The sequence below is a fragment of the Bacteroides sp. MSK.20.12 genome (assembly GCF_019052435.1).
GTDB lineage: Bacteria > Bacteroidota > Bacteroidia > Bacteroidales > Bacteroidaceae > Bacteroides > Bacteroides xylanisolvens.
In genome coordinates this window covers 1-57,671 of record NZ_JAHQVH010000034.1, presented here as the reverse complement: position 1 = coordinate 57,671, position 57,671 = coordinate 1, and the positions used below count along the sequence as shown (strand labels likewise).

The following is a 57,671-nucleotide window of genomic DNA, read 5'->3' as shown; positions in this document are numbered from 1 at the left end:
GAATCAGGCAGGCGCAAGAATTAGGGAACAGGGAAGCCAAAGCCAGGTTATTTTTCTGTATGGGGGAGAATAATTGGAGATTATCTTTTAAAGATAAAGCATACGATTATTTTAACCGGACTATTGAGCTTTTGCGGGGCTCAAAGGAGATGCGGGAAATGATGCTGCTCTCTTATTACTATGGAGCAGAAATGAGCTTTTTAATGAATGATTCTCGAATTGATGAGGCATTGAAAGTGGGTTTTGAGCGTGAAAAGCAGATTGAACGGCTTAAGGAAGTACCTCAAATCTCTGAAGATTATGTAGATGGCCAATATAGTTATTTATATGCCAAATTAGCTTACATCTATTGCATGGAGAAGAAATATGAGAAGGCGGAGCAATATTATCAGAAATACTTATCAAAGAAAGAGTCTCATACTCCCGACGGAAAAATGTACTCGGTTCCTTATTTGGCGCTTTCCGGACAATATGAAAAGGTTATTGATAATTGCAGGGGGTTCAAGGAATTGATGAGAACCCAGCAGGATACTTTGAATGAACAGTATCTGACTGTCCTTCGACAGGAGGTGAAGGCATATTTGGGTATGCATAAATACAAAGAAGCTGCCGAGATACGTGAAACGATTTTAACTATAACAGATAGTATCAATACCCGGGATAGAAACAATGCTGCATTGGAATTGAATGCAATGTACGGCGTTTCTGAAAAAGAAGAATATATTGCCGAACAGGCTTTTCAATTAAAAATAAGAAATATTACCCTCTGTTTTCTTGCATGTATTGTTGTGTTGACTCTGTTTATCGTTTGGCGTTTGTGGCATTTCAATCATATAGTCGAATATAAGAACAGGATGCTTGCCAGGCTTATAAACGAGAAATTTGCTAATAGAAAAGATGGGAACCAGTTATCGGAAGTATACGAACAACTGGCTGTTGTGTCGGAGGTTGAACCGGAACGTATTTCACCCGAAGAACTGGAAGAACTTGCTAACGATACAGATAAAGAAAGTGGGGAAGAAGAAGAGAATAAGAAGATATTTCAGGAACTGAATGATATCGTTATTCAGAAACAGTTATATCTTTCTTCAGAATTGTCGAGAGAAGATCTGGCACAAATCGTACATCTGAATAACGCACGTTTTGCGAGGATGATAAGAGAATGTACCGGAACCAATTTCAATGGATATATCAATGAATTGCGCATTAATTATGCCATTGAACTGATGAAAAAGCATCCTAATTATACGATACGTGCCATTGCGGATGAGGCCGGATTTAATAGCACCCCGATTTTATACAATCTTTTTAAGAAAAAGACGGGAATGACTCCTTACGAATTTAAAAAAGCACAGGATTCGTTACAGAATTGAGTGGATTCTGCTAAACAATTTTCGCATTTTCCGGTTTATCTATTTATAATTAACTATAAATAGAAATGATACAGGTTAGGATAAAGCGGGTTTACGAAGATTTTTCAGAAACAGATGGCTACCGGGTACTGGTAGATAAATTATGGCCACGTGGAATGAAGAAAGAATGGCTTAAGTACGATTATTGGGCAAAAGACATCACACCGTCTTCCACATTGCGTAGATGGTTTCACGAAGATATTCCCGGACACTGGGAAGACTTCGTCATACAGTATCAGAAAGAACTTGACGCTTCTTCCTCAATGGCTGATTTTCTGACTCTTATCAAGCCGCATCCGGTGATAACATTGCTTTACGCTTCCAAAGAACCGGTGTATAATCATGCCCGTATCCTCCGCGATTATCTGGAAATGCGTTTGAAAGAGTGAAATTAAAGTAATTTTTATCTGTTTACGCTTTCTGTCGTTCACTCAATTTCCTACCTTTGTAATCTAAATCAAAATCGTGTAATCATGAAGTATAAATTATTGGTTCTTGATGTAGACGGAACACTCCTCAATGATGCGAAAGAAATTAGTAAGCGTACATTGGCTGCCCTGTTGAAGGTTCAGCAAATGGGAGTACGTATTGTGCTGGCATCCGGCAGACCGACTTATGGCCTGATGCCGTTGGCCAAGATGCTCGAACTTGGAAACTATGGAGGTTTTATCCTTTCCTATAATGGCTGTCAGATTATCAATGCACAAAACGGGGAAATTCTGTTTGAACGTCGGATTAATCCCGAAATGTTGCCGTATCTGGAAAAGAAAGCCCGTAAAAACGGTTTTGCCTTATTCACTTATCATGATGATACGATTATAACGGATTCTCCTGAAAATGAACATATCCAAAATGAAGCCCGGTTGAATAACCTGCAAATAATTAAAGAAGAAGAATTTTCTGCTGCCGTTGATTTTGCTCCTTGTAAGTGTATGCTGGTGAGCGATGACGAAGAAGCACTGGTTGGTTTGGAAGATCACTGGAAGAGACGACTGAACGGAGCGTTGGACGTATTCCGTTCGGAGCCATATTTTCTGGAAGTAGTTCCCTGCGCCATCGACAAAGCCAACTCTTTGGGCGCTTTGCTGGAGGTGCTGGATATGAAGCGTGAGGAAGTGATTGCTGTAGGCGATGGTGTGTGTGACGTAACAATGATTCAATTGGCCGGGCTGGGCGTAGCTATGGGACATTCACAAGACTCGGTGAAAGCCTGTGCCGACTATGTGACCGCTTCGAATGAGGAAGACGGAGTGGCCGTTGCAGTGGAGAAGGCTATTATAGCTGAAGTGCGTGCTGCTGAAATTCCCCTTGACCAACTGAATGCGCAGGCACGCCACGCATTAATGGGAAACTTGGGAATTCAATATACATACGCCGACGAAGACCGTGTGGAAGCAACGATGCCGGTAGACCATCGTACCCGTCAGCCTTTCGGCATTTTGCATGGGGGAGCTACTCTTGCGTTGGCGGAAACAGTTGCCGGACTCGGTTCGATGATTCTTTGCCAGCCGGACGAGATTGTAGTAGGAATGCAGGTCAGCGGAAACCATATATCTTCTGCACATGAAGGAGATACAGTGCGTGCGGTAGGAACAGTTGTACATAAGGGACGTTCCTCCCACGTATGGAATGTAGACGTGTTTACTTCAACAAACAAACTGGTGTCTTCCATACGGGTAGTCAACAGTGTGATGAAAAAGAGATGACCGACGAAGAAATAAGTAACTTGACAACTATTGATGCATTTATTCAGCGGAAGCAGCCGTTTGCTGTTTACCGTATTCCCGGAGAGAAAGTTCCCCGTCTGTTGACGCAGGCGGAAGGAGCGGTCCGTTTGATATACGATTTGAAAGAACTGAATGGACAGAGAGGATTTGTAATTGCTCCGTTTCAGGTGAGTGAGTCATGTCCGGTTGTGTTGATTCAACCCGATCAGTGGGGGCAGCCTTTACCCGTGGATGATGATACGGAAGAAGACCGGGAGATAGCCTTGCGCCTGCAAGGACAAGAATCATTTCTGACTTCTTCTACGGAAGAATATGCGGCATGCTTTCATACCTTTATAAATGCGTTACGTGACAGGACGTTTGATAAACTAGTGCTTTCCCGTCATCTTACAGTTGATAAAGTTGCGGATTTTTCTCCTTTGTCCATCTTTCGGGCGGCTTGTAAACGTTATATTCATTCGTATATTTACTTATGTTATACTCCGCAGACGGGCATCTGGCTGGGAAGTACTCCCGAAATCATTTTATCAGGTGAGAAAGACGAATGGCATACGGTTGCACTAGCCGGAACACAGCCTTTGCAAGATGGCAGATTGCCGCAAGTATGGGATGAAAAGAACCGGAAAGAACAAGATTATGTTGCTTCTTATATCCGTCGGCAGCTTCTTTCACTGGATATTCATTCTACGGAAAACGGGCCATATCCTGCTTATGCCGGTGCTTTGTCACATTTAAAAACTGATTTCCGTTTTTCTTTGAAAGATAATAAAGGTTTGGGAGACCTTCTGAAAGTTTTGCATCCGACACCTGCCGTATGCGGCTTGCCGAAGGAAGAAGCCTATCAGTTTATTTTGCAGAATGAAGGTTACGACCGCCGCTATTACTCCGGCTTTATCGGATGGCTCGATCCGGAAGGACGAACAGACATCTATGTAAACTTACGCTGTATGCATATCGAAGATAAACAACTTACTCTTTATGCCGGCGGTGGATTATTGGCCTCTTCGGAATTGAATGACGAATGGCTGGAAACGGAGAAGAAGTTGCAAACCATCAAACGGCTGATTGCAGTGCCTCCTTTAAAATCATAAACTACTAATAATTATCATCATGTATACAGACAAGAAGAACATACTCCAGTTGGTTGCGTTGCTCGAGGCGCATGGGATTACTAAGGTTGTATTGTGTCCGGGTAGTCGTAATACGCCCATAGTACATACTTTGTCTAACCATCCGAATTTTACCTGCTATCCGGTGACGGATGAACGGAGTGCCGGCTATTTTGCCATCGGTCTTGCGTTGAATGGTGGTAAGCCCGCAGCTGTCTGTTGCACTTCCGGTACTGCATTATTAAACCTTCATCCGGCTGTGGCAGAAGCATTTTATCAAAATGTTCCTCTGGTCATTATTTCTGCGGATCGTCCCGCTGCCTGGATCGGGCAGATGGATGGACAGACAGTACCACAACCAGGCGTATTTCAGACATTGGTTAAGAAGTCAGTAAACCTTCCGGAGATTCATACGGAAGAAGATGAATGGTATTGCAATCGTCTGGTGAATGAAGCTTTGCTGGAAACGAACCATCATGGAAAAGGACCGGTACATATTAATGTCCCTATTTCTGAACCGTTGTTCCAGTTTACGGTTGATTCGCTTCCTGAAGTGCGTGTCATTACCCGTTATCAGGGGTTGAACGTCTACGATCGTGATTATAATGATTTGGTCGATCGGATGAATAAATACCAGAAGCGAATGATTATCATCGGTCAGATGAATCTTATCTACCTGTTTGAAAAAAGATATATCAAGTTATTATATAAACATTTTGCCTGGTTGACTGAACATATCGGCAACCAGACAGTTCCCGGTATTCCGGTAAAGAACTTTGATGCGGCGCTTTATGCCATGCCCGAAGAGAAGGTCGGCCAGATGGTTCCGGAGTTGTTGATTACTTATGGAGGACATGTCGTTTCCAAACGGCTGAAGAAGTTTCTCCGTCAGCATCCGCCTAAAGAACATTGGCACGTATCGCCGGACGGTGAGGTGGTCGATTTGTACGGCTCATTAACTACGGTGATCGAAATGGACCCGTTCGAGTTTCTGGAGAAGATAGCCAGTTTGTTGGACAATCGGACTCCTGAATATCCCCGTGTGTGGGAAAACTATTGCAAGATCATTCCCGAACCGGAGTTTGCTTATTCGGAAATGTCTGCCATCGGTACGTTGTTGAAAGCCTTGCCGGAGTCATGTGCGTTGCATCTGGCTAACAGTTCGGTGGTGCGCTATGCACAATTATACTCTATTCCTTCTACGATTGAAGTTTGTTGCAACCGGGGAACAAACGGTATTGAAGGCTCGCTGTCTACGGCTGTCGGTTATGCGGCAGCTTCCGACAAACTGAACTTTATAGCTATCGGAGATTTGAGCTTCTTTTATGATATGAATGCGTTGTGGAATGTCAACGTTCGCTCCAATCTGCGTATCCTTCTGTTAAATAATGGAGGAGGAGAGATTTTCCATACCTTGCCGGGGTTGGATATGTCGGGTACTTCGCATAAATTTATTGCGGCAGTCCATAAAACGTCCGCCAAAGGTTGGGCAGAAGAGCGTGGGTTTCTTTATCTGCAAGCGCAAAATGACGAAGAACTGGCTGAAGCGATGAAAACTTTCACTCAACCGGAAGCTATGGAGCAGCCTGTGCTCTTGGAGGTGTTTACCAACAAAAACAAGGACGCGCGCATGTTGAAAAATTATTATCATCAATTAAAACAAAAATAGATTATGTCAACACAAAGAGAGTGGACAACCATCAGAGAATACGACGATATTCTTTTTGATTATTATAATGGAATTGCCCGTATCACGATCAACCGTGAACGCTATCGGAATGCGTTTACTCCGACAACTACTGCTGAAATGAGTGACGCATTGCGCATCTGCCGTGAAGAAGCGGATATTGATGTGATTGTGATTACCGGAGCCGGTGATAAGGCATTTTGTTCGGGCGGCGACCAGAATGTGAAAGGACGTGGCGGATATATCGGAAAAGACGGTGTGCCTCGTCTTAGTGTATTGGATGTGCAAAAGCAGATTCGCAGCATCCCGAAACCGGTGATTGCTGCCGTGAACGGTTTTGCTATTGGTGGCGGACATGTGCTTCATGTGGTATGTGATTTGTCCATTGCGTCGGAAAATGCTATTTTCGGTCAGACGGGTCCTCGTGTAGGTAGCTTTGATGCCGGATTCGGTGCGTCTTATCTGGCACGTGTGGTCGGTCAGAAGAAAGCACGCGAAATCTGGTTCCTTTGCCGGAAGTATAATGCACAAGAAGCATTGGATATGGGATTAGTGAATAAAGTAGTTCCCTTGGAGCAGTTGGAGGACGAATATGTACAGTGGGCGGAAGAAATGATGTTGCTTAGTCCGTTGGCTTTGCGCATGATTAAAGCAGGATTGAATGCCGAACTGGATGGTCAGGCAGGTATTCAGGAATTGGCAGGTGACGCAACGTTGCTCTATTACCTGACTGATGAAGCACAGGAAGGCAAGAATGCGTTTCTGGAGAAACGTAAACCGAACTTCAAACAATATCCGAAATTCCCTTAAAATCGGCTTTGCCACAGAGTACCACAGAGTTTGCTTTTCCTGCGTTTAAGCCCGATTTTCTGCAAAGCAAGACTGTGGAGGAGAGAATGGTAGGAGAACTGCAAGAGATATAACTTATTAAAACTTCGTGAGGCTCTGTGTTATTCTGTGGTGAATTGAAAAATTATTCACGATGAATTGTAAAATAGAAATTATTCCCCGATTGCTCCATTTCAAGCAACCTGCCGGGACTTCCAGAGGAACATATACTACGCGTAAAGTTTGGTATCTTCATTTTACCTCTCCTGACTTCCCTGGCAGAGTGGGAATAGGGGAGTGTGCACCTTTGCCCGCTTTAAGTTGTGACGATCTTCCTGATTACGAAGATATATTAGTGAAAGTCTGCCGGAAAGTAGAGAGGGAACAAGGCAGATTGGATATGGATGGCTTGTGTGACTATCCTTCAATTTTATTTGGTCTGGAAACGGCCATCCGGCATTTCTTTGCAGGAAACTGGGCTTTATGTGATACGGCTTTCTCACGTGGAGAAGTTGGTATTCCGATTAACGGCCTTATTTGGATGGGAGATTTTCAGAACATGTTATCCCAGATTGAGAAAAAGATGGAAGCCGGATTTCGTTGTATCAAGTTAAAGATAGGTGCCATCAATTTCGAAGAAGAACTGACATTGTTGCGCCATATTCGTACGCATTTCTCTTCTAAAGAAATAGAGTTGCGTGTAGATGCAAATGGTGCTTTCTCACCCGTGGACGCAATGGAAAAACTGAAACGTCTGTCCGAGTTTGATTTACATTCTATCGAACAGCCAATCTGTGCCGGACAATGGGAGGAAATGGCTCGGCTTGCTGCCGAATCTCCATTAGCGATTGCTTTGGATGAAGAACTGATAGGATGCAATACGCTGGAAAGGAAACAGGAGCTGCTTTCAACAATTCGTCCGCAATATATCGTTATTAAACCTTCTCTTCATGGAGGAATATGCGGAGGAGACGAATGGATTACCGAAGCTGAAAAACAACAGATCGGCTGGTGGATAACTTCCGCTCTGGAATCAAACATTGGGCTAAACGCCATTGCCCAGTGGTGTGCAACATTCAGCAATCCGTTGCCACAGGGACTGGGAACAGGGGCGCTCTTTACAGACAACGTGGAAGTGCCTCTTGAAATAAGAAAAGATTGCCTGTGGTTTTGTAAATGATGGTGTTAAAGGATAATCGACTGGTAACGACAAAACATAGAACTAAAAAAGATGGCAATATTAGCTGCTGATAAAGACAAAGAGATTAAAACCCTTTTCTTAAAATATATGGCTTGGAACATGCTTCCATTGCTATATAACGATGCATTGAAGAAACTCTGTAAGATGGGATTTAGCCCTGCCAAGGCTACTAAGTTGCTGAAGTCAATGCAAGAGAATGGCGAGATAGAAATCGTTTCAAACCTGCATTATTTCGGGAATAAAAGATGTCGGTTGCTGCCCGGCATCCATCTCCGGTATTTATGGCTGATGCGAAATGAATCGTTTGAAGAATTTGAAAAAGAACAATCTCTCCCCGGATATATTGAGCTGCAAGCGAGAACATTGTGTAATGCGATGTTACAATGGGCTGCGACGAAGGAATTGGATAATGATATAATAACGCATTGGCCGGTAGACGAATTGACACTGCCTCTATTTCGTGAAATGGCATATTCTACCGAATGGCGAGATTTATACAGTAAACTTTCTGTCGGTGTTTTATATTGTATTATCGATGGATATGCCAATCGTTGGAATTACTGGCTGGAAGAAATAGACGAGCTTTTTGTTGAAAATCTATATCTAAGGAATCAATCAATGCCTACTTCCGTTAAAGCGTATTTTCGGGAAGTTTATTCATTTTATGAATATGTATTGTCTGGTCGTATCAATGAAATCCCGGAGAATGTAACGTCCCGCTCTGTGGATGGTTTATGCGCCCATGCGCTTTATGCCCAATATCATGGAAATTATTCAGAGGCACTTAAAATATATCGGCAAGCTCTCAAAGATATAGAAAGTACCTATCTTTTTGATACGCCTTTCTATTCGTTAACGTATGTCATAGCATTAATGCGCGAGGGTAGTGAGGCTTCAAAGAAAAAGATGAGCGGATTAGTGACAAAGAAACGGATTCGTGAAGAAAGGCAATGGCTGCCGGCTTATCTGATGCTTTTGATTGCTTTAGGAAGAGATACTAAAGAATTAGTCTTATGGATAGAGCGGAACTATGACCTGCAATCGAATATGGTAAAAGCATTATTGTATTTACTTCTCGAACATTATAAGCTGAATGAGAAAATCTATATAGACAATCGCCCTATTGAGAAACTGCTTGAAAACGATCGTTTTAAAGCATTGCAGTTAGAATATTCATGCGACTTTCAGGCTTTTATTTCTAAAAATGCGCAATTGAGGGAAGAGATGGGAGTGGCTCCCCTGCTTCCTTCTTATGCTAAACAGGAACCTTGGGAAATTGCGTTGGACAGATTAGCGGAGCTGGTTCGGAATCAGGAAACCAGAGAAGTAGCGAAAGGAGCCGCTGATAACATAGCTCGGTCACGCATTGTATATCATATAACGAATTATGGTCAGATCATTCCCCGACTTCAAAAGTCGAAAGACGGAATAACCTGGACGGGAGGGAGGAATATAGCTTTGGCTACTTTCCAGCAGAACGCAGTAGAAGGGATGAGCGAACTAGACAAGAGCCTTGCGGCATGTGTCAAGTACTTTAATGCCGGATATTCTATAGGAGACATTTATGAGTTGAGCGGACCCAAGGCGTTATCTCTTTTGGCGGGTTATCCATTTGTGTATATGGAGAGAAATCCGGATATTCCTATTGTAATTACGAAAGAAGAACTACAGTTGGTGGTTACTCAACTGAAAGACGGTTATCAGGTGAGCAGTAATGTGAAACAGTTGGGAAGTTCGAATACTATTTTAAATAAGGAGAATGATCAGCTCTATCGGATTGTAGAACTGACCTCGGAACAGCGTGCCATATTGGAACTCTTCAAACAATCCTCCCGCTTTCCGTTAAAAGCTAAAGACCAGTTGGCGGACGTGTTGGGGAAATTGGGAAGAAACGTGACGATACATTCGGACTTGGTACGCAATAAAGAAAACCTCAAGCAAATAAAAGGAGATTCATTGATAACCGTTCAGCTGTTGCCCGTAGGAGACGGAATCAAGGTGGAACTTTTTGTAAAACCTTTCATCGAACAGCCGCCTTATTGCAAAGCCGGTGAGGGAGTGGGAAGCGTGATTGGAACAATGAAGGGCGAACGTGTGCAGGCGGTACGCAATTTGAAGAAAGAAAAAGAAAATTATGTGATAGTCAACCAGCTACTTCAACGGGTCAGCGGAGACTTTATGGCTACGGATACGGCTTACTTTGCAGATTACTATCAATGTCTGGATCTGATAGAAGAGCTTCGCGAGCTGTCAGATGTGTCGCGTACCGAGTGGCCGGAGGGTGCTAAATTGTCTATAAAGGGCATTGCGGATTTTCCACAACTGAAGCTTTCTATGAAAGGGGTAGGATACTGGTTCGAGATAGATGGAGAGTTGGAGATAGAAGACGGAGTCCGGATGAAGATTTCCGAACTTTTGCGGAAAACCCGTGAAAGCAGGGGGCGTTTTATAGCGTTGAATGACTCTGATTTCATCGCATTAAGCAATCAGTTACGTCGGAAGTTGCAAGAACTTGATTCTATCCTGCTGAATGATAAAAGTCTGAAAGTTTCCAGCTTTAATGCCACTTTGCTTGCTGATATGGAACAACAGGGAATCCTGCTGAAAAAAGACCATAAGTTTAAGGAACTACAGCAAAAAATAGAACAGGCAGAAAATGTCCGGTTCATCGTACCTGCCACGTTACAGGCTGAATTGCGTGATTATCAGATGGATGGATTCCGGTGGTTATCACGATTGGCGTATTGGGGAGCCGGTGCTTGTCTGGCGGATGATATGGGATTGGGAAAAACGATACAAGCCATTGCTCTGATGCTCAGCAGAGGGAAGAAAGGTGCTTCTTTGGTTGTCGCTCCTGCATCCGTATTGCTTAACTGGCAGAGTGAAATCAACCGTTTTGCTCCTTCGCTTACTTGCCGGGTGCTACATGACAGCTGCGGTGATCGGGAGCAAATGATACAGGAGACAGGTGATTATGATATATTGCTTACTACTTATGGATTGCTGAATGCGGAGGTTGTATTGTTGAGCAAGAAGCAGTGGAATGTCATCCTGCTGGACGAAGCCCATACAATTAAGAATAAAGACACCAAAATGTCCAAGGCGGCGATGCAACTCAACGGTGAATTCCGTTTGTTGTTGACCGGAACTCCCATACAGAACCATCTAAGTGAAATCTGGAACTTATTTCAGTTTGCCAATCCCGGTTTACTGGGGACATTTCCGCATTTTAATGAAAAGTTTATTCTGCCCATTGAGAAAAACGGAGATAAGCAACGGCAAAAACAATTAAAGAGAGTGCTGCAACCTTTTCTGCTTCGACGTACCAAAAATGAGGTTTTGGACGAACTGCCGCAGAAAACAGAAATAGTGCAGAAGGTAGAACTGTCTTCCGAGGAAATGGCTTTGTATGAGAATCTCCGTCAGCAGGCTGTTGCTAATATCGAGGAAAGTTCGTTGGGGGCTATGCAGGCATTGGCGGAAATCACTCGTTTACGTCAGGCGGCCTGTCATCCGGCTTTGATCAATGATAAGCTGAAAATTGACTCATCCAAGACAAAAGTATTTATGGATTTGGTAGATGAACTTATCGGCAATCAGCACCGTGCGTTAGTATTCAGCCAGTTCACGTCTCATCTGGCTTTGATTCGCAAAGAACTTGATTTGCAGGGTATTTCCTATCTTTATTTGGATGGAACGATGTCTGTAAATGAGCGTGAAAAACAGGTCAGTCGGTTTCAACAAGGAGAGGGACACCTGTTTTTGATTAGTCTCAAAGCGGGAGGTACAGGGCTGAACCTGACAGCCGCCGATTATGTGATTCATTTGGATCCATGGTGGAATCCTGCTGTCGAAGACCAAGCTTCAGACCGTGTTTACCGTATCGGTCAAACTCGCCCTGTCACCATCTATCGGCTGATAGCTTCCAATACGATTGAAGAGAAGATTGTCACGCTGCATCAAAGTAAGAAATCATTGGCGGATTCTCTACTGGATGGAAGCAATATGGCGCATAAATTGACTAAAGAAGAAATGTTGGAACTGTTGCGAGGAGGCATTCAATAAAATGGAATTTGAGAGAGAAAAGCAATCGCTTCTGCTTGAAGGGGTACGATATACAGCCAATGATTTGCATTTGTTGAAAACAAAGGCGGTAGGAGCATCCGATTCTTCTACAGGGCAGATGTTGTATGACTTCCTGCAAGAGTGGTTTACCGAATCTCCTTGGATGACAGTTCATACTTCGGGATCTACCGGAAAACCGAAAAAGATAAGGATTAGCAAGGATAAAATGATGCAAAGCGCACGTCTGACCTGCGAATTTCTGAATTTGCAAATAGGAGACACTGCTTTGTTATGCATGAATCTCCGTTATATCGGAGCTATGATGGTAGTCGTACGCTCTTTGGTTGCAGGTTTGAATCTGATTATACGTCCCGCTTCCGGTCATCCGTTAGCGGATATGAAACAGCCTTTGAGATTTGCGGCAATGGTTCCTCTGCAAGTTTATAATACCCTGCAGGTGCCTGAAGAAAAAGAACGGTTGCGACAAACGGATGTTCTGATAATCGGTGGTGGAGCAATCGATGAGGCTTTGGAAGCAGAAATCAGAAATCTTCCGGGTGCTATCTATTCTACTTATGGCATGACCGAAACGTTGTCTCATATTGCTCTCCGCCGTCTGAATGGGGTATTAGCTTCCGAACGCTATTACCCTTTTGCTTCTGTGGAACTGTCTTTATCTTCTGAAAATACATTGGTCATTAAAGCCCCTTTGGTATGCGATGATATTTTGCAAACCAATGACATTGCGCATATCTATCCCGATGGAAGTTTTACTATTCTCGGTCGGAAAGACAATGTCATCAATAGCGGCGGAATAAAAATCCAGGCAGAGGAAATAGAAAAAATCCTTCGCCCGTATATTCCCGTGCCGTTTGTCATCACTTCCGTACCGGATCAACGTTTGGGGCAGGCGGTGACTTTGTTGCTGGAAGGGCAGCCGGACATAGAAGAAATAGAAGACAAACTACAGAGTATATTAGAACCTTATCATCGTCCTAAATACGTTTTATATACAGACTGTATACCGCAGGCGGGTAATGGGAAGATGAATCGTGCGGGTTGCCGTGATTTGGCGGAACGGTTATTATCGTAGTTTGAAAGTGAATGTTATACCGTCGACCACCGCAAATTGGTAAAGATAGGTGTGGACTTCGACAAAGAAACCCGTAATATCGGTCGCTGGTTGGTTCAATAAGAGAGCCGGGGCTCATCTCATACTTCTTCTAAACGCATCAAACACCATTTTCCAGTTTGTTGAGAACAACATAACTATGATGCTCATATCGAAGGTTCATAGGTTTCACACTTGTTTGAATTGTTATAAATCAGACGACTACGGTGATAGAAATCTGTGAATCTAGGATAAATAATCCTTCACCCCTTCACCTCATTATAAGCTATCAAGATATTGGGTAAGTTTATTCAGGTTCATACACATTCAGATGTCAGATACCTTCATCTTAAGAAATCCGGAGGTGACCTACTTTTATCTGTTAATTTGAAGTTTAACGAACTATTGTAGATGCTCCCTCATAATATACTAATAGATAAACTCTAGGCTATTAATAGAAAACTTCCACTCTGTTACGCCTAAACTTCTTTTGTATGGCTTGCAAACTTATATTCTGCTTATTATAAACTATAAACGAAGCTTTCATTTTTATAAATGTAACCTTTGTTTTTATAATTGCAACTTGCGTTTATAAAAACAAAGCTTGCATTTATAGTTTGTTGTTAGGCAAATATAACTTTGTAACTAATGCAAAGAAAGTTTGGTCTTAATAGGAAGGAAGTTATCTATTAATAGTTTGGAGTTTACTTACTAATAGACAATATGACAATTGACAATAAAAAAATAAACTTATTGATAAGGTAATAATAGAAGGAGTAATGGCATATAGTCTTTCAATTCATTCCTCAAAAGTTCCATCGTCTTTTGTTTGTATCGGTTGATAGATTTCACGCTAAGATTCATTTCTTCTGCGATCTCTGCATGTGTTTTACCTTCAAAGAAACTTTTCATAAAAACAGTGCGATAGTTTTCGGGTAACTTATTCAGTGTCTCGTACAACATTCTGTATAGTTCATCGAGAGTATACACACTATCTGGCTCTGTCTCATAGATAGGCGCTTTCTTTTGAATGTTTTCGGCATAACTCCATTCATATTCTTGGTGTTTCAGGAAATTCAGACAACTGTTTTTTACACACATCTTGATGTATCCCAATGCCGTGTCCGATTGCAAGTCAAAGGATTCAGTTTCAAACTTATCCCATAATGAAGTAAATACATCTGAAACGATATCTTCACGTGTTTCTTTATCATCAACAAACCTTTTTGCATACAGACAAAATGGGGCGTAATATTCCTCATAAAGTTGTTTGAAAGTCCGTTCTTTAGTTTGTTTGGAAAAAGATATTTTCATTATTTAGAGATTCTGTAGTTTTTCATTTTGCTGCAAATATATAATAAGATAATTATCAGAGCCTAATTTTCGATTCTTTTTTTTGCTTTCACCCCTAATGAATGGAAAATAATCAGATAAGACTGTCCTTTTGTATATAGGTTGATTGTATTATATATAAACAGGATTAAAATATGAAAAACAAGTTTTTTTTATTGGCTATAACCTTTTGTTTGCCAATACATCCTCAAGAAGTTTCCAAGTCTTTTATTCCGATGGTTGAAATACCTGCCGGAAGTTTTTATATGGGAAGTGACGGATTAGGCGAAGATTTTGATGAGGCTCCTATCCATCAGGTAGTAATCTCTCGCCCGTTTCGTATGGGAATCACTGAAATAACGAATGCGCAATATGAGTCATTCCGTCCGGAACATCGGGCATTACGAGGAAAAAACGGTGTTTCGCTGGAAGATGATGAAGCAGTCGTCAATGTGAGTTATTCCGATGCTGTTGCCTTTTGTGAATGGCTTAGCCGGAAAGAAGGCAAAAACTATCGTTTGCCAACAGAAGCGGAATGGGAATATGCTTGTCGGGCAGGCACATACACACTATTTTCCACAGGAGACGGGTTACCTGCAGTTTATCATCGGAATCAAAAAGTGGTTCGTGACTTTGATCCGGTATCTTTAAAAGTAGCTCAGACTCCTCCTAATACATTCGGGCTTTATGATATGCATGGAAATGTGGAAGAATGGTGCTTGGATTGGTATGCTTCTTATTCCGCAGAAAAGCAGAAAGACCCGGCAGGACCATTGGCAGGAGAGTTTCGGGTCACTAGAGGAGGGAGTCATCACACCCCGGAGAAATACTTGCGAAGTGCCAATCGACTGGCTATGCTCCCGGAAGATAAACATTCCCAAACCGGATTTAGAATTGTGGAAGCAGATACTCGTTTGAATGTATCGGGAACATCTGCCCCTGTCCCGTTCAATCAGGAATCTGTAAAAAATACATCTATAAAATGGAAAAAAATATCTGCTATCACACCGATGTTTCTGCCTCCGATACCATTTGTGGTACGTCCGGCATGTGATTCGAATACCCCATTTTATCTGCATAATCATCAGCCTGCAGTTACGTGGTGTGATAATGGAGATTTGCTGGCAATATGGTTTTCTGCAAATGAAGAGAATGGGAGAGGGATGGTAGTACTCGGTTCCCGCTTGCGTGCCGGGCATACTGATTGGGATGTGGCTTCTTTATTCTTTAAAGTTCCGGATCGGAATATGACAGGAAGCGCTTTGCTCAATGACGGAAAAGGAAAATTGTATCATATCAATGGAGTGGAAGCATCGGGTGACTGGCAGAATCTCGCAATGGTACTACGTACCAGCACAGATAACGGTGCTTCATGGAGCACTCCTAAACTGATAGCTCCCGAACATACCAAACGTCATCAGGTAATAGCTGGTACGATTCGCACACGTGAGGGATGGCTGGTTCAAGCCTGTGACGCGGGTCCCGGCAGTCATGACGGGGCAGCTGTTCAAATCAGTAAAGATGGAGGAAAAACATGGTGCGATCCTTGGGATGGCGCTCCTTTGCCGGATTTCAAAGAAGGAGGAACGGGAAGTACAATCGCAGGTATCCATGCGGGAATTGTACAATTAGGGAACGGAAGTTTGATGGCTATGGGGCGTGGTAATAGCATACGGAATAAAGAAGGAAAGCTCCGAATGCCAATGAGCATATCAGATGATATGGGAAAGACCTGGAAATATGTAGCAAGCGAACTCCCTCCTATTGACGGAGGTCAGCGTCTTGTTTTAATGAGACTGAATGAAGGACCTTTGCTATTGGTTTCTTTCACAGACCATCCGCAACGTACGCCTTTGGAAGAACGTGGTCTGGAATTTAAAGATAAAAATGGAAATGTGAAGAAAGGATATGGCATGTATGCGGCTCTTTCCTACGATGAGGGAAAAACATGGCCGGTAAGAAAACTACTGACGGACGGTGAATATCGCTTTTTAAACGGTGGAGCATGGACGGGATATTTCGAAATGGATGAAAATCATGCTGAACCACGTGGCTATCTTGCAGGAACACAAACTCCTGATAATGTGGTTCATATCCTTAGTAGCCGATTGCATTACCGCTTCAATTTGGCATGGCTCGAAAAATAAAATAAAAAAAGTTTGTTTTTGCTGTCCTTTTCCAATTACTTCAGTTGTATTATAAGTGTAATTACAATTAAAAGATAAGATTTTGAAAGAAAATATGGAAAATATGAGTCCGGAATCATTGCTCCGTAAAGCACAAGCATTGGGAGATGATATTAAAGAAATGGAATCCATTGATGTATTGGGTGCCTATTATCAAGCACAAGCCAAAATAAAAACTAATAGAAGAAAGAACATGTATAATCAACTGATGCGTTATGCAGCATTTCTGACTATACCTTTATTTCTCTCTTCTCTGGTTTTGGGATATTTATATTTTAGTGGAACAGAAACCGACGAAAAATATGCAGAGGTGGTAACCGCTACCGGTTCTGTCATACGTTATGAACTTCCGGATCATTCTGTAGTATGGTTGAATGCGGGTAGTACATTGCGTTATCCTACCACTTTCAAGAAAGACAACCGGTTGGTAGAGTTGAAGGGTGAAGCATATTTCGAAGTGCAGGCAGACAAAGATCGTCCTTTCTATGTAAATACTCCGAATGGCTTGAGCGTATATGTTTATGGTACCAAATTTAATGTAGCTGCTTATGAGGATGATAATTATATAGAAACAGTATTGGAAAAGGGTAAGGTAAATGTGATAACCCCCGATCAGGAAACAATTGTATTGGCTCCTGGAGAACAGTTGCTTTACGACAAACAGAGTCAAAAGTCGAAAAAAAATAAAGTGGATGTCTATGGAAAGATAGCTTGGAAAGATGGAAAACTAATTTTCAGAAATGCTTCATTGGAAGAAATCCTGAAGCGTCTGGAACGACATTTTAATGTAGAAATTCAGTTTAACAATAGGTCTGGAAAAGAATATAAGTACCGGGCTACTTTCCGGACTGAAACTCTGTCGCAGATATTGGATTATCTGGCCAGGTCTGCCGATTTAAAATGGAAAATTGAAGAACCGTAACAACAGGCAGATGATACATTATCAAAGACTAAAATTAGAGTAGATTTATATTAGAGTAGTAACCCTTAAAATAAAAGCCCATGGAATAACACAAGAGAATAAAAGAAAAAAAGGAAGAAAGCTGCTACCAACAGCTGTCTTCCTCCGAATTTTCCAGATTCACGGTACAAGGTCTCGCAAACACTAGCCGGAATCAAACCATAGTTCATTTAGTAATAAACTTTAGTTAGCCACAAATGTATGAAAAAAAATCATTCATTTACAGCATTATGTCCTAAATATGCTTTAAATCTAAAACTTCCTTTAGTTATGAGGATTAGTCTAGCACTACTTTTCGCAGTAGTATTACAACTTTCTGCCGAAGATGGCTATGCCCAGCGAACGCGGGTTGCCATTTCAATGAACAATGTATCTGTAGAACAGGTACTGAATAAAATAGAGGAGACGTCCGACTATGTTTTCCTTTATAATGATAAAACAATTCAGAAGAACCGTATTGTTTCTGTGAGAAACAATTCAGGTAAGATACTGGATATTCTTGATGAGGTGTTTAAAGGAACCAACATTACTTATACAGTGGTTGATAAGCAGATTATCTTGTCTACCAATAAATTGAATGTAACAGAGCAAGATCCGACTATCCAGGTAAAAGGTACAGTGAAAGATACAAAAGGAGAACCTTTGATCGGAGTGAATGTGAAAGTAAAAGGAACAACTACCGGTGCTATTACAGACTTCGACGGAAACTTTCAGATTCAAGCTAAAAAGGGAGCGGTATTGGAGATCTCTTATATTGGATATGCTTCTCAAGAGGTGAAGGTTGCAGATAATAAATCGCTTTCCATTGTGATGACGGAAGATACCAAAGTCTTGAATGAGGTTGTTGTAACGGCTTTGGGCATTAAACGAGAAACTAAGTCTTTGACATACAATGTGCAGCAGATTGGCGGAGACGAAGTGGCAAAGGCGAAAGATATGAATGTGATGAGCAGTCTTGCCGGTAAGGTGGCGGGTGTGAATATCAATGCAAGTTCATCCGGTATTGGAGGTGGTGCCCGTGTGGTAATGCGTGGTACGAAGTCTATATCCGGTAATAACAACGCTCTATATGTAGTAGATGGAGTTCCTTTGGCTAATATATCAGGTGAACAACCTGACGATCAGTATACGGGTGCCGGACAATCCGGTGACGGATTGGCTAACTTCAACGCTGATGATATAGAATCAATTTCAGTACTTAGCGGATCGGCCGCCGCTGCACTATACGGTTCGGCTGCTGCCAATGGTGTGGTACTTATCACAACGAAGAAAGGGGTTGTAGATAAAACCAGATTGACTTACAGTAATAATTCAACCTTCTATTCACCATTCCGATTGCCGGAATTCCAGAATACGTATGGTTCGGAAACTGGAGAGTGGTATAGTTGGGCATCTAAATTGTCATCTCCTACCGATTATGAAGTTAAAGATTTTTTCCAGACAGGTTACAATGTAGCAAACACTGTAAGTCTGACTACAGGGACACAAAAAAATCAAACCTATGTATCCGTAGGTGCTGTGAATGCCCGGGGTATCATTCAGAATAATGACTTGGACAGATATAATTTCTCTGTTCGTAACACGACCTCTATGCTGAATGATAAACTGACGATGGATTTAAGTTTTATGTATTCTAATGTAAAGGAACAGAATATGTTGTCGCAAGGAGAGTATGCCAATCCATTGGTTCCCGTTTATTTATTTCCTCGCGGTGATGATTTCTCGAAATATCAGTATTATGAACGATATGATGTAGACCGTAACATAAAAACACAGTTTTGGCCATTGAAAGAAAATGGATTATCCATGCAGAATCCTTACTGGATTACGAACCGGAATATGTATACCAACAAGAAAGACCGTTTTCTGGCAAGCGGTTTACTAAAATATACGATAACAGATTGGTTGAATGTTTCCGGACGCGTGAAACTGGATAAGGAAACTATCAACTCGGAAAAGAAAATGTATGCTTCCACTTTGAATGTGATTGCTGAAAACTCGGATAAAGGAGCATACGTGCAATCGAACAAGAATACCAGTCAGATATATGCGGATGCCATGTTGAATATCAATAAATATTTCTATCACGACACATGGAATCTGACAGCATCTTTAGGTGCCAGTTTATTGGATTTGGATTATAAGGAACTTAATTTTGGCGGCGGATTGCTGACCATTCCTAATCTGTTTACTTCTAACAATGCGAACGTTTCCGGTAAATTAACCTATAAAAATACGAACTATCATGACCGTACCAATTCTTTATTCGGAACATTCTCATTAGGATATAAGGGTATGGTTTATGTAGACGGTTCGTTGCGTAATGACTGGATATCTGCTTTGGCAGGAACAAACCATTCTTCCATATTATATCCTTCTATCGGTGCTTCAGCAATTCTGACTAATATGTTTACAATGAAATCTAACATTCTTTCTTATGCAAAGGTTCGCCTTTCATATAGTGAGGTGGGTAATGCACCGGAAAGATTCAGGGCTATCACTACGTACGCAGTGTTGGGAGGATTGAATACCACTTCTTATTTCCCGATAAAAGACCTTAAACCGGAGAGAACTCATTCATGGGAAGGAGGATTTAATTTAGGTCTGTTTGATAATAAACTGACACTGGACGTGACAGCTTATAAGACATATACGGAGAATCAGCTCTTCAGTCCGGAAATTTCTACAACAACCGGATATTCTAAATTATATGTAAATGCAGGTAAAGTAACGAATAAAGGTATTGAGTTAGCTCTTGGCTTTAAACAGAATATAGGGCCTGTAGATTGGAAAACAACTTTACTATGGTCGCTCAACAGAAACCGCATTGACCAATTACTCCCTGAATATACAAATGAAGAGTTGGGAGTGACAGTACATCTGGACGAAATGGATGTCTATTCGTTAGGCGGTGCCAAACAGCGGCTAACAGTAGGGGGCTCTATGGGAGATGTATATGTGAATACAATGAGAACTGATGAGCATGGACATATCTGGATGAATTCAATGACGGGTACATTGGAAACAGATAAGAATAATTATGTTTATGCTGGTAATACCAATCCGAAATATACTCTTAGCTGGAGAAATGAATTTAATTGGAAAGGAATCAGCCTCGGATTTATGTTGAATGCCCGTGTAGGCGGTATCGGAGTTTCTGCCACTCAAGCTGTAATGGACTATTATGGAGTGTCTAAGACATCGGCAGAAGCACGGGATAATGGTGGCGTGAAAGTAAACGGCCAGATGATTGATGCCCAGACATGGTATCAGACTATCGGAGCTAATGGTACAGGTTATGTAGGTTCTATGTATGTATATAGTATGACTAATGTTCGTTTGGGAGAATTGACATTGGGATATGATATTCCGATCAATAAATGGTGTAAATGGATTTCTGGATTGAATGTCTCCTTTGTAGGACGTAATTTATGGATGCTGTATTGTAAGGCTCCATTTGACCCGGAATCTACTGCAAGTACAGGTACTTATAACCAGGGTATGGACTATTTCATGCAACCGAGTTTGAGATCGATGGGATTTTCTGCAAAGATTTCTTTCTAATTGGATAACCTTTAAAAAAAATAATGATGAACATACGTAAGTTTTTTAAAGTAAGGAACTACTACTTACTCCTTGGAGTAATCATGATAAATGTAGGTTGTACGAAGAATTTTCTGGAGTACAATACCAATCCTAATGAAGCAACCGACGAGATGACGGATTGGGATAATGTGAGAACTGGTTCTCTTCTTTTACAGATGGAGCAGAACGTACTGGTAGTAGCACAACCGGGACTTAATATCGGTTCGGACAGATATCAGACTGTGGAAGTGATGGGTGGAGATGGCTATGTCGGCTATTTTGGTTTTCCTGCTCCCAGTATCAATTCTGCCGGTCGTTACAATTGGGATAAAAGAAGTTGGTATGGTGATATGTTCACTACCAATTACCTGACGACTATGAATGCCTGGCGTGAAATAAGAAAAGCGATTAACAATGACGAAGATCCCCGGTTTTCTATGGCGCAGATTCTGAAAGTAGCGGCAATGCATCGTGTGACAGATACCTATGGGCCTATTCCTTATTTGAATTTTGGAGTTTCAAAAGAAGTGCCTTATGATTCGCAAAAGGATGTTTATTACAGATTCTTTGAAGAATTGGATGGAGCTATCAATAACTTGGATAGTTATGCTGCATCCGGAAGTAAAGTTTTGTCATCATGGGATTGTGTGTTCAACGGTGATGTTACATCTTGGATAAAGTTTGCCAATTCACTTCGTTTGCGTCTTGCATTGCATCTTGCCTATGTGGATGAAACAAAGGCAAAAAGTGAAGCCCAACTGGCTATTGGCAATAGTTATGGATTGATGAATGTGAAGTCTGATTTAGCAGAACTTCAGCATATTACTCCGATAGCGACTTATGAAAGTCCTCTGTATATTCTGAAAGGATGGGATGATATTTGTATGGGAGCGACGCTGGATTCATACATGAATGGTTATCAGGATCCACGACTTTCTGCTTACTTCGAGGCAGGTACGGGTGGAAAATATCGGGGTATAAGAGCCGGAATGTCAAAGGACGTAAGTAAGGATAAATATATAACAGGAATCTTTGCCGAACCACAGGCAACTGCTACTTCCAATGTAGTGTGGATGCGTTCATCTGAATCATATTTCTTGTTGGCGGAATATGCTTTGCGTTGGGGAACGAATGCTGATGCTAAAAAGTATTATGAAGATGGAATAAGAATGTCTTTTGATGAACATGGTGCATCAGGAGCTGACGCGTATCTGACAAGAACTGCGGCGGGTGGATATGTGCCTGCCAATTATGAGGATCCGGTGACATCATCTCATTCCATGGATGCTTTGGGGACTGTTTCTATCGCTTGGGATGAATCGGGAGATTTTAAAACAAATCTGGAACAAATCATTACTCAAAAGTACATTGCTCTTTATCCGGTGGGACAAGAGGCATGGACAGAGTTCCGCCGTACCGGTTACCCGAAAGTATTTCCGGTTGTTGTGAACGAAAGTTCCGGAGGTTCTGTAGACACAAATATACAAATCCGCAGATTACCTTATCCGGAATCGGAATATAATACGAATAGAACAGAGTTGGATAAAGGCATCACACTTTTAGGTGGCGTAGATAACCCGGGTGTCAGATTGTGGTGGGATGTGCCTAATAAATAATTGGTTACTTAAATAATGCAGAATATGAAAAGAAATTATGTATATTTTTTGTTCACCTATCTCTTGACATTTGTTGTGAGTGGTTGTGATACGGATATTGAACCGGAAGTTATACAGGCGGCTAATACTTATAATGAAGAATATTATCAGAACCTGCGTGAATATAAGAAAACAGATCATGCTATTTGTTTCGGCTGGTATGCCGGTTATACTTCAGAAGCATCTCCTTCGCAGGGACTTCATTTCATTGGTTTACCGGATAGTCTGGACATCGTCAGTCTGTGGTCAGGTATTCCTTCCAACAATCCGGCTTATGTAGAAACTAGTTATTATAACGAGCGTTATTTGCCGACTGCTTATGAGGAAATGAATTATATCCGTACAGTAAAGGGGACTCGCGTTGTGATGTGTACGATTTGTCGTATTGGAAGTACGGAGTTTCCTAAAACCGACGCAGGTATCGAGGCTTATGCTTTACATCTTGTGAGATGTGTGTTGCGTAACGATCTGGATGGTTTGGACTTGGACTACGAACCGGAAGGCGACTGGTTGCAAAATGATAACTTTACAAAGTTTATAAAGGTATTGGGAAATTATTTCGGTCCTCAATCGGGTACAGGCAAATTATTAATTGTTGACTTCTATAATCAGCTGCCTCCTAAGGAAACAGAACCTTATGTCGATTATTTTGTACGACAATGTTACACCACCGGTAGTGCTCAAAGTTTGCAATCTAAATTTGACCAGCTTAGCAGCTGGTGTCCTCCTGAAAAATTCGTTGCTACGGAACAAATGGGATGGTACTGGCAGAATGGTGGAGTCGAATTTACGGAAGCCGATGGAAATAAAGTAGATTCATGGGGCAATCCAATCTATTCTGTAATAGGTATGGCACGCTGGAATCCTACACAAGGACGAAAAGGCGGATTCGGCGGATATTATTTTGAATATGAATACAATACCACTCGTCCTGCTAATCAGGCTATAGGTGATAAAGAGAAAGCCGCTATTCCTTATTATAGCCTTCGACGTGGTATTCAGGAACAAAATCCTGCCGGAAAGCCTGTACAACAGTCTACTAAACAAGAAACGGAAGAAGAAAATGGATGAATTTTAAATTTGTATGCAAGGTATGAAAACATTGAATAATATAAAAAAGATATGGGGAGCTGCTTTGATAGGAATAGCTTCTTTTATGCTGCAGGGATGCCAGGAAGCCGCTCAAAAAGGTGACGGGTTGTTAATGACCGGAACATCTTCGGATAGATTGGTAAAGTTTGCCATTGATGGATTTCCATCTGCGTATGCTGTTTCTGTGACTTCAACTTCTCGCGTTGAATCGGATATTCAGGTGAATCTGGCTGTTGATGCAAGTCTGGTTGATACTTATAATGAGGAAATGGGAACCAATTATTATCCCATTCCGGATAAATCATATACATTTGAAAATCCGGAGGTTACGATTTCAGCAGGACAGGCAATTTCTTCTGCTGCCTCTCTTTCAATTGCCGATGATTCGGAATTTGTTCCGGGACGTGTTTATTTGATACCGGTTACCATAAAAAGTGCGACGGGAGATTTGGATATTATAGAAGCAGGGCGTACTATTTTTCTGAAAGTATCCCGAACATTGCGCTTCCATGCTCCGTATGTAGGACAGGCTTCTATGGCTTATCAGTTTTTACTTCCAGAGCCTATTCCTTCATTGCCTACTTATACATGGGAAGTGAAGATTTACGCTACTCAATTTCGTTCTTCCGGAGCTTCCGGTACTACCCGTGTTTGCTCATTTGGAGGTAGTGAAGCGTCTGTAGAAGGGGGAGCGATTGATGATGGAGGCTTTAAATGTGACCAGAACCTGCTTCGTTTTGGTGAAGGAACGGATGAGCCGAACCAGTTGCATGTAACAACTAAACAGGGTAAAATGTCATCGAATACTCGCTTTGCTTTAAATACCTGGTATGCTGTTGCCTTGGTAAATGACGGCAGTACGTTGACATTGTATATTAATGGAGAGAAAGATAACTCAATGACAGTTGCTCCGTATGAATATGCGCTTTATGGAGTACAGATCGGTATGCCTTCAAAAGGTTATCAATCTTCACAATTGTTTTATGGTCGTTTGAGTGAGATGCGCCTTTGGACTCGTCCTTTGTCTGCTCGTGAAATTAAAGCAAATGTATGTGGGGTAGATCCTTCTACCAATGGGCTTGTGTCTTATTGGAGAATGAATGAAGGAGAAGGAACTACTTTCTATGATTTATCTCCGTCCAAGCGTGATATCAGTTATAAGAATGGAATCACGATTGACTGGACTTATGATGATACGAATAAATGTCTTGAATAAGGTAATAATAAATGAATAGACTGTATGATAATGAAAAACAATATAAATAGATTAACTCTCCTTTTGCTTGTTTTATTGGGAGGAGTAGGATTCACATCCTGTTCGGATGATGACAATGATTTTATTGAATTGCCGACAATAGAGATGCCACAGTCGGAAGCAGGACCTGTTTCTATTGATTATAGGGAGATACTGGATGCAGGAAGCTATGTTTATGATTATACTATCAAACTGGATAAACCTGCTGCTACTACTTTATTGTGTGACATTGCCGTGGACGAAAGTATGGTAGAGGCTTATAATGCTGCAAATAACACGTCTTATAAGATGATGCCCGCTTTTGTCTATGAGTTGCAAGCTAAAAATGCGATAGTGAAGGCAGGACAGCAAGAATCCAATTCCTTATCAGTTAAGTTTTCATCATTGTTCGGTTTGGTGGAAGGTGAAGAATATTTGCTTCCTATTGTTGCAACAATAGATGAAACGTGTGTAGGACAATTTGTAACGGACACTCGTTCTGTTTCTTATTTTACGATTAGCATTGATGGGGAATTGGATTATATACCGGGATTGAATATGAGTTCTTATTCAACGGATATGTATCGTACGTTAAGTTTCGCAAATGATGAAGTAGTTACGATTGAAGATAATACACATACGTTTGAAATGCTTGTATATCCATATAGTTGGCACAGTGGAACTAATTATATAGGTACATGGCGTGGTAAAGATACCAACAATAATAATGAGGTTTTTAGTGGTTGTGAACTACGTGTGACCGGTGCAACGGGAGCGTCTAATATTGGTAATCGTCAATGTGACTTGACATTGGCTAATCAAAATATAACGTTGCCGGCTAATCAATGGGTAAGGTTGACTATTACTTGTGACGGAACAAAAACGGGCCAGAATATTGAGGTTGCTTATCGTTTATATATTAACGGTGAGGAAGTTGCTTCTGCAAAACCTACTAAACGTTGGGGACCATCCTCTTCTCAAAGATTCAAGGTGGGATATACGTTGACTGGTATTCAGTTTGGTAATACAAGTTCAAGTATGTATTTTGATGGTCTGATTTCTGATATTCGTATGTGGAAGAAGTGTCTGACGGCGGAAGAAGTAAAAGCTAACTTGCGTACAATAGCTTCTCCATCTTCGTCGGACTTATATGGCTATTGGAAATTGGATGAAGGAGAAGGAAATACATTGAAGGACAGTTCGGGCAATGGGCGTGATTTAACTTTCCCTGCTTCGGCAAATATCATTTGGAATGCAGAATTCAATGATTTGCCTCAAGATAATTAAAATGTGATTTTATATTGGGAGTTATTGTGTTTTTACGTAACTCCCAATATTAACTTAAAGAAATGATGATGAAACGTTTTATGTCAGCTTTGATCGTTTTACTGTGCTCTATTGTTGGCGTATGTGCTCAACAACAGGGAAAAACTGTATTACGTTTTGATACTACTACTTGGAATTTTGGTAATATTCAGGAAGTAGAAGGCAAAGTGAGTCATACTTTTCATTTTACTAATATACATACTTCTCCTGTTGTGATTGAAGAAGTGATTTCAACTTGTGGGTGTGCCATTCCTGTTTATAGTAAACAACCTGTAAAACCAGGGCATACAGGCACTATTACCGTAACTTTCGATCCTAAAGGGCGAACAAACTTTTTCTCTAAGAGTATAAGGGTTGTTTCTAATTCAGGGCAAAGTGTCAATACTCTTTGGGTAAAAGGCACGATAAATACAATGAATCGTATAGAGGATGAATATCCTTATTCTTTATCATCAGATATTCTGGCAGATCGAATGACTCTATCTTATGATCTGTTACAGCATAATGGGAGGTCAAAACAATTGGAAATTAGAATCTATAACCGATCGGATAAAATGGTCAGGTTGTCATACTCGCTGTTGGATAAGAGTGGATGTTTGTCGATATCTATGCCATCATCTCTTCAAGGTCGATCTTGTGCGACTATAAAAATAACAGCTTCTCCTTTAAAAGGCTTTTACGGTACATTTAAAGATAAGATTATTATTAGTGCCAATTCCGTACACAGTTCTTCTATACAAATCTTTGGTACAGTGATTGATGATATGAGAAAAGTAAGCACGGCAACTGCTCCCCGAATGAAGTGTTCACAATCTTATTTTAATTTGGGGAATATCTCATTAAAAAAGCATATTCAGAGAAAAGTAAAAGTTACTAATGAAGGGGCGAATCCTCTTATTATCCGCAAAATAGAATGTCCGGAATTTGTTTCTACTAATATCCGGGGTGAAAAGGTTTTGAAGCAAAATGAGTGTCTGGAGGTTCTGTTTGAATTAAATGTATCATCTTCAAACCATCTATTGGATGCAAAGGTCAAGTTGATAACAAATGATGCTCATCAGCCTGTACATACAGTTATATTTGAAGGGGAAATGGGTAAGTAGGGTTGAATATCTCTATTTGAAAGATTAGAAATACACTATAAATTAATTGAGTCATTTTACTGTATATAACATTATGATAAAACGATTGTATATTTTGGTGATAGTACAGATGGTATGTACTTTGGGGTTTACTCAATCCTCTCCCTCGTTACCTGCTTACAAAGATCCCAGTTTGTCAATAGATATAAGACTTTCAGATTTACTTTCCCGCATGACTTTAGAAGAAAAGGTCGGTCAGTTACTTTGTCCTTTAGGTTGGGAAATGTATGAAATACATGGTAATGAGGTCTGTCCTTCCGGAAAATTCAAGCAATTGATTAAAGAAAGGAATGTTGGAATGCTTTGGGCGACTTATCGTGCAGACCCGTGGACAAAAAAAACTCTGGCAAATGGACTTAATCCCGAGATGGCAGCAAAAGCAGGGAATGCATTGCAAAAATATGTGATGGAGAATACTCGTTTGGGAATTCCGATGTTTTTAGCAGAAGAAGCCCCTCATGGGCACATGGCAATTGGTGCTACAGTTTTTCCTACGGGTATCGGAATGGCGGCTACTTGGTCACCGGAATTAGTAAAAGAAGTTGGTCAAGTTATCGCTAAAGAAATTCGTTCCCAAGGTGGGCATATTAGTTACGGTCCCGTACTTGATCTGACCCGTGATCCCCGTTGGTCCCGCGTGGAAGAAACATTTGGAGAAGATCCTGTGTTGAGTGGTATTTTAGGGGCGTCTATGGTTGACGGTTTAGGTGGAGGTAATCTATCACAAAAATACGCTACCATAGCTACCTTGAAACATTTTCTGGCATACGCTGTGCCGGAGGGTGGACAAAATGGTAACTATGCTTCAGTCGGTATTCGTGATTTGCATCAGAATTTTCTTCCTCCTTTTCGTAAGGCAATAGATGCAGGGGCATTGTCTGTAATGACTTCATACAATTCGATAGATGGGATACCTTGTACGTCGAACCATTATTTGCTGACTCAACTCTTGCGTAATGAATGGAAGTTTCGTGGCTTTGTAGTTTCCGATTTATATAGTATTGAAGGGATTCACGAAAGCCACTTTGTTGCTCCAACCAAAGAGAATGCAGCCATACAATCTGTAACGGCTGGTGTTGATGTTGACTTGGGTGGGGATGCTTATACCAACCTTTGTCATGCGGTTCAATCCGGACAAATGGATAAGACTGTGATTGATACGGCTGTCTGCCGGGTGTTACGGATGAAGTTTGAGATGGGCTTGTTTGAGCATCCTTATGTGGATCCGAAAATTGCTGCTAAAACAGTACGCCGTAAAGAACATATCGAACTGGCACGTAAAATCGCACAGTCTTCCATAACACTTCTCAAAAATGAGAATTCAATTCTTCCTTTAAGCAAGACGATAAATAAGGTGGCGGTAATTGGCCCTAATGCTGACAATCGATATAATATGTTAGGGGACTATACAGCTCCTCAGGAAGATAGTAATGTGAAAACAGTTCTTGATGGAATTCTAACAAAATTATCTCCTTTTCGTGTGGAATATGTACGAGGCTGTGCTATTCGTGATACTACAGTGAATGAGATAGAACAGGCAATTGAAGCTGCCCGCCGCTCCGAAGTTGTAATTGTGGTTGTGGGTGGTTCCAGTGCCCGTGATTTTAAAACGAGCTATAAAGAAACAGGTGCGGCTGTAGCTGAAGAGGGTAGTGTAAGTGATATGGAGTGTGGAGAAGGATTTGACCGTGCCAGTTTATCCTTACTTGGTAGACAACAAGAACTATTGGAATCTTTGCAAAAGACAGGTAAGCCTTTGATTGTCGTTTATATTGAAGGTCGTCCTTTAGAAAAGAATTGGGCTTCGGAATATGCTGATGCGCTACTGACTGCTTACTATCCGGGGCAGGAGGGTGGAAATGCTATAGCGGATGTTCTTTTTGGAGATTATAATCCTTCCGGACGTTTGCCAATCTCCGTTCCGCGTTCTGTAGGCCAGATTCCGGTTTATTATAATAAGAAAGCTCCTCGAAATCATGATTATGTGGAAGTGTCATCTTCTCCGTTATATAGCTTTGGTTATGGGATGAGTTATACCACTTTTGAATATTCTGATTTGCAGGTAGTGCAGAAATCTGCTCGTTGTTTTGAAGTCTCATTTAAAGTAAAGAATACAGGGAAGTATGATGGTGAGGAAGTATCACAACTTTATATGAGAGATGAATATGCATCAGTTGTTCAGCCGATGAAACAGTTGAAACATTTCGAACGTTTCCATTTGAAAAAAGGAGAAGAGAAAAAAGTTACTTTTGTTTTGACAGAGGAGGACTTTTTCTTGGTTAACTATACTTTGAAGAAAGTAGTAGAGTCGGGGACTTTTCAGGTAATGATAGGTAGTTCTTCTGATGATATAAGGTTAGAAAAATCTATTTCAGTAGAATAAGTTTCATCTTTTGAAAGTTGTTGCTTACTTTTATAAATCTTGATAAATAAAGAACAAAACTAATATTTCTAATTATATCAGCGAATGAACGTATTCAGATAGTACTAGTACACTGGAAATAATAAAGAGAGAATATTCCTTTTACGGAAATATCCTCTCTTTCTCACTTAAAAACCTAAACCTTTTATCTTAATTATTTGCTATTATAAGCCGTCAACATCCAAACCAATTTTTCCTGTTCTTTCAGATAATCGCTCATCATCGAAACGGTTACTTCATCTCCGGCTTGAGAAGCGATAGACAAGATTTTACGTTCTTCACCAATCAGATAACTGATACTCTGAAGGATATTGTTCAGTGCCTGTTCGCCGTTGCTCACCTTATCTACTTCACTGATATTTGCTACTTTCAAATAATCGCTGAATTTATTGGCAGGAGTACCGCCCAACATCAAGATACGTTCTGCAATTTCGTCTACCTTTTCGGCTGTGTCATCATACATCTTTTCGAATTGGCTGTGGAGAACAAAGAAATCATGTCCTTTGATATTCCAGTGGAAACCGCGGAGATTGGTGTAATACACTTGGAAGTCTGCTAATAGTTGTTGCAAAGATGCTACTACGTTGTTTGCTCCCGATTCATTCAGTTTGATAAATTCTAAAGTTTTCATATTCTTTTTATTTTTAATGATTTATACTTGTTTTCTTTTTTTTCTGTACTGCAAAGATAAGGCGGAAAATGCTTGTTGTCAAACTGAAAATTTCTATCTTTGCATAGATGAAATCTATAACTTAACATGATTTGATAGATGACGATACAACAATTAGAATATATATTAGCCGTAGACCAGTTCAGGCATTTCGCACGGGCAGCCGAATATTGCCGTGTGACGCAACCTACTTTGAGTGCCATGATTCAGAAGCTGGAAGATGAATTGGGAGTAAAGTTATTCGATAGGACAGTGCAACCCGTTTGTCCGACACCCATCGGGCAGAAAGTGATAGACCAGGCTCGTGTGATTCTGGCGCAGGCAGCTCAAGTAAAAGAAATCATCAGTGAAGATAAGCAATCATTATCAGGTGTATTCCGCTTGGGAGTATTACCCACTATCGCTCCTTATTTGCTACCCCGTTTTTTCCCTCAACTGATGGAGAAATATCCCGAACTGGATATTCGTGTCACGGAAATGAAAACCCAGGATATTCAGCAGGCTCTGCATGCCGGCGATTTGGATGCAGGGATTATTGCCAGTAAATTAGAAGACACATTCTTGACGGAAGAAACTCTCTTCTATGAGCAATTTTATGCTTATGTATCACGGAAAGAACCCTCGTTCAAACATGACGTTATCCGCACTTCCGATATAACCGGCGAACATCTTTGGCTTTTGGACGAAGGACATTGTTTTCGTGACCAACTTGTCCGTTTCTGTCAGATGGAAGCGGTGAAGGTTAGTCAGATGGCTTATCGCCTGGGAAGCATGGAAACCTTTATGAGAATGGTAGAAAGCGGAAAAGGAATCACTTTTATTCCCGAACTGGCAGTGGCTCAATTGACGGAAGAACAGCGACAATTAGTACGTCCGTTTGCTATCCCCCGACCGACGCGGCAAGTGGTGTTGGCGACAAATAGAGATTTTATTCGTCACAGCCTGCTATGTGTTCTGAAAGAGGAAATAAAAGCTGCAGTCCCCAAAGAAATGCTTACTTTGCAGTCCATACAGTGTTTGCTATAATAATAGAGGTTGAGATGATTCCTGTCATATACCCTTGTACCGGGTATAAGCGAAAAGAATAACTCCAACAGTGGCAAAGCGGGTTTCGGAGAAATTCATCGGAGTGACGTCATTGCTCAATCCTTGCTTGATAAGAGAGTTTACGATGGCCCATAAGGTAGAGGCTAATATGGCGTGCAAAAGTCCTTTTTTCATTTTATTTGCTTGCCTTTTATTCAAAAATGTTGCGAAAGCAATAATAATTTAGGCACGTAGGCTTTGTTTTCTTGGGTTAATTCTCTATATTTGATGCATTAACCATTATTTATAGTTATGAAAAAGTACATTGCAGAAATGATTGGAACGATGGTGCTCGTTCTTATGGGATGCGGAAGTGCCGTTTTTGCCGGTAGTGTAACCGGTACGGTAGGTGCTGGCGTGGGAACAGTCGGCGTAGCTTTAGCATTTGGTCTTTCAGTAGTAGCGATGGCGTATGCTATCGGAGGTATTTCAGGATGTCACATTAATCCTGCTATTACATTAGGAGTGTTCTTAACTGGGCGTATGAACGGAAAAGATGCAGGTATGTATATGATTTTCCAGGTAATCGGAGCTATTATCGGCTCGGCTATTCTTTTTGCTTTAGTTTCCACCGGTGCTCATGACGGACCTACGGCTACAGGTTCCAATGGTTTTGGCGATGGAGAAATGTTGCAGGCATTCATTGCGGAAGCAGTATTTACTTTCATTTTTGTATTAGTGGTGCTCGGCTCTACCGACTCGAAGAAGGGAGCAGGCAATCTGGCAGGACTTGCCATCGGTTTGACTCTTGTATTGGTACATATTGTATGTATTCCTATCACAGGGACTTCTGTAAACCCGGCACGTAGTATTGCTCCGGCATTATTCCAGGGAGGAGAAGCATTGTCGCAGTTGTGGCTGTTCATCATTGCTCCATTTGTAGGAGCTGCGTTGAGTGCGGTAGTTTGGAATTATCTGGGAGATAAGGAAGAAAAGAAATAAATCTTTTATAAGAATAACTTCTTTATATAAAGGAGAAGATAAAAGGGCGGCAGTTTCACAACTACCGCCCTCTTTTGCGTAATTAATATATTATATTAAAAAAGAGTGTGTTTTGCACGTTTACATTAGATTTATAATCTTAGGGAAACTTTACTTCATAAGTTTTCGGTCCGCCATATAAAGTGTTGACACGGATCCTTAATCCTTTTTTCCCTTCCATCCGGTCTTTAATCTTATCCAGTTTGAAAGATACATATCCTTCGCCCAGGCTTTGAGGATAATCACCTTCATTGTTATGGCGGAATTCCAGATTGATATATTCGTCCTCCGCACTGTCTTCGTCAGCAGTGGGAGCAGACTCTTCTTTGTCGTTGATTACGAGATTCAGGAAATGTTTTTTATCTTCACTATGCGTTCCATAATATTGGAATTCAATCGTTAGATATTTATTATCCTTGTTGATCCACATATAAGTCGTGTTGATCTTGTCATCTCCGACTTTTTCTTCATCGTTGTCATCTTCACCCATCGTGATGATGTCTTTAGTTAAGATTGGATTGATACCTCTCACCTGAATATTAAGGTCGTATCCATTTACAGGCTCTTCCAGCTCGTTGAATATCACAAAAGCTCGTTGTCCTTCCACCCAATCTTTATTACTCCATCCTTGCGCATTGCTGGGATACATCTTTTTCCCGTCATCCAAAGTGAAATAAAATTCCTTGCTATCCTGGCTAATCATATTGATGGTACTGACAACCAGAAGATCGGACGGGTTGTCATCGTCGTCCAAACATGACTGGAGAATCGGCATTGTAGTCATAATAGCAAAGATAAAGGCAATGAATTTAAATTTCTTCATATACTTATTTAAGTTTTAGATTATATAAAATGGTTCCTTTGTATTGTGAAAATGCAATGGGATAGAAAATATTGCATTTGAATCTGTTAAAGAAACAAAAGTGATAAAAGAGTTGTTCTCTCTATGCAGTATTTCTATCTTTGCTGCATTTATAAGTTAAACACGTGTATAAGAGAATGGAAGAATTAGAGTTGTCGGAACAATGCAGGCTAGGCAATAACCAAGCTCGCAAAGAACTGTATGAGCAGTATGCGGGACGTATGCTTGGCATCTGTCTTCGTTATACCGGCGACCGTGATACAGCCCAGGATCTGCTTCACGACGGTTTTTTAAAGATATTCGATTCCTTCGACAAGTTCACCTGGAGGGGTGAAGGCTCCCTGCGGGCCTGGATGGAAAGGGTGATGGTCAACACAGCTTTGCAATATCTCCGGAAAAATGATGTAATCAATCAGTCGGCACCATTAGAAGAGTTGCCTGAAGAATATGAAGAACCGGATGCTTCTGATGTAGAAGCTATTCCACAGAAAGTGTTGATGCAGTTTATAGAAGAACTACCTGCCGGATATCGTACAGTGTTTAACCTTTATACATTCGAAGACAAATCGCATAAAGAAATCGCACAGGAATTAGGTATTAATGAAAAATCTTCGGCTTCGCAACTATTTCGTGCGAAGAGTGTATTGGCAAAAAGAGTAAAAGAATGGATAATGCATAATGGATAGATAGAGATGGAAGAGAAAGAATTGTGGATGAATAAGTTGAAGGAGAAGCTCGCGGATTATTCCGAGCCGGTGCCTGCTTCCGGTTGGGAACAACTGGAAAAAGAACTTATGCCTCCTGTGGAGAAGAAAATATATCCTTATCGAAAATGGATGATGGCTGCTGCAGCTGTTATATTGTTAGCCGTCGTTTCGTCGGTAAGTCTATATTTTCTGGGGACACCGGCCGCGGATGAAATACGTCATATAAAGACTCCGGCATTGGCATCTACACCCGATGCGTTGCCGGGTGTGCAACAACCGGATGTGCAGGGCACTTCCGTAGAACCCGTCTTGCGACCAGTGGCTCGTGAAGACCGTTTGGCGAAAATTGATAAGAATCTTACAGAACAGAAAACAAATGCAGGCCAATCTGCAATAGAAAATAACAACGAACCTGTAACAGGGAATGAAAATAATCCTGTGATTGAGGAAGACCAGATGCTCAAAGGTGAGACGAAACAGACGAAAAATGAAGCAAGGCAGGTTGACAGTGAAAATGTGGGTCAGGCTACACAGTCACAGGACACCGAACGGCCGAACAACAGGCCGCGTCGCCCTTCCGGCAGAGACAAGCTGCATATTCCGGCAGAAAAAAGAGCACCTCAAAAAGGAACATGGTCCATGGGACTCTCGGTCGGAAATTCGGGCGGAGCATCCACAGAAGTCGGTGCCGGCTCTCATGCTTATATGTCTCGTGTGAGTATGCTTTCTGTTTCCAACGGTCTGATGGAGATACCTAACGATCAGACATTGGTTTTTGAAGATGGAGTGCCTTATCTGCGTCAGGCAAAACAAGTGGTCGACATTAAGCACCATCAACCTATTTCTTTCGGATTGTCTGTCCGTAAAGGACTGGCCAAAGGATTCTCTCTCGAAACGGGATTGACTTACACATTGCTTTCTTCGGATGCGAAACTGGCGGGTGAAGATCAGCAGATAGAACAAAAACTTCATTATGTAGGTATTCCGCTGCGTGCCAACTGGAATTTCCTTGATAAAAAACTCATCACTCTTTACGTTTCCGGTGGAGGTATGGTGGAGAAATGTGTCTATGGAAAGCTCGGTTCCGAGAAAGAAACGGTGAAACCTCTGCAATTCTCGGTATCCGGTGCGGTAGGTGCACAGGTGAACGCAACGAAACGTCTGGGTATCTATGTAGAACCCGGTGTTGCTTATTATTTTGATGATGGTTCGGATATACAGACCATACGTAAAGAGAATCCGTTTAACTTCAATATACAGGCTGGTATCCGTTTGACTTATTAATGCGAATTACCATACTGAACATAGTGACGGTATCCGTTCAAGATAGCGTCACTATCCTGATTAGATAGCGTCACTATCTTGACCGGATGGCGTCACTATCCTGATATTAGTATCTTTTTCTTCATAAAAATCGGATAATTGAGAAAATATTAATAATATTGTCACCTGTTAATGGTCTATGGTTGCATACCTTTGTTGCAAAATTCTAAGCTATGGTGAATTTTACAGATGAAAAACATTTATTAATCGATTTAAAAGACGGTTCTTTTCAAGCATTTGAAAGATTGTATAATATGTACAGCGGTAAACTGTACAATTTCATTATGCGGCTTTCTTCCGGCAATCAATATATGGCTGAAGAAGTGGTGCAATCCACTTTTATCCGTATATGGGAAGTACGTGAGAAAGTCGATACGAACGCTTCATTTATTTCTTTTCTTTGTACGATAGCCAAAAATTTATTGATGAATATGTACCAGCGTCAGACCGTTGAATATGTTTACAATGAATATCTGCTGAAAAGCGGACTAGACCATGATTCACAGACGGAAGATACTATTGATCTTCGTTTCTTGAACGATTATATCGACTCATTAGCGGAAGAATTGCCGGCACAGCGAAAGAAAATCTTTATCTTAAGTAAGCGTCAGAACTATACGAATAAGGAAATTGCTGAAATGATGGGTATTTCTGAAAGTACAGTCGCCACGCAATTATCTTTGGCGGTGAAATTTATGCGTGAACAGTTGATGAAGCATTACGATAAGGTAATTGCGCTTCTGATTGCCTTTTTTGTTAATGAAATGTAATTGTAATACACGTTTTTGGATAGTAGATAGGATGAAAATGTATACTTGTAAATAAGCAGGAAAGAAGATGGATAAGATATATTATAAAGAACTGATTGAAAAGTATTTCGATGGAAATATAACGGATGCTGAAATAAAAAAGCTCTCCGATTGGATAAAGAACGACCGCCATTTACAGAACTGGTGGGAAGAAGAATTTTCCAAATCGGATGCCGGCATTAATCCGGTACTGCGCGATAAACTATTTGCCCGAATCAAAGAACAGACGCAGGGAAAAGAAGAAACACAGGGAAAAGAGAACCCAAGAACTATTCGTATGAATCCTTGGAAATGGGCTGCCGCCATCGTTTTACCCATTTGTATTGCCTTCTTCACCTACTATCTTGTAGATTCTTCCCAAACAGTGGGAGCGCCCTTTATAGTAAAAGCTGATAAAGGAGATAAAGCAACCATCGAATTGCCGGACGGAACGAATGTCGTTCTCAATTCTGCTTCGCAATTAAGCTATCTGAATAACTTCGGAGAAAATGGGCGTCGTGTGCAACTGAATGGTGAAGCCTATTTCAAAGTAGCTCATGATGAAAAGCGCGCCTTTATTGTACAGGTAGGCGATTTGGAAGTGAAAGTACTCGGTACTTCTTTTAATGTATCTGCCTATGAAGATGCTAAAGACGTGACAGTCGTTCTTTTGGAAGGAAAAGTTGGAGTCTATGCGCAGAAAACATCGCATATCATGAAGCCCGGCGACAAAATAGAATATAATAAAGCCACTCATAAGATAACAGCCACTCAAGTACACCCGAGTGACTACATTGAATGGACGAAAGGAAATATCTATTTCGAGAAAGAATCTTTGGAGAATATAATGAAAACCCTTTCACGCATCTATGACGTAGAGATTCGTTTCGACTCCAATAAACTACCTAATGAATATTTCACCGGAACCATTCCGGGAGGTGGCATACAGAATGCATTGAATATCCTGATGCTTACTTCACCTTTCTATTATGAAATGGACGGTTCGGTGATTGTTTTGAAGGAGAAATAGATAGTAATTTTTGATTGATATAAAAAGGTCATTCTTTGTGTTTTCAAGAATGGCTTTTTTTATTGAAATACTTAATAAAAGTTAAAGGGGAATAGGGGTTTGGATGGAATGAGGTAGTAACTTGTATACCTATCAAATAACTTAAAAGTATTGATATATGAAACACAGAACAACTTTTGTTAAACTCCCGCAAACTCATATAGGGAGAAGTAAAAACTGGAAAGTATTGCGGACTATTTGTTTTATGTTATTCCTGAATTTTTCTTTTGAAACTTATTCCCAAATAACGATGAACGTGAAAGAACTTTCTTTGAGAGCTTCCTTAAAGAAGGTTGAACTGGTAAGTAATTATAGGTTTTTCTATAATGAGAATCTTCCAGAATTAAATCAGAAAATATCTTTGAATGTAAAGGATGCAACAATTGATCAGACAATGAAGCAACTTCTGGATGGGATGGAATTGACTTACACCCATGAACACGAAAATGTTATCGTTTTAGTTCGTAAAACTCAACAGAGTAAACAATCCACAAAGAAAATAACAGGTACGATAGTCGATGAACATGGGAATCCGATTGTTGGTGCCAGTATAACAGTTAAAGGAACTTCTAACGGAACGATTACAGATTTGGATGGCCGTTTTTCTTTAGAGATACCATTGGGAACAACACAATTATGGGCTTCATATATAGGTTATATTGATCAGGCCGTTTTGCTTAACAATAGATCAAATATAACAATCTCTTTGAAAGAGAATATTGAATTGTTGGATGAAGTTGTTGTTGTAGGTTATAGCGCTCAGAAAAAAGTGAACTTGACCGGTTCTGTGGCTTCGGTGAATAGTGATGTTTTGGCTGCCCGTCCAATTCATAATGCGGTAACTGGATTGCAAGGTAGTTTACCTGGAGTTTCTATTACAAATACAACGAGCCGTCCGGGTGATAATAATACTAGTATACGGATTCGTGGTATTGGAACACTGAATAATTCTAACCCTTTGATTTTGATTGATGGGGTAGAGGGTAATATCAATACGTTAAATCCGAGTGATATAGAATCTGTTTCAGTTCTAAAAGATGCAGCCTCATCTGCAATCTATGGTTCACGCGCGGCTAATGGAGTTATTTTGGTAACAACTAAGAAGGCGAATAAGGATATGACTCCTACGATTACTTACTCTGGTTTTTTTGCTTTGCAAACTCCGACTGCTCTTCCTGAAATGTGTGATGCGGTTGAATATTTGACTTTATTGAAGGAGGCGACTGCCAATGTCGGTAAGCCATGGGGATATACTCAGGAGGATGTTGATGCTGTAATAAACAGAACAGACCTCAATAATAGGGCTAATGTCAATTGGGTGGATGAGCTTTATAGAAGTACGGCGCCACAGCACGGACATAATGTAAGTTTGAATGGAGGAAGTAAATCCCTTGGTTATTATCTGTCATACGGTAATTTGTCAACATCAGGATTATTTGTAGGCAATGGTTACCATGCATCAAGAAATAATCTTCGAGTGAAAGTTACCACTACTATGTTGGATAGAGTAAAAATTGATGCAAACTTTGGATATACTGACGTGGATAATTGGACTCCTGCCAGTAGTGATTCGTCAAGTGACGGTCTTTTCTATAAAGCACTAAGGAGTTCTCCATTAACTCCTGTTCGTTTTACAGATGGAGGATGGGGGTATGGAGGGAGTTCTGCCAATCCGATAGCTATTATATATGATGGTGGTTTTATTAACTACAAAGCTCGTGAAACAAACCTGAGTTTGGGTGGTGAAATGGAAATTTTGAAAGGATTTACTGCCAAAATACAATATGCTACTCGTCTCAAAGATGTATTGCGTAAGCAGCAGAGTAATAAGATACAGCATTATATACCGGATACAGATACTCCTTTGGCTTCTTCGTCTACTACTAGCAGCATTTCTCAGAGAGATATTTCAGAACGTTATCAGAACATCCTTGTACAAGGTGATTATGAACGGACATTTGGTAAACATACGGTTCATTTATTGGCAGGGTTTTCACAGGAGTGGAATGAAAACCAAACAATGAACGCATCTCGTCAAGATTTGGTATCTGATGATTTACATGTACTTAATGCTGGAACCGAGAAATTTGATAACGATGGCATGGGCGAGGAATGGGCGCTTCGTTCTGGTTTTGGAAGAATCAATTATAACTTTGATGACCGTTATTTGTTTGAAGCAAACTTACGCTATGATTTATCTTCCCGTTTTCATCCCGATCATAGAGGAGGATATTTTCCTTCTGTTTCTGCTGCTTGGAGAATATCTGAAGAGACATTTATGAGGCGTACACGAAGTTGGCTTGATAATTTGAAATTCCGGCTTTCATATGGAACTTTAGGAAACCAATATACATCATCGCTTTATCCTTATATGGCTACTATAGAACCGACTACTTCTATAATGCCTATTGGAGGAAGTATAACCTCAGCTATGCGGCAGAATAGTGCTTCTAATAGGTATATTACGTGGGAGACTATAAAAATGACCAATTTAGGGTTAGACATGGGCTTGTTTAACAATAAGTTAAATATGTCATTCGATTATTTTATAAAGGATACAGATGATATATTGTTAAGAGTTGAATTACCAGGAGTATTGGGTGTGACGGAGCCTTACCAGAATGCAGGTAAGGTACGTAATAAGGGATGGGAGTTAGCTCTTTCCTGGAAAGATAAGATCGGTAAAAACTTTACTTATGGTGTGGATTTCAACTTATCTGATGTTAAGAATGAGGTCGTAAGTATGGGTAATACTGCAGATGATTTTAGTGGTGATCAGATACGTGCTGTTGGCTATCCTATCGATGCTTTTTGGGGATTTCAGGCTGATGGGCTCTATACTGTAGATGATTTTGACTATGATGTGAATACAGGAAAGTATACTCCTAAAAAAAGTACTCCGGTTATAGAAGAATTGAGAACAAAGGTGCAGCCAGGAGATATTAAATACCGGGATTTGGATGGTGATGGTGAGATAACAACAAAGGATGACCGTACTTATATTGGTAGTGCTATTCCTAGATATACATACTCTTTAGGGGTAAATGCAGCATGGAAAGGCATTGATCTTAAAGTGTTTCTGCAAGGTGTAGGCAAGTGTGACGGTTACGTTGGCGGAATGGGACGACATGCTTTTACAGAAGTCGCGAACTATCCTCAGAAAGTACATTTAGACCGTTGGACATGGGACAACCAAAATTCTCATGCTACTTATCCTCGTTTTACATATGATGAAACATATAATAAGAAGTTTTCTTCGTTTTGGATTGAAGATGCATCTTATCTACGTGTGAAGAATATTCAATTGGGATATACATTCCCGGCTCAAAAGATTAATTTCTTGTCAAAACTGCGTATTAGTAATTTAAGAGTTTATTTTTCGGGGGAGAATTTGTGGACTTTGACAGATTTCTTTTCTTCATATGATCCGGAATCTCCTATAAGTGATGGCGGTTATTATCCTATTACAGCTTCTTATTCGTTTGGTTTAAGTATAACCTTAAAATAATTATTTGGTATGAAAGTAAATAGTAAAATATTAATCGGTTTAATTTGTGTCATTATATTGAGCGGATGTAATGATTCGTTTCTGGATAGAATCCCATTGGATGATTTGACAGATGAGACTTACTGGAAAACGGAAGAACACCTTATTCTTGCCGCGAATGCTTGTATTAATGGTTTGCGTGGGAAAGGAACATCAGTCGATATGGAAATGTTGGGAGATAATGTTGTAAGAGAACGAAGTGCAAGTTATAAGAATATAGGTGCGGGTACATTTACAAGTGATTTATCTACTATTAATTCGGAGTGGGATACTAACTATAATGGAATTCGTCGTTGTAATCATTTCCTTGAGAATTATGAAAGAGCGGAAAAGGTTGCTCCGGAAAAAAGAGAAAGATATGCCGGAGAAGCCCGTTTTATGCGTGCATACCATTACGTATATTTGATAAATTTCTTTGGTGATGTTCCCTGGGTAACCCGTACATTGGATATTAGTGATTCGGAGTTGTATGGAGCACGTGAAGATAAAGAAAAACTGGTAGATTGGGTACTAAAAGAATTAGAACTGTCAAGTAACCAATTACCTTATGCTAAAGATTTGAAAACGACAGAATTTGGAAGACCTTCCAAAGAAGCGGCTTGGGCTCTTAGTTCTCGTTTTGCCCTTTATCATGAGCGTTGGGATATTGCTGTTTCAAGTGCAGAGCTAGTAATGGAGACCGGTTATCATGAATTATATAGTAACGGAAATCCTGCTACATCCTATTATGAAATGTTTACTTATGCGGGGAATGCTTCTAAGAATAGTAAGAACAAAGAGTTTATTTTAACAAGAGTTTTTAGTGAGGATGCTAAGCAAACGCATAACTTGAGTCGTGAATTACAGGTGCCTAATGAAGAGGCACGAATGGCTCCTTCACGTTCATTGGTAGATGCATATTTATGCAATGGATTGCCTGTTACTAATCCGGCTAGCGGTTATAATGATAAGACATATGTAACTTTGTTTGACGGACGAGACCCAAGATTAGAACAAACTGTATTAAAACGGGCTACTAAATGGGGAGGAAACCCACAGAACAGTACATATTATCAACCCAAACTTGGTGGAACAGCTTTGTCTGGTTGTAGAACTCCGTCAGGCTGGTATTTTAGAAAGTTTGTGGAGATATCGGCAGTTGCCAGATATAATAAGGATATGAATGACATACCCTTGATTCGTTATGCGGAGGTTCTTCTGAATTGGATTGAAGCAAAGTATATGAGAGGTGATCAAATAGACCAAACAGATATCAACAGTTCTATTAATCTGTTGAGGGGTAGAGTTGCTGCTCCTTTGATGATTCTTGCAGATTTGGAGTCGAATGGCATGAACTTGCGTGATGAGATACGTCGGGAAAGAAGAGTGGAGTTAGCTCTTGAGGGTGAACGTTATTTTGATATACTACGTTGGAAACAAGGTAAATTGTTGTCGGAAGACGTGAAAGGAATACGCAAAGCATCTCTGAATCCAGATCAACAGGTCTTTGTTGATGACTTGCCGTTGGATGAAGATGGGAATATAATTTTGATGACTGGTAGAATCTTTGTTGAACCGAAAAACTATTTATGGCCGGTTCCTTTTATTCAAACCCAAAGAAATCCGAACTTACTACCAAATAATCCCGGTTGGGAATAAACTTAGATAAATAATGAGTCCATTTGAAACGGCTTATTTTGAGTTGTATATTTCGGATGGACTCCATAACATGAAGAATATGAGAACTAGTAATTTTTTTCTTGGCTTGACCATATTTTTACTGGCAGCTTGTTCTTCATCTATTGATGAAGACTTGGACATAAAAAAAGATGTTGATGATCCGGTTTCTGAAAAAACATTTTCTTTGCTTTCTGTTGATGTCGGATACATAGAAAATGCAGACGCTTTAGCCGGACTGATTGGTGATGTTAATAGTGATATTGCAGCCATACAGAGAACCGGAAATGGTTTTCCAATGAAAACGGCCTACGCTTTAAGCAAAAAAGGTCAAAGGTGGCAAAATCACTTTTTTAGTGAGTCTTATCTTGTTCCGGGGAAGGGAACTGGTTTTCTATCTAAATCCATTATTAATTCAACAGAAAAGAAAGAGTTGGGTGACGTTTTATCACTTGGTATTGTAACATATCAGCTTGAAGATGGTGAAGATGTTTGGGTTGCGACTTGTAGGTTTGATGAAAATGATGCCGATAAGCAACTTCGACAAGCAGAAGCTTTGGCTAACTTTGCTGATATTGTGTCGAAAAAGTTAGTGATTGCTGCTGCGGTTTATGCTGACGAATCTAGTTCTGTCTTTGATATATTGGATAGGAAATATCGTAAGATATACAATTCGGCGGAAAATAATTCTCTAAGTTCCAAGACTGAATATAATTTCATATTGGCTCCTTTAAAACAGAATTGGACTACTCAGCTTATACAAATAGAAGGAGAAGAATTGACTTCAGTTTACAAGGCTACTTTGGTTAAAATGATATTGAAATAGAATGTTAAATGGAATTAGATTATAATAAAATGAAAAAGTTTTTTTTGATTGCTGTATTATTGAATATGTTGTTTGACGGTTATGCGCAGACAACCTTAAAAGTCATGTCTTTTAATATACATGCCGGGGCTGATGCTTCATTGGAACAATTGGCTTCTTTTATAAAAAAACAAAATCCAGATGTTGTAGCGTTACAAGAGGTAGATTACTATACTACTCGTTCTAAAGGAGTTGATATGTTATTGGAATTATCATACCTGACTGGTATGCATGGGATGTTTTTCCCAGCAATTGATGCTCATGGTGGAAAGTATGGGAATGCTATTTTAAGCAAATATAGTTTTGATGAGACACAAAAGAAAATATTGCCTTATACTTCGGGGACAGAAAAGCGTTGTGCTGCCATTGTGAAAATAGTACTAGATGATGGTACTTCCGTGTGCGTTGTCGGTACACATTTGGATATGGCGAATCTTTCTAATGGTTTGTTGCAAGTAGGAGAATTGACAAAGATACCTCAGACAGGAGAGTTGTGTGTCTTGGCAGGTGACTTGAACAGAAGAGTTGGTACGGAACATATCAACTTACTAAGTACTGTATGGGATTTAGCCGTAAGTAACACTTTTGATCATGTGGCTTATTATCCTCAAAATAGATGGGTGGTGAAAGAAACTAAAATTTTTGAAGAAGTACTTTCTGACCATAAAGCTATAATGGCAGTTTTAGAAATCAAATAAGGAGTGGAATACTTTACTTACCTCATTAATAAATTGAAATAATAAAAAATGAATAGAGCAGAATTTTTAAGAATAATGGGAGCTGGTGCAGCAGCTGCCGCGATGAGTAATTTTACATCAGTATCTCAAGCAATGGAAAGCCTGCAACAGAAAAAAAAACAGAATAATGGGCTTATAGAGGAACTATCGTCTACTCTTGAAAGTCAAGAAGCAGTAGTAGATAAGCCAATAACAGCGATTGTTATTGGTGCTGGTGCCCGGGGGCGCACCTATGCAAGTTATTCGGAGCATTTTTCAAAATCACTGAAAATAGTTGGTGTGGCAGATATAAATAAAGAACGAAAACTACACTTGAAAAATAAATATAATTTATCAGATGAACATTGTTTTAATGATTGGTCTGAAGTATTCAGTATTCCTAAATTCGCGGATGCCGTCATTATTGCTACTCCGGATAATTTACACTATCATCCTTGTTTGAAGGCATTGGAAGCTGGTTATGATGTTTTACTGGAGAAACCGGTCGCTCAATCTGTAAAAGAATGTACGGATATTCTGAAGTATGCCAAGAAATATAATCGCATTGTGGGGATATGCCATGTGTTGCGCTATGCTCCCTATTTTATGGCGATGAAGAAAGTTTTGGACGCAGGTATGATTGGCGATATTGTCAGTATTCAACATATGGAATGTATTCGCTTCCATCATATGGCTCACTCATATGTTCGCGGTAATTGGAAGAGTGCTCGGGAAACTACTCCTATTGTTATAGCAAAATCGTGTCATGACATGGATATGATGCGTTGGTTAGTCAACAAACCGTGCAAGTCTCTTAGTTCTTATGGTGGCTTAACTTTGTTTAAGCGCGAAAATGCCCCGGCTGGATCTACGGAACGTTGCCTTGATTGTGCTGTGGAGGCAGAATGTCCTTACTCGGCTAAACGTATTTATTTGAAAGATAGACGTTATCTTTATGTGTTTGATATTCCGGATAATGAACGGAATGATAAAAAATATGCTTCGTTGATTATGGACAAATTAAGAACTACAGATTATGGACGTTGCGTTTTTAGATGCAATAATGATCAGTGCGATCATTTTGTTACTTCAATGGAGTTTGAAGGAAACATTACTGGTGCTTTTTCTATGGAGGCATTTACGGCAACTGGCGGTCGATTGACTTGTATTATGGGCACTAAAGGATGGCTGAAAGGAGATATGAAGAAGTTTGAGGTGACGGATTTCTTAACCAATAAACATTCTGTCTGGAATCAGGATATATCATCTTTGCCCGGATATGAGGGGCATGCAGGTGGTGACTTTGGCATTGTCAAAGATTTTGTTTTAGCAGTGGCTAACCAAGATGCTTCTTATCTGACCAGCTCAATTGATCTTTCTATTGAAAGCCATGTGATGGGATTTGAGGCTGAACATAGTCGGGTACTTAAAAAGAGGATTGAGCTATAATGACCGTATATTCTCCACCGGATATATATATGGTGGAGAATTAAAATATCAGACATTTTGGGGAGATAGGAAAAGAGAAGGAAGAACGATAAAATAATGAATGAATATTGAAATGAGATTATATTGTATTTTATTATATGTATTTATATTATCTGGATTGCATGCTCAACAGGCAGAAAATAGGGAATATCGAAAAAATCAAACCTTTATAGGGAATGATAGTGATATTATGGTTGTATCTCACCGTGCCGATTGGCGTAATGCACCAGAGAATTCATTACAAGGTATACAAAACTGTATTGATATGGGAGTTGACATGGTGGAAATAGATTTAAAAAAAACGAAAGATGGACATTTGGTGTTGATTCATGACAGAACGGTAGATCGTACAATGAATGGAAAAGGGAAAGTGGAAGATTATACCTTGGCGGAATTGAAAGCAATGCAGTTGAAAAATGGGGTAGGTTGTAAAACGAGACACCAAATTCCTACATTAGAAGAAGTCATGCTGCTGTGTAAAGGGAAAGTTATGGTAAATATTGATAAAGGATATGATTATTTTCAGGAAGTTTATGCTGTTCTTGAGAAAACAGGAACAATAGAATGTTGTGTAATTAAAGCCGAACTTCCTTACGAACAAGTTAAAGCAGAAAATGGTGATGTGTTAGATAAAGTAATTTTTATGCCTGTTGTGCAGCTTCATAAAGAAGGAGCGGAAGCTGTCATTGATAGTTATCAGACACACATGAAACCTGCTGCCTATGAACTGGTTTTTGATAATGACAGTCCGGAGATTCTTAATTTGATAAAGAAAGTACGTAATACAGGCTCTAATCTTTTTATAAATTCGCTTTGGCCTGAACTATGTGGCGGCCATGATGACGACCGTGCAGTAGAACTTCATCAGCCGGATGAAAGTTGGGGCTGGATTATTGACCAGGGAGCCAAGCTAATTCAAACAGATCGTCCTGCTTTATTATTGGAGTATTTGCGTAACAAGAAACTTCACGATTAAACGCACTTCCTTCATGTTGAAACAACTAATCAATTTTTACAAGGTCTCTTCACCGAGACCTTGTAACGGAGAAGCTTTGTCTTCATCCGATACCCGTCGTCTGAAGTTTCTGAAATGGTCTACTTTCCTTTCTGCGACTTTTGGTTACGGTATGTATTATGTGTGCCGTCTTAGTCTGAATGTCGTAAAGAAACCTATTGTAGATGAAGGAATTTTTTCGGAAACAGAGTTAGGCATCATAGGTTCCGTATTGTTCTTCACCTATGCCATCGGAAAATTCACGAACGGTTTCTTTGCCGACCGTAGTAATATCAACCGTTTTATGACTACCGGTTTATTGATAACTGCTTTGGTTAACCTCTGTCTCGGTTTTACTAATTCTTTTATCCTGTTCGCTATCCTTTGGGGGATTAGCGGCTGGTTTCAATCTATGGGAGCAGCCTCTTGTGTAGTAGGGCTTTCTCGTTGGTTCACGGACAAAGAGCGCGGTTCATACTATGGCTTTTGGTCTGCGAGCCATAATATCGGCGAAGCGTTGACTTTTCTGATAATAGCCTCAATTGTCAGTGTGTTGGGCTGGCGGTATGGTTTCTTCGGAGCCGGTATAGTGGGATTGATAGGAGCGTTGATCGTCTGGAAGTTCTTCCATGATACTCCCGAAAGCATGGGATTTCCTTCGGTGAATGTTCCCAAACAGAAAAAGGAAATGAGTGAGACAGAAACGGCTGATTTTAATAAAGCACAGCGTCAGGTATTGCTGATGCCTGCCATTTGGATACTGGCTCTTTCGAGTGCTTTTATGTATATCAGTCGTTATGCTATCAATAGTTGGGGCGTTTTTTATTTGGAAGCTCAAAAGGGTTACTCCACCTTGGATGCCAGTTTTATCATTTCTATTTGTCCGGTCTGTGGCATAATCGGTACTATGTTTTCAGGTGTTATTTCTGATAAGTTATTTGGTGGACGTCGCAATGTTCCTGCGTTAATTTTCGGGTTGATGAATGTATTTGCTCTCTGTCTGTTTCTCTTAGTTCCGGGAGCTCATTTTTGGATAGACGTGTTGGCAATGGTTCTTTTCGGTTTAGGTATCGGAGTTTTGATCTGTTTTCTGGGTGGTTTGATGGCAGTGGATATTGCTCCCCGTAATGCTTCGGGTGCTGCATTGGGAGTAGTCGGTATTGCCAGCTACATCGGAGCCGGATTGCAGGATGTGATGAGCGGTATATTAATAGAAGGGCAAAAGACTGTTCAGAATGGCGTTGATGTTTATGACTTCACGTATATCAATTGGTTTTGGATTGGTGCTGCTTTGCTTTCGGTGTTGTTTGCTTTGCTGGTATGGAATGCAAAATCAAAAGAAGTGGATTAAAGTGAGTACATTAGGTTAGAATATAAGTCTTTGTTTTCGAGGTATTAGACACCATTCCGGGAAGTAAGTAATGATTGCTTATCTTTCTGGAATGGCTTTTTTATAATCAATTAAATAGAAAGTTTTATGGAAAATTCATTGAATGATGAATTATTGTGTTCATTGAAAGATGAACTTCGTGAAGTAACTGCACAAATCAATGTGCATAGTGAAAAATTAATGGATCTGCTCGACCAAAAAAAAGAATCGTCGGTCAACTGACTCGAGAGATGTCGCATCTCACGCCTGTCATCATCGAGTATCGGGGAAATCCGAAGCAATATGTCTCTGTTGTGCTCGATGCCATCAATCTGGGTAGGTTGACATATGACGGAGTAGCAAATTGCGAACAGACTTTTCGTGCGTTAGCAAGCGTTGTAGATGTGATAAGTCCTAAGAATGGGAAAACGCTTAGTGTAGAGACGCTGGTGTCTTATGAGAAGAAAAAGCGTGCTGGAGAATTTGAGGAAAAATAATATAAAATAAAAAGACGATTGTTGTATAGTTGAACAACAATTCGCATATTTGCAGTATGGAAAGCCTCAACGTAACCTCCGTGCATACGGAGGTTACGTTGAGGCTTTCATGGAGACTTTAACCGAAAAGGAACAAGATAAAATCCAGTATGGACTACTCTTGTTGAAAACACAAGAAAGACTCTCCACTAAATTTGTAAAATTTGTTCAGGACGGAGTTTTTGAACTTCGTACAGAATATAATGGTAATATATACCGGGTATTTTTCATTTTTGATGATGGAAATATTGTATTGTTGTTTAATGGCTTTCAAAAGAAGTCGCAAAAAACACCGGGTAGTGAAATAGATAAAGCATTAAAAATAAAGGAGGAATATTATGCAAATAAACAATCATCAAATAGTAGATTATGACGCTGTTCTTGATGCGAAATTTGGAGCAGAAGGTACTCCCGAACGTGCGGAAGCAGAAGAAAAAGCGTATGCTTTCTACACCGGGCAAATTATCGAAGACGCAAGGAAAAAGGCTAAGATTACTCAAGCAGAGTTAGCCCGACGTATCGGTTCCGACCGTTCTTATATTTCAAGAGTGGAAAGTGGTCAGACAGAACCTAAGGTTTTTACCTTCTATCGCATCATGAATGCGTTAGGTTGTAGGATCGAATTTTCGATGTCTTTATAAGAAGCGATTAAAAAAAACATGGTGGGAAATTTGAAAAAGACAGTTATCTTTTTCAAATTTCCCACCGTTTTTTTGAGGAAGAAAAAGGAAAAGGTGAGGGTAGGTGAGGGTAAATTTCTAACATTCGTATTTTTTTTTTAGAAGAAAATAGAAGAATAGAAATAAGAAATATAAAAATGAAAAGTTGCAAAAGTACCCTCACCAACCCTCACCTTTTTGCGTGCGAAGGAGATGAAATCTTATTCATATAGCCTGTTTGATTTCACCTGTTCCGTATCAATAATGAATACAGTGTATCTTCTCCCGTTTTTTCCCTTATGAAATTCGAAGCCGTGTTTGGACATCACTTTTCCTAGTTGGGCTTTGGTTCCGTGAGAATATTGATACCCCGTCCGTTCGCGAATCAATTCCGCAATTTCAGTGACCGTCAGATAATGCACCTTTTCGAAACGTTCCGGTTTGCGGATATGTGTCAACACCAGTTCTTCTTCCGGTGAGTGGAAAATGAAATCCTCGTTGTTCTCTTCAATCCGTGAGTTTTCCGACTGGGTGAACCAATACTGATACCCCGGCTTGTTGAGCAGATACTTGATTTGTGCATACAACTGCGCGTAGTTTATTTTGATAAACTCCATCGAGTTGACATGAAAGCAGAGAAAACGGCGGTTACCAGTGGTGTCGTGAAGCACTTCCTGATAATTGCATGTGCCGGCAAAAGAAGCCGTGTGAGGAAAGTTCTGTGAACGCCGCGCGTATGGCAGGCGGATGCTGATTACTTTGCGGGTAACCAAATCCTTGAAGATATTCAGTTCCCGTCCGTTCATCCCTTCAAACTCATCCAGATTGATAAGCATCGCCTGCGCTATTTTGGCCAGATCATCCTTGTTGTTCGGGTTGATAAGACCGGTAGAAAGATAGGCGCGCAATTCGGGCGGCAGCAGGTTGTTGATAAACGTAGTCTTTCCGATGTTCTGTATTTCGCTGCAAAGCAACAAAACAGTGTGGTTCACCACATCGTCTTGCGTGGCGGCAGCGCACATTCCCACCAGATAACGTTCCAGACATTCTACCCAAAATTTCTGGTGACTAGTATGCACGCTGTTGGCAAGGATACCGATATAATCCGTTCCGTCCCATTCAGGCAGCGAGTCTAAATACTCGCGAATAGGATGGTAGGTGCTGCTGAAGTCGGAGTAGATCAGATTCTGAATCGTTTTGACGGTGCACGAATAGCCTAGTTCGTTCATCTCCATCCAAATGCTGTTTTCCATCATTTCGTCGAGAATATGGAAAGGTTCCGGTTGCTCCGTGTCCGTTTTCCTTCTGCGATATTCCATGATATGAAGCACTTCGTTGTAGCGTGTATCGTAATTTTCTTTGATATGTTGCTCAATCTGTAATATTCGCTTCTGCGTACTATTCAGCTTGCGGGTGTCGAATTCCTCGTTGTGTCCGTAAGCACTCCCGATCAGTGCGTCCATTTCATCCGCGGGAAGATCGGTGAACTGGCTCTTGATAAAAGCTGCCGCCTCTTCCTGGGGGACGCCGTAGCGATTGTACATACAAGCCAGGCAATGCAGGTAGTTGTTCCGGTTGCCGGTGACGTACTTTTCGGATTTATTGTGATAATAGTTCAGAGTCACCATTAAGGAAGCGTGCGAGGAATGGTAGTTGAGTGCCACTTGTTCGGTGAGGGGATTGTTGTCTGGTGCTGTCGTCTTTTTCTTTTTGCCGGATGCCCTTTTCTTCTTTTGAGACTTGAAGAACATCGGTGGCTGTTCCACGATGACAGCTGTGGCATCGGGATTGAAATAAATATCCGGATCGTAAGAGAACAGGCAAGTACGGCTGACATCTTGTCCGGAAGTGTCGACCTCAACTCCGCAGAGCTGGGCATAAAAGGAAGCGATTTTGTGATAAGCGGCATGATGGAAATCTTCAATTTCCTGAATCGTTTCGGGCAATGTCCCGTCCGTCCGGCATACACGTACCACGATTTTCAGTCCCATTCCTTTGGGACTGATGAAAGCGATGCGGGTGTGGGCACACTTTTTTGCCAGTGCGAGGATGCGTGCCAATGCTTCCTGTGTCTGATGGTCGATGTCTACCACGATGTATCCCAGATACTTGACGAGAGTTGCGTTTGAACGTCCTCCCCGGTAGTTGGCTGAAAAGGTGATTTCCGGTAGTTCTATTTTCTTTTCGTTTGCTGCTTTCTCGCCTTGTTCCGCGAAGATTCGGCGCACGTCCTCCACTGTTTCCCGGTATGTGCCGTTGCTGATGGCCGATACGATTTCTTCTTCTGTCATTTCGGCTATGACGCGGTAAAAGTCTTGAAAGATGGTAAAATGCTCCATGTTGGTTTGTTCTTTTTAATTTGCGGTTGCAAAGAAATTTGTTTGTAAAATAATAGAATGGAACTTTTCGTTTTTTTGATTAAGTTCCTAGGGTTCTCCCAAATAGCGTATGATCGTTGCCACTTGCCGGGGAGAGAGAAGGCGGTTGCGGGCACGATAGCCTTCTTGTTCGAGTTCTTGCAGGAGCGGAAGGTTGTAGACAATCCAACGACGTAGTATTTGTAAGGCTACTTTAAGGCATACGTTGGGGTTGTAAAGATGAGCTAGTTCCGACTTTTTATAAGTGCGGATAAGAAACGGTTGGTCCGGATAATACATGATGAATGATGTTTGATTTATGCTATAAAGTTACTGAAAATTAATGGTTTATTAAAAGAATAACGTCATTATTATTCATAGAGTATCAGGAAACTTCGTTGGGGAATCCGGAGGGTGAAAAATGTGTTATCTTTATGTCGTTAACAAATAAGGAACGCGTTCGAAATGTGTGAAATCTTAAAATTATTTTATTATGGCAATGACAGTAACTTATTCAGTAGTGCCGCGCAAGAATCCTGCCAAAAAGGATGAGTCGGCAAAGTATTACGCGCAGGCACAGGCTTCGGGAGAGTTGGATTTTGAAGAGTTGTGCGAGGGAATCACCAGTCGGTCTACCTGTACGGAGACAGATGTGCGTGCCGCCATTTCGGGTATTCTTTATGAGGCGAAGCGTGCGTTGAAAGCGGGAAGAATAGTCCGGCTGGGTGATTTGGGCAGTTTGCAGATCGGGTTGAACAGTGAAGGAGCTGTGTCGGTCAAGGAGTTTTCAAGTTCGCTGATTACGGCTGCCCATATTATTTTCCGTCCCGGAAAGACGTTGGCGGACATCACGAAGATTCTTAGCTACCAGCAAGTAACGACGCGTGCAGTGGCCCAAACGGGCGGTAGCGGCAATGAAGGAGAGGACGATGACAAAGGTTCCGGTGGCGGTTCAGACGGTGGTGGAAGCGGAGAAGCTCCGGATCCGGCAGCATGATAACTTTAATATTGGATCAAATGAAAGAAATTGTAACTAAGATTTTGGATGTAATCATGTTCCTTGTGCCTTTCTTCGGAAAAAGAAAGCGGAACAGAATTGTGAGAGAGGTGCGCTTCAATGCTACCCATAAGGAAGTGTGTAATGTGAAAACGACGGAAAGGGAGAAGGACGATGAGAAAGATTAGTCTGATTGTGATTCACTGCTCTGCTACCCGTGTCGATCGCGACTTCACGGCGAAGGATGTGGACACTGCCCATCGCTTTCGGGGCTTTTCGTGTTGGGGGTATCATTATTATATCCGCAAGTCGGGACAGATAGAACCGATGAGGGATGAAGATACGGTGGGTGCTCATGCACGCGGTTTTAATGCGATTAGTTTAGGGGTGTGCTATGAAGGCGGGCTGGATGAGAACGGAAAGGCAGCGGATACACGTACTTCCCGCCAGAAAGAGGCGATGCATCGTCTGGTAAGCGAGTTGTTGCAGCGTTATCCGGATGCAAAGGTGGTCGGTCACCGGGACTTGAGCCCTGACACTAATTATAATGGAATTGTAGACCCCTGGGAACGGATCAAAGAGTGTCCCTGTTTTGAGGTGAAAGCAGAGACATGGTGATTTTTATCCTATTTATTACTGTGGTGGTTAATTGACCACCACAGTAGTGAAATACTCTTTAAATACCTCCGCGGCTTTTTCAAGTTGTTCGGGGGTATTTTCTTTTACGTCTTTCAGCTTGTATTCCTGCTCCATCGCTTCATACTTATGTACGCCTAATGTATGATAAGGCAGGATTTCCACTCGTTGCACCATCTTATATTTTCCCAGAGCCTCTCCTAAACGGTGGATGTCTTCCTCGAAATCGCTGTATCCGGGCACTAATACATAACGCAGCCAGAAAGGTTTCTCGTTTTCTTCCAGCCATGCTGCCGTGCGGATGGTTTGCTCGTTACTTCTTCCGGTCAGTGCCTGATGGCGTGCCGGATTGAACTCTTTAATATCCAGCAATACAAGATCCGTCAGTTTGAAAAGTTCTTCTACTTCTTCGTTCCAGATACCACCGTTGCTGTCTATGCATACATGTATTCCCTTTTCTTTCAGTTCACGCACTAAAGGGACTAGTGCTTTGGCCTGAAACGTAGGTTCTCCTCCGGAGAAAGTGACTCCTCCGCGTTTCCCGAAAAAAGGACGTTGGCTCATAGCCATGCGGACGATTTCTTCCGGTGGAGTAGGTGTGCCTCCTTTTCCGGCTATCGTGTCGGGATTGGCACAATACAGGCAGCGGAAATTGCATCCTTGAAGAAAAACGACGAGCCGTAAGCCCGGCCCGTCGAATGTTCCCATACTTTCGTATGAATGTACGTTTATCGTCATATTGAGTAGATCTGATTACATACGTTCGTGGAAGCTACGGCTGATTACTTCCAATTGATGTTCGCGGCTCAACTTCACGAAGTTTACGGCATAACCGGAAACACGGATTGTAAGCTGCGGATATTTTTCCGGATGCTCCATGGCGTCGTAAAGCATTTCACGGTTCAGCACATTTACGTTCAAGTGGTGAGCGCCTTTGGTGAAGTAACCATCCATCATTGTCACCAGATTTTCTACGCGATCCTCTTCAGTAGCTCCCAGTGATTTCGGAACGATGGAGAAGGTGTTGCTGATACCGTCTTGTGAGTCGCGGTAACGTAATTTCGCTACGGAACTCAAAGAGGCGATAGCACCGTTCTTGTCACGTCCGTGCATCGGATTGGCTCCCGGAGCAAAAGCGACACCTTTGGCGCGGCCGTCGGGAGTAGCACCTGTCTTCTTGCCATACATCACGTTGGAAGTGATGGTGAGCAAAGACAGAGTAGGACGGGCATTCTTGTAAACCGGAAGTTTCTTCAATTCTTCGCTGAAGAAATAGACCAGGTCAACACCCAGATGGTCTACCTTGTCGTTGTCATTACCGAAGCAAGGGAATTCGCCTTGAATATCGAAACCTTCTGTCAGACCGATGTCGTTGCGGCGTGCAGTCACTTTGGCATATTTGATGGCCGACAGTGAATCGAGGGCGATAGAAAGTCCGGCTACACCGTAAGCAAGGTTGATGCGTGGGTTGGTATCTACAAGAGCCATTTGGGCTTTTTCGTAGTAATACTTATCATGCATATAATGGATGATGTTCATCGCTTCGTTGTAAACACGGGCGATTTCTGTCAATACCTTCTTGTAGTTGCTCATTACTTCTTCGAAGTTCAGTGTGTCGCTGGTTAGTACGGGGATATTTTTCACCATTACCGTACCGGTGTTTTCGCAACGTCCGCCGTTGATGGCAAGCAGCAGGGCTTTTGCCAGGTTGCAACGTGCGCCGAAGAATTGGATTTGTTTTCCGATTTCCTGATAAGATACGCAGCACGCGATTCCGTAGTCGTCAGACTGGCGCACTTCACGCATCAGGTCGTCGTTTTCATATTGGATGGAAGAAGTGTCGATAGATACTTTTGCGCAGAATTCTTTGAATCCTTCCGGAAGTTCCGGGCTCCACAATACAGTCAGGTTCGGTTCCGGTGAAGGGCCGAGGTTGTAGAGTGTTTGCAGGAAGCGGAAAGAAGTCTTTGTCACCTTTGTGCGTCCGTCGTTGAGGCGTCCGCCCAGAGATTCGGTTACCCATGTCGGGTCGCCCGCAAAGATGTCGTTGTAAGATTGCATACGCAGGTGGCGCACCATACGCAGTTTGATGACAAACTGGTCGATCAGCTCCTGTGCGAAAGATTCTGTGATAGTTCCTTTGCTCAATTCATATTCCATATAAATGTCGAGGAACGAAGAGACGTTACCCAGTGACATGGCAGCACCGTCTTGTTCTTTTACGGCAGCAAGGTAAGCCATGTACACCCATTGTACTGCTTCTTGTGCGGTGTAGGCAGGACGGCTCAAGTCGAGTCCGTAGTATTCGCCCATTACCTTCATGTCCTTCAATGCCTTGATTTGCTCTGCCACTTCTTCGCGCAGGCGGATGCGGGCTTCGGTCATCGGACCGGTAAGGTTACGCAAATCTTCTTTTTTTGCCTCAATCAGTCGGTCGATACCATAGAGAGCCATACGGCGGTAGTCGCCGATGATACGTCCGCGGGCATAGTTGTCAGGAAGTCCGGTGAGGAATCCCAGAGAACGGAACGAACGGATTTCTTCGGTATATACGTCAAATACTCCGTCATTGTGCGTCTTGCGGTAGTGAGTGAATATATCTTTTACACGGTCGTCCACTTCCACGCCGTTTTCATGGCAGGCTTTGCTCACCACGTTGATACCTCCGAAAGGTTTGATTGCACGTTTCAGAAGTTCGTCTGTTTGCAGACCGACGATCAGTTCGTTTTCTTTGTCGATATATCCGGCTTTATGAGAAGTGATGGTTGAGACGGTGACATTATCCAGTGAGCGTACTCCGTTATTGGCTCTTTCTTCTGCCAGTGCTTCGAGGCAGCGGTTCCATACAGCTTTAGTGCGTTCGGTAGGTCCTTCGAGGAAAGAAGCATCTCCATAATACGGAGTGATGTTGTGACTAACGAAATCTCTTACGTTGATTTCTGTGCTCCAAAGACCGTCTTTAAAGATCTTATTTAATTCCATAAATGATAAAATTAGAGGTTGTAGTTATCCTTTTCTTTAGAGCGCACAAAGTTACAACGTTTTTTCATATAATCAGCATAAATATGCTGTATTTTATGCTTTTCAACATAAAATACCTAGATATTGCTATTCTTTGGAAATGATGTTCGTGATTTTTTTTGTGAAAACTCTTGTAAGTTTAAAATATATTCGTACCTTTGCACCGCTTTTAACGAAAAGCACTTCTGAAAAGGAAGTTTTGGAGAGGTGGCAGAGTGGTCGATTGCGGCGGTCTTGAAAACCGTTGTACTGCGAGGTACCCGGGGTTCGAATCCCTGTCTCTCCGCAATAAATGCTGAAAATCAGTAAATTACAAAACAAACACCCAATTTTACACCCAAGAATGTAAAGTTGGGTGTTTTTGTATTATTTAAGATTATACCCTTAATAAGGACACACCCCAATGTTATTGGTGGTATAATTGCAAAAAGTTATTTAAAGCATTGTTATTGATTAAGTTTATTCAATCGCATAACGATTGACGTTTGACTTCTGCCCATTTTGTTTGCAATATATTTGACGCTCTTTCCCTCATTATGCAGTTTCAATAGAAATTGGTCTGCACTTCTTGTCCATCTCTTATTGGCATTGGGGTGCTTCACATAGCTATCTTCTGAAACCTTTTCAGGATGCAAAAATTCATCCACAAATACAGAGGGAAAACGCTTGTCATATAGCACAAGAGTTTTCATCTTTGCTCTTGTTATTGCTACATAAAACAATCTACGTTCTTCTCCATATGGGAATTGGTCGCTTTTAGTTAGTACATAGTTAAGCACAGGGTCGTCACTAACAAGAGACGGGAAGCCATAAGTATCCTTGTTACATTGCAATAGTATTACATAATCTGCTTCAAGACCTTTTGACTTATGTACGGTCAAAAACTCTATTTTTTGTCCTCCTATCACATAGTAGAATCTATTACCCTCCTTTATAGATTGATACATAAAGGAGAGGTAGTAATCATCAAAAGAATAACGCCCTAATAGGAATATTGATTTATCCGATGGAATAGAAGCCACAAGTTGCCCTATCGTATTGCAGTAATCTCGTCTATCGTAAGCATAGAATTCCAACTCAGTTCTCATTTCAGAACTGAACGAATGGATATTCTTTTGTATTTGGGCTTTATTGCGTTGTATGAAGTTCGAAGACAAAGAAACCAAAGGTTCTCCAAATCTGTATGTCGTTTCAATCTTGTTTATCTCCGTTGTTCCAAAATATTCGGGGAATTGATTGAATAGAGCCATATCACTTCCCGAAAAACGA

General features: G+C 41.0%; 47 protein-coding genes and 1 tRNA gene (1 of these 48 running past the window's edge). 39 read left to right on the top strand and 9 right to left on the bottom strand.

What is annotated here, in order from left to right; translation table 11 throughout:
- The 9 genes from KTR06_RS16995 to KTR06_RS16955 all read left to right on the top strand — a co-directional run.
- A protein-coding gene (locus tag KTR06_RS16995; RefSeq protein ID WP_118407655.1) for an AraC family transcriptional regulator crosses the window boundary here: on the top strand, positions 1–1,373 show its 3' portion. The gene continues 385 nt to the left of window position 1, outside the view; 1,373 of the gene's 1,758 nt are visible here — the last part of the coding sequence; its start codon lies beyond the left edge, outside the window; the stop codon is at positions 1,371–1,373.
- Positions 1,374–1,438: 65 nt separating this feature from the next.
- Positions 1,439–1,801: a DUF488 domain-containing protein gene (locus KTR06_RS16990; RefSeq protein WP_008021523.1), complete on the top strand. Its 363-nt coding sequence runs from the start codon at positions 1,439–1,441 to the stop codon at positions 1,799–1,801.
- A gap of 84 nt (positions 1,802–1,885) precedes the next feature.
- A complete protein-coding gene (locus KTR06_RS16985; RefSeq protein ID WP_008021524.1) occupies positions 1,886–3,118 on the top strand; it encodes a Cof-type HAD-IIB family hydrolase in 1,233 nt (410 codons plus the stop codon).
- Positions 3,115–4,230, top strand: coding sequence for an isochorismate synthase (locus KTR06_RS16980; protein WP_008021526.1), 1,116 nt, complete (start codon positions 3,115–3,117; stop codon positions 4,228–4,230). The genes KTR06_RS16985 and KTR06_RS16980 overlap by 4 nt, the downstream gene beginning before the upstream one ends.
- Before the next feature lie 19 nt (positions 4,231–4,249).
- The gene (gene menD / locus KTR06_RS16975; RefSeq protein ID WP_120067441.1) at positions 4,250–5,917 is read left to right on the top strand and encodes a 2-succinyl-5-enolpyruvyl-6-hydroxy-3-cyclohexene-1-carboxylic-acid synthase; all 1,668 of its coding nucleotides are present in this window, start codon (positions 4,250–4,252) and stop codon (positions 5,915–5,917) included.
- 3 nt (positions 5,918–5,920) lie between these two features.
- Positions 5,921–6,745, top strand: coding sequence for a 1,4-dihydroxy-2-naphthoyl-CoA synthase (menB, locus tag KTR06_RS16970; RefSeq protein WP_004310001.1), 825 nt, complete (start codon positions 5,921–5,923; stop codon positions 6,743–6,745).
- Positions 6,746–6,917: 172 nt separating this feature from the next.
- Positions 6,918–7,943 (top strand): o-succinylbenzoate synthase, encoded by a 1,026-nt coding sequence (locus KTR06_RS16965; RefSeq protein WP_008021533.1) that lies wholly within the window; start codon positions 6,918–6,920, stop codon positions 7,941–7,943.
- Between the two features lie 51 nt (positions 7,944–7,994).
- Positions 7,995–12,029, top strand: a complete 4,035-nt coding sequence (locus KTR06_RS16960; protein ID WP_120067440.1) for a DEAD/DEAH box helicase — start codon at positions 7,995–7,997, stop codon at positions 12,027–12,029.
- A gap of 1 nt (position 12,030) precedes the next feature.
- Positions 12,031–13,122: an AMP-binding protein gene (locus KTR06_RS16955; RefSeq protein WP_120067439.1), complete on the top strand. Its 1,092-nt coding sequence runs from the start codon at positions 12,031–12,033 to the stop codon at positions 13,120–13,122.
- Positions 13,123–13,890: 768 nt separating this feature from the next.
- On the opposite strand, the gene KTR06_RS16950 is transcribed toward KTR06_RS16955, so the two are convergent.
- Entirely contained in the window at positions 13,891–14,454 is a 564-nt protein-coding gene (locus KTR06_RS16950; RefSeq protein ID WP_008021539.1) for an RNA polymerase sigma-70 factor, read from the bottom strand.
- A gap of 173 nt (positions 14,455–14,627) precedes the next feature.
- Here KTR06_RS16950 and KTR06_RS16945 point away from each other — a divergent pair, with 173 nt between their 5' ends.
- The 9 genes from KTR06_RS16945 (at position 14,628) to KTR06_RS16905 (ending at position 30,036) form a co-directional block, all read left to right on the top strand.
- Positions 14,628–16,619 (top strand): SUMF1/EgtB/PvdO family nonheme iron enzyme, encoded by a 1,992-nt coding sequence (locus KTR06_RS16945; RefSeq protein WP_217290600.1) that lies wholly within the window; start codon positions 14,628–14,630, stop codon positions 16,617–16,619.
- A 94-nt stretch (positions 16,620–16,713) separates the two neighbouring features.
- A complete protein-coding gene (locus tag KTR06_RS16940) occupies positions 16,714–17,580 on the top strand; it encodes a FecR family protein (protein WP_217290601.1) in 867 nt (288 codons plus the stop codon).
- A 309-nt stretch (positions 17,581–17,889) separates the two neighbouring features.
- Positions 17,890–21,183, top strand: a complete 3,294-nt coding sequence (locus KTR06_RS16935) for a SusC/RagA family TonB-linked outer membrane protein (protein WP_120067437.1) — start codon at positions 17,890–17,892, stop codon at positions 21,181–21,183.
- A 23-nt stretch (positions 21,184–21,206) separates the two neighbouring features.
- Positions 21,207–22,820 carry a SusD/RagB family nutrient-binding outer membrane lipoprotein gene (locus KTR06_RS16930; RefSeq protein ID WP_225449719.1) on the top strand — a complete coding sequence of 538 codons (1,614 nt, stop codon included), beginning with the start codon at positions 21,207–21,209 and terminating at the stop codon, positions 22,818–22,820.
- A gap of 24 nt (positions 22,821–22,844) precedes the next feature.
- On the top strand, positions 22,845–23,930 hold the full coding sequence (locus KTR06_RS16925; protein ID WP_217290599.1) for an endo-beta-N-acetylglucosaminidase family protein: 1,086 nt from the start codon (positions 22,845–22,847) through the stop codon (positions 23,928–23,930).
- Between the two features lie 22 nt (positions 23,931–23,952).
- Positions 23,953–25,167 (top strand): DUF1735 and LamG domain-containing protein, encoded by a 1,215-nt coding sequence (locus tag KTR06_RS16920; protein ID WP_008021553.1) that lies wholly within the window; start codon positions 23,953–23,955, stop codon positions 25,165–25,167.
- Between the two features lie 30 nt (positions 25,168–25,197).
- Positions 25,198–26,472 (top strand): BT_3987 domain-containing protein, encoded by a 1,275-nt coding sequence (locus KTR06_RS16915; RefSeq protein WP_225449722.1) that lies wholly within the window; start codon positions 25,198–25,200, stop codon positions 26,470–26,472.
- Positions 26,473–26,537: 65 nt separating this feature from the next.
- Positions 26,538–27,614, top strand: a complete 1,077-nt coding sequence (locus tag KTR06_RS16910; RefSeq protein ID WP_120067453.1) for a DUF1573 domain-containing protein — start codon at positions 26,538–26,540, stop codon at positions 27,612–27,614.
- A 73-nt stretch (positions 27,615–27,687) separates the two neighbouring features.
- Positions 27,688–30,036 (top strand): glycoside hydrolase family 3 N-terminal domain-containing protein, encoded by a 2,349-nt coding sequence (locus KTR06_RS16905; RefSeq protein ID WP_120067436.1) that lies wholly within the window; start codon positions 27,688–27,690, stop codon positions 30,034–30,036.
- A 193-nt stretch (positions 30,037–30,229) separates the two neighbouring features.
- On the opposite strand, the gene KTR06_RS16900 is transcribed toward KTR06_RS16905, so the two are convergent.
- A complete protein-coding gene (locus KTR06_RS16900; protein WP_004314742.1) occupies positions 30,230–30,706 on the bottom strand; it encodes a Dps family protein in 477 nt (158 codons plus the stop codon).
- Between the two features lie 138 nt (positions 30,707–30,844).
- Between KTR06_RS16900 and KTR06_RS16895 the strand changes: the two genes are divergently transcribed.
- Positions 30,845–31,771: a hydrogen peroxide-inducible genes activator gene (locus tag KTR06_RS16895; protein WP_008643125.1), complete on the top strand. Its 927-nt coding sequence runs from the start codon at positions 30,845–30,847 to the stop codon at positions 31,769–31,771.
- A 24-nt stretch (positions 31,772–31,795) separates the two neighbouring features.
- Here KTR06_RS16895 and KTR06_RS16890 read toward each other — a convergent pair whose 3' ends face one another.
- Positions 31,796–31,966, bottom strand: a complete 171-nt coding sequence (locus KTR06_RS16890) for a hypothetical protein (RefSeq protein WP_165450455.1) — start codon at positions 31,964–31,966, stop codon at positions 31,796–31,798.
- Between the two features lie 117 nt (positions 31,967–32,083).
- Here KTR06_RS16890 and KTR06_RS16885 point away from each other — a divergent pair, with 117 nt between their 5' ends.
- Positions 32,084–32,773, top strand: coding sequence for an MIP family channel protein (locus KTR06_RS16885; RefSeq protein WP_004314740.1), 690 nt, complete (start codon positions 32,084–32,086; stop codon positions 32,771–32,773).
- Between the two features lie 139 nt (positions 32,774–32,912).
- On the opposite strand, the gene KTR06_RS16880 is transcribed toward KTR06_RS16885, so the two are convergent.
- Positions 32,913–33,635, bottom strand: coding sequence for a NigD-like protein (locus KTR06_RS16880; protein WP_217290598.1), 723 nt, complete (start codon positions 33,633–33,635; stop codon positions 32,913–32,915).
- Positions 33,636–33,811: 176 nt separating this feature from the next.
- Between KTR06_RS16880 and KTR06_RS16875 the strand changes: the two genes are divergently transcribed.
- From KTR06_RS16875 to KTR06_RS16810, 15 genes are all read left to right on the top strand, one after another.
- Entirely contained in the window at positions 33,812–34,360 is a 549-nt protein-coding gene (locus KTR06_RS16875) for an RNA polymerase sigma factor (RefSeq protein WP_004314738.1), read from the top strand.
- 6 nt (positions 34,361–34,366) lie between these two features.
- Positions 34,367–35,665, top strand: coding sequence for an outer membrane beta-barrel protein (locus KTR06_RS16870; RefSeq protein WP_120067435.1), 1,299 nt, complete (start codon positions 34,367–34,369; stop codon positions 35,663–35,665).
- Between the two features lie 212 nt (positions 35,666–35,877).
- Entirely contained in the window at positions 35,878–36,474 is a 597-nt protein-coding gene (locus KTR06_RS16865) for an RNA polymerase sigma-70 factor (protein ID WP_008643132.1), read from the top strand.
- Between the two features lie 67 nt (positions 36,475–36,541).
- Complete coding sequence (locus KTR06_RS16860) at positions 36,542–37,522, top strand: FecR family protein (RefSeq protein WP_015532722.1); 981 nt, start codon at positions 36,542–36,544, stop codon at positions 37,520–37,522.
- 157 nt (positions 37,523–37,679) lie between these two features.
- Positions 37,680–41,069: a TonB-dependent receptor gene (locus tag KTR06_RS16855; RefSeq protein WP_081357937.1), complete on the top strand. Its 3,390-nt coding sequence runs from the start codon at positions 37,680–37,682 to the stop codon at positions 41,067–41,069.
- 9 nt (positions 41,070–41,078) lie between these two features.
- Positions 41,079–42,746: a RagB/SusD family nutrient uptake outer membrane protein gene (locus tag KTR06_RS16850; RefSeq protein WP_074910053.1), complete on the top strand. Its 1,668-nt coding sequence runs from the start codon at positions 41,079–41,081 to the stop codon at positions 42,744–42,746.
- 79 nt (positions 42,747–42,825) lie between these two features.
- Entirely contained in the window at positions 42,826–43,590 is a 765-nt protein-coding gene (locus KTR06_RS16845) for a hypothetical protein (RefSeq protein WP_133304311.1), read from the top strand.
- A gap of 8 nt (positions 43,591–43,598) precedes the next feature.
- Positions 43,599–44,327: an endonuclease/exonuclease/phosphatase family protein gene (locus tag KTR06_RS16840; RefSeq protein ID WP_074910045.1), complete on the top strand. Its 729-nt coding sequence runs from the start codon at positions 43,599–43,601 to the stop codon at positions 44,325–44,327.
- Between the two features lie 48 nt (positions 44,328–44,375).
- Positions 44,376–45,794, top strand: coding sequence for a Gfo/Idh/MocA family protein (locus KTR06_RS16835; protein ID WP_243636450.1), 1,419 nt, complete (start codon positions 44,376–44,378; stop codon positions 45,792–45,794).
- 229 nt (positions 45,795–46,023) lie between these two features.
- Positions 46,024–46,809: a glycerophosphodiester phosphodiesterase family protein gene (locus KTR06_RS16830; protein ID WP_243636449.1), complete on the top strand. Its 786-nt coding sequence runs from the start codon at positions 46,024–46,026 to the stop codon at positions 46,807–46,809.
- 13 nt (positions 46,810–46,822) lie between these two features.
- Positions 46,823–48,178, top strand: a complete 1,356-nt coding sequence (locus tag KTR06_RS16825) for an MFS transporter (protein WP_120067433.1) — start codon at positions 46,823–46,825, stop codon at positions 48,176–48,178.
- A 126-nt stretch (positions 48,179–48,304) separates the two neighbouring features.
- Positions 48,305–48,439 (top strand): hypothetical protein, encoded by a 135-nt coding sequence (locus KTR06_RS24665; protein WP_004302294.1) that lies wholly within the window; start codon positions 48,305–48,307, stop codon positions 48,437–48,439.
- 8 nt (positions 48,440–48,447) lie between these two features.
- Positions 48,448–48,693 carry a hypothetical protein gene (locus KTR06_RS16820; protein WP_004315521.1) on the top strand — a complete coding sequence of 82 codons (246 nt, stop codon included), beginning with the start codon at positions 48,448–48,450 and terminating at the stop codon, positions 48,691–48,693.
- 109 nt (positions 48,694–48,802) lie between these two features.
- Positions 48,803–49,105 (top strand): type II toxin-antitoxin system RelE/ParE family toxin, encoded by a 303-nt coding sequence (locus KTR06_RS16815; protein WP_120067452.1) that lies wholly within the window; start codon positions 48,803–48,805, stop codon positions 49,103–49,105.
- Positions 49,071–49,373 carry a helix-turn-helix domain-containing protein gene (locus tag KTR06_RS16810; protein WP_120067432.1) on the top strand — a complete coding sequence of 101 codons (303 nt, stop codon included), beginning with the start codon at positions 49,071–49,073 and terminating at the stop codon, positions 49,371–49,373. The genes KTR06_RS16815 and KTR06_RS16810 overlap by 35 nt, the downstream gene beginning before the upstream one ends.
- A gap of 239 nt (positions 49,374–49,612) precedes the next feature.
- On the opposite strand, the gene KTR06_RS16805 is transcribed toward KTR06_RS16810, so the two are convergent.
- Positions 49,613–51,730 carry a BT4734/BF3469 family protein gene (locus tag KTR06_RS16805; RefSeq protein ID WP_008021582.1) on the bottom strand — a complete coding sequence of 706 codons (2,118 nt, stop codon included), beginning with the start codon at positions 51,728–51,730 and terminating at the stop codon, positions 49,613–49,615.
- A gap of 87 nt (positions 51,731–51,817) precedes the next feature.
- Complete coding sequence (locus KTR06_RS16800) at positions 51,818–52,048, bottom strand: DUF4248 domain-containing protein (RefSeq protein WP_004302304.1); 231 nt, start codon at positions 52,046–52,048, stop codon at positions 51,818–51,820.
- A gap of 193 nt (positions 52,049–52,241) precedes the next feature.
- Between KTR06_RS16800 and KTR06_RS16795 the strand changes: the two genes are divergently transcribed.
- Genes KTR06_RS16795 through KTR06_RS16785 form a run of 3 tightly spaced genes read left to right on the top strand, consistent with a single transcriptional unit; the run spans position 52,242 to position 53,363 of the window.
- Positions 52,242–52,745, top strand: coding sequence for an HU family DNA-binding protein (locus tag KTR06_RS16795; protein ID WP_004305836.1), 504 nt, complete (start codon positions 52,242–52,244; stop codon positions 52,743–52,745).
- Positions 52,742–52,933, top strand: coding sequence for a hypothetical protein (locus KTR06_RS16790; protein ID WP_004302306.1), 192 nt, complete (start codon positions 52,742–52,744; stop codon positions 52,931–52,933). The genes KTR06_RS16795 and KTR06_RS16790 overlap by 4 nt, the downstream gene beginning before the upstream one ends.
- Complete coding sequence (locus KTR06_RS16785) at positions 52,920–53,363, top strand: N-acetylmuramoyl-L-alanine amidase (RefSeq protein WP_008021584.1); 444 nt, start codon at positions 52,920–52,922, stop codon at positions 53,361–53,363. The genes KTR06_RS16790 and KTR06_RS16785 overlap by 14 nt, the downstream gene beginning before the upstream one ends.
- A 27-nt stretch (positions 53,364–53,390) precedes the next feature.
- On the opposite strand, the gene pflA is transcribed toward KTR06_RS16785, so the two are convergent.
- Both pflA and pflB read right to left on the bottom strand, forming a co-directional pair.
- Positions 53,391–54,119, bottom strand: a complete 729-nt coding sequence (gene pflA / locus KTR06_RS16780) for a pyruvate formate-lyase-activating protein (protein WP_217290597.1) — start codon at positions 54,117–54,119, stop codon at positions 53,391–53,393.
- Between the two features lie 15 nt (positions 54,120–54,134).
- Positions 54,135–56,363 carry a formate C-acetyltransferase gene (gene pflB / locus KTR06_RS16775; protein WP_004308785.1) on the bottom strand — a complete coding sequence of 743 codons (2,229 nt, stop codon included), beginning with the start codon at positions 56,361–56,363 and terminating at the stop codon, positions 54,135–54,137.
- 240 nt (positions 56,364–56,603) lie between these two features.
- Between pflB and KTR06_RS16770 the strand changes: the two genes are divergently transcribed.
- Positions 56,604–56,688 (top strand) — tRNA-Ser (locus KTR06_RS16770).
- A 160-nt stretch (positions 56,689–56,848) separates the two neighbouring features.
- On the opposite strand, the gene KTR06_RS16765 is transcribed toward KTR06_RS16770, so the two are convergent.
- The coding region (locus KTR06_RS16765) for a 3'-5' exonuclease (RefSeq protein WP_305863123.1) at positions 56,849–57,671 on the bottom strand (823 nt) is incomplete at its 5' end.

Excerpts from the sequence above, each read along its gene's own strand:
- KTR06_RS16990 (WP_008021523.1), top strand. The coding sequence starts at position 1,439 with ATGATACAGGTTAGGATAAAGCGGGTTTACGAAGATTTTTCAGAAACA.
- KTR06_RS16985 (WP_008021524.1), top strand. The coding sequence starts at position 1,886 with ATGAAGTATAAATTATTGGTTCTTGATGTAGACGGAACACTCCTCAAT.
- KTR06_RS16980 (WP_008021526.1), top strand. The coding sequence starts at position 3,115 with ATGACCGACGAAGAAATAAGTAACTTGACAACTATTGATGCATTTATT.
- menD (WP_120067441.1), top strand. The coding sequence starts at position 4,250 with ATGTATACAGACAAGAAGAACATACTCCAGTTGGTTGCGTTGCTCGAG.
- menB (WP_004310001.1), top strand. The coding sequence starts at position 5,921 with ATGTCAACACAAAGAGAGTGGACAACCATCAGAGAATACGACGATATT.
- KTR06_RS16965 (WP_008021533.1), top strand. The coding sequence starts at position 6,918 with ATGAATTGTAAAATAGAAATTATTCCCCGATTGCTCCATTTCAAGCAA.
- KTR06_RS16960 (WP_120067440.1), top strand. The coding sequence starts at position 7,995 with ATGGCAATATTAGCTGCTGATAAAGACAAAGAGATTAAAACCCTTTTC.
- KTR06_RS16955 (WP_120067439.1), top strand. The coding sequence starts at position 12,031 with ATGGAATTTGAGAGAGAAAAGCAATCGCTTCTGCTTGAAGGGGTACGA.
- KTR06_RS16950 (WP_008021539.1), bottom strand. The coding sequence starts at position 14,454 with ATGAAAATATCTTTTTCCAAACAAACTAAAGAACGGACTTTCAAACAA.
- KTR06_RS16945 (WP_217290600.1), top strand. The coding sequence starts at position 14,628 with ATGAAAAACAAGTTTTTTTTATTGGCTATAACCTTTTGTTTGCCAATA.
- KTR06_RS16940 (WP_217290601.1), top strand. The coding sequence starts at position 16,714 with ATGGAAAATATGAGTCCGGAATCATTGCTCCGTAAAGCACAAGCATTG.
- KTR06_RS16935 (WP_120067437.1), top strand. The coding sequence starts at position 17,890 with ATGAGGATTAGTCTAGCACTACTTTTCGCAGTAGTATTACAACTTTCT.
- KTR06_RS16930 (WP_225449719.1), top strand. The coding sequence starts at position 21,207 with ATGATGAACATACGTAAGTTTTTTAAAGTAAGGAACTACTACTTACTC.
- KTR06_RS16925 (WP_217290599.1), top strand. The coding sequence starts at position 22,845 with ATGAAAAGAAATTATGTATATTTTTTGTTCACCTATCTCTTGACATTT.
- KTR06_RS16920 (WP_008021553.1), top strand. The coding sequence starts at position 23,953 with ATGAAAACATTGAATAATATAAAAAAGATATGGGGAGCTGCTTTGATA.
- KTR06_RS16915 (WP_225449722.1), top strand. The coding sequence starts at position 25,198 with ATGAAAAACAATATAAATAGATTAACTCTCCTTTTGCTTGTTTTATTG.
- KTR06_RS16910 (WP_120067453.1), top strand. The coding sequence starts at position 26,538 with ATGATGAAACGTTTTATGTCAGCTTTGATCGTTTTACTGTGCTCTATT.
- KTR06_RS16905 (WP_120067436.1), top strand. The coding sequence starts at position 27,688 with ATGATAAAACGATTGTATATTTTGGTGATAGTACAGATGGTATGTACT.
- KTR06_RS16900 (WP_004314742.1), bottom strand. The coding sequence starts at position 30,706 with ATGAAAACTTTAGAATTTATCAAACTGAATGAATCGGGAGCAAACAAC.
- KTR06_RS16895 (WP_008643125.1), top strand. The coding sequence starts at position 30,845 with ATGACGATACAACAATTAGAATATATATTAGCCGTAGACCAGTTCAGG.
- KTR06_RS16890 (WP_165450455.1), bottom strand. The coding sequence starts at position 31,966 with ATGAAAAAAGGACTTTTGCACGCCATATTAGCCTCTACCTTATGGGCC.
- KTR06_RS16885 (WP_004314740.1), top strand. The coding sequence starts at position 32,084 with ATGAAAAAGTACATTGCAGAAATGATTGGAACGATGGTGCTCGTTCTT.
- KTR06_RS16880 (WP_217290598.1), bottom strand. The coding sequence starts at position 33,635 with ATGAAGAAATTTAAATTCATTGCCTTTATCTTTGCTATTATGACTACA.
- KTR06_RS16875 (WP_004314738.1), top strand. The coding sequence starts at position 33,812 with ATGGAAGAATTAGAGTTGTCGGAACAATGCAGGCTAGGCAATAACCAA.
- KTR06_RS16870 (WP_120067435.1), top strand. The coding sequence starts at position 34,367 with ATGGAAGAGAAAGAATTGTGGATGAATAAGTTGAAGGAGAAGCTCGCG.
- KTR06_RS16865 (WP_008643132.1), top strand. The coding sequence starts at position 35,878 with ATGGTGAATTTTACAGATGAAAAACATTTATTAATCGATTTAAAAGAC.
- KTR06_RS16860 (WP_015532722.1), top strand. The coding sequence starts at position 36,542 with ATGGATAAGATATATTATAAAGAACTGATTGAAAAGTATTTCGATGGA.
- KTR06_RS16855 (WP_081357937.1), top strand. The coding sequence starts at position 37,680 with ATGAAACACAGAACAACTTTTGTTAAACTCCCGCAAACTCATATAGGG.
- KTR06_RS16850 (WP_074910053.1), top strand. The coding sequence starts at position 41,079 with ATGAAAGTAAATAGTAAAATATTAATCGGTTTAATTTGTGTCATTATA.
- KTR06_RS16845 (WP_133304311.1), top strand. The coding sequence starts at position 42,826 with ATGAGAACTAGTAATTTTTTTCTTGGCTTGACCATATTTTTACTGGCA.
- KTR06_RS16840 (WP_074910045.1), top strand. The coding sequence starts at position 43,599 with ATGGAATTAGATTATAATAAAATGAAAAAGTTTTTTTTGATTGCTGTA.
- KTR06_RS16835 (WP_243636450.1), top strand. The coding sequence starts at position 44,376 with ATGAATAGAGCAGAATTTTTAAGAATAATGGGAGCTGGTGCAGCAGCT.
- KTR06_RS16830 (WP_243636449.1), top strand. The coding sequence starts at position 46,024 with ATGGTTGTATCTCACCGTGCCGATTGGCGTAATGCACCAGAGAATTCA.
- KTR06_RS16825 (WP_120067433.1), top strand. The coding sequence starts at position 46,823 with ATGTTGAAACAACTAATCAATTTTTACAAGGTCTCTTCACCGAGACCT.
- KTR06_RS24665 (WP_004302294.1), top strand. The coding sequence starts at position 48,305 with ATGGAAAATTCATTGAATGATGAATTATTGTGTTCATTGAAAGATGAA.
- KTR06_RS16820 (WP_004315521.1), top strand. The coding sequence starts at position 48,448 with ATGTCGCATCTCACGCCTGTCATCATCGAGTATCGGGGAAATCCGAAG.
- KTR06_RS16815 (WP_120067452.1), top strand. The coding sequence starts at position 48,803 with ATGGAGACTTTAACCGAAAAGGAACAAGATAAAATCCAGTATGGACTA.
- KTR06_RS16810 (WP_120067432.1), top strand. The coding sequence starts at position 49,071 with ATGCAAATAAACAATCATCAAATAGTAGATTATGACGCTGTTCTTGAT.
- KTR06_RS16805 (WP_008021582.1), bottom strand. The coding sequence starts at position 51,730 with ATGGAGCATTTTACCATCTTTCAAGACTTTTACCGCGTCATAGCCGAA.
- KTR06_RS16800 (WP_004302304.1), bottom strand. The coding sequence starts at position 52,048 with ATGTATTATCCGGACCAACCGTTTCTTATCCGCACTTATAAAAAGTCG.
- KTR06_RS16795 (WP_004305836.1), top strand. The coding sequence starts at position 52,242 with ATGGCAATGACAGTAACTTATTCAGTAGTGCCGCGCAAGAATCCTGCC.
- KTR06_RS16790 (WP_004302306.1), top strand. The coding sequence starts at position 52,742 with ATGATAACTTTAATATTGGATCAAATGAAAGAAATTGTAACTAAGATT.
- KTR06_RS16785 (WP_008021584.1), top strand. The coding sequence starts at position 52,920 with ATGAGAAAGATTAGTCTGATTGTGATTCACTGCTCTGCTACCCGTGTC.
- pflA (WP_217290597.1), bottom strand. The coding sequence starts at position 54,119 with ATGACGATAAACGTACATTCATACGAAAGTATGGGAACATTCGACGGG.
- pflB (WP_004308785.1), bottom strand. The coding sequence starts at position 56,363 with ATGGAATTAAATAAGATCTTTAAAGACGGTCTTTGGAGCACAGAAATC.